The organism is Vibrio sp. 1S139 (genome assembly GCF_041439475.1).
GTDB lineage: Bacteria > Pseudomonadota > Gammaproteobacteria > Enterobacterales > Vibrionaceae > Vibrio > Vibrio crassostreae_C.
The window spans coordinates 1-57,139 of sequence record NZ_JBGOOD010000016.1; the positions used below are offsets into that span (position 1 = coordinate 1).

Sequence of the window (57,139 nt, forward strand, 5' to 3'; positions counted from 1 at the left end):
AGGTTACGACGTTCGTTTCGATGATTGAATGTGTCGATTTAAAGACGCTTACTTTGAAGTCGGTGATACCTATACAAACCCCAATAACGTTAAACAGTTTCTCGGTTGTAAACTCGCTCATTATGAGCGTGAAGTCTTTGCCGTGATGTTTCTGGATAACCAACATCAACTGATAGCCTTTGAAGAGCTGTTTCAAGGTACAGTGGATGCCGCCTCTGTGTACCCTCGTGAAGTCGTGAAAGCCGCGCTTAAGCACAATGCCTCAGCGGTTATCTTTTCACACAATCACCCATCTGGTGTCGCTGAGCCTTCACAAGCGGATAGAAAGATTACCCGCCGTCTCGTCGATGCCTTAGCGTTGATTGACGTTCGTGTACTGGACCATATTGTGATTGGCAAAGAAAGCGTGTCTTTTGCCGAGCGAGGGTGGTTGTGATGAATACTGTTGCGTCTTGCTATGACAATGAGGTGATCTTATTGCCTTCATTGGTTGAGTGTTTAAGTGCGGCGCTGGACAGCGCCCCAATACCTATCAATGTCGATAAGCTCTCCATGAACTTTCGCCATACGCCTTACTATCAAACTCGTCGTGGCACTCATCCTGTTGAAGTGCGTTTAGAGCGTTATGACCAGCAGTGGCGTGTAGTGTTTATTGCCAGCTTTGCTTATCCCGATGACACGCACCGCAGTGTGGCACCAGAGTTGTACTTTAACTTCAAACGCGGCTGGTTTTATCAGCCAGACATCAAAGGCTGTGAGCTGGCTAGGCCTGAAGTCATGGATGTCTTGCTCAGTTGGTCTCGGATGTTTTGTCGTCAGTTAAGGGATGAACATTTTGATGATGTGAGGTTTACCGAGGTGAAAACATGACGAGGAAGAGATCGTTTTTATTGAGGCGGCCTGTCATTCTGATGGGTCGTTTTTGTTATTTTGAAAGGGAGAGTATTCATCATGTCTTATGACATTGTGTATGAACAACTGGCACTGCGCGTGCCAGAGAAAGACATCGAGCAGCAGGTGCGTCAGTTATTTACTGAGCGCTTGAATCAAGACGTGACAGCCATGAGTGACCATCAGCTTAAGCAACGTCTGTATGAGCGTTATCAATGCCTATTGAGAAGCGATGACCTCATCATGCTTCACATGTTGATAGGCTGTAGTAATCTTTTTGACCCAGACACCAATAAGCGGTGTCGTGATTGGCAGTTTTGTGGTGTCGATACGCAACATAACCTGCTGGTGAAGTACGGCTGTGATTGGTCCGCGCAAGCTGAGGCGGGAGGGTTAAAACTTAATGGCCGCGATACCAAAGCCGAAGGGTGGATACGCGCAGTTCGTCATAGTGTAGACCAGGCTCGTGATTATCGAGTGATGCCGCATTGTCACCGCCTTTCTGTTTGGCTGCGCTCACCGAGAGAGGCAAACGAGCGGGATGCGTATGAAGTGCTGACTGCCCACCTACGGGGCTTAAATGCAGTATGGCAAGATCGTGCACGTGGTGATGAAGACGGTTTTGATGTCTCCATCACGCCAAGCTCTGCGTTTGAGATGTGGCTCTTTCAACAGTTAGTGACTCGTTACCAAGGCAAGTGTTGGCTCAATGGCTCCGTACCGCCTTACCACGCTGTGAAAAAGCACGCCATCTAGCCCTTGGTCACCTCGGTCAATGACCGCTTTATCATGAGTCGCTCTGGCTCGAACTCAACCGTTCTATTTTAAATTACCTTATCTTACTGCCTTTAGGAGGGCGCATTATGTCTAAACAACGGTTAATCCGAAGCCAAATAGGGCTTCTTACCACCAGCATCAAGGCGTCATTGCTGCCTGTCTCTGATGCACTGACGCAATCTCTCGTGACAACACTGGCGCATCAATTAACACAAAATGATGAGCTTGCTGATTCACTAATTGATGCTGACGGTATCATCTTTAATTTTCGAGATGCCAGTTACAGCGCTGAAAAGGGCGGTTTTCATCCTGTTGAAATTTGTCTCAATAAACACAGTGATGGAGCATGGCATTATAGCTACATCACGGACTTTGCTTATATCGGCAATCACTACCCTGAATTAGAGCGAGGACTCGATTTTGATTTCAGCCGAGGAGAATGGTTTGCCCACCACCAGCAAGGCTGGGCACCCATTAAAGAGGACAGTGCAGCAAAAGAGCTGTATCAGCTTTGGGAGCATAACTTTCTGGCGTACATGGCGATGGAAGTCTATGACCACATCACGGTGAGTCGCCAATGATAAAGCGTACTCACTCTAACCATCACCACTCTAATCATAGCAACACCCGATAAGGCCATCTCATTACGAGGTGGCCTTTTCATTTCACTCAACAAAAAAAGGAGACACACATGTCTTGGTATCACACAGTAGGTAAAGCCGTCGCAGGAACGGCAAGCGTCGCAGGTATTATTACTGCCGCGCCGGTCTTTGGGGCCATTGGCACCATTACGGCCGCAGGGTTTGCGGTGTCAACCGCTATTGGAACATCAGCCGCATTGATTGATAAAGCGTTAGAGGAAGACCGTCCAGATGTACCGGGCTATCCAACGCCACATCACCCATTAATTACACACGAGCATTACGACGAAGAGCGATGAACCACGATTAAATCCATTCAGCCACAGCCATCACGGTTGTGGCTTTTTCATTTTACAGGAGCCGATTATGTCCAGAGCCTCCAATATTGAATCTGTCTTTCTATTATTAGCCCAGCTTCCTACCCGTTACTCTAAATCCTTAGAGAGCTTGTGTGATGTCTCACTGGCATTAGGAATAGGGAAATCCCCTGATACGATTCGACGATGGTTGAACATCCTCGTGGATTTAGGTTATGCAGAAAAAACGCAACAAGAGGGTAAAGACAGTTTTAAACGCACTACGCCATTTCCGTGGGTCACCGCGCAATACGACAGTCTAATTTTAACGCTCACCGCTCGCTACTTTGCTTGCCTGTTGCCTGAACGCACCCAGCAGCAATATCAATCCCTGTTTGAACAGAGTGAGATGGATACCCAAGAGAGTGACACGTATCGACAGTGGCTAACGTGTATTGAGGTGGACTTACCTACAGAGCATATGAGTTACTCCCCGCACCTTGCAACCATCAAGCAAGCACTCATCCACAAACAGGCGCTGCGTTTCACCCTCATAGGCCAGTGCCTTAACACTATCCCCACCAAGCTACGCCTAAGTACTCAAGGCTTGAGCTTGTTCTATATCGATAACCAACAACTCAAACAGACACCGATGCTCGGTGTACTGGCTGTCTATGAGCCATAAGAGAAAAGGAAACCAAAGATGCTTAGCCAATCACCACTGATATCTTCATTTAACAAGGCAGCACTGCCTATCTCTCAGGCTCTTCTGGGGATACTCAATAGCGTTCTGAGCAAACACCCAGAACTTATTGTGGGGCATTACACCCTCCATTTTAGCAATAAGCACTATTGTGCTGAGCAGGGCGGTTATCACCCAATTGAGGTTGCACTCGCGCAAGGCGGTCATAACTTCTATTCCATCCTTTGCATCACGGACTTTAGCTTCAATGGATACCCTTACCCAACATCGTCAAGCTCTATGCCCTATGGGAATCAATATTCATCGCGAACTTTAGAGAGGGCGTCTACAACACAATCGAGCTGCGCAGTCACTAGCCCTTATCCGTTAACACTCTACAGGCCATCTTGCTTTCAAGGTGGCCTTTTTATTGATTCATCAACAGGACACCCTCATGTCAATTACAAAAAAAGATAGCCCCAAGAGCTCATCCAGCAATCCATCCGATTTATTACTCACGCCAGAGGAAAGTAAAATCAAACCGCTTAAGGTATTCGTTCATTGGTCAGAATCCAGAGAGTTTGGTTCTGACACAGAGTATGACTTTGCAGATTTTGAAGCTAAAGCGTTAGAAGTGGCAAAGACTAATCCATTAGGTGGGTACGATAAAACCAAAGTGACGGTCACCTTTGATAATGACCACCAACACGAATGCCGCTTAGATTTAGGCTGTGGGGGGAATGACCACGGCTTTGCGGAGCACTGTTTAAGCACGCTCAACTACTACCATATACACAAAGGAAAAACCGATAAACGATGGCTGCATGACAAGCACCACCAGCAGCTCATCAGAGTCATTAAGACATACGCATTGGACTACTCGCTCGTTGACCTTGGTCGTATGCAGATTAAACAGGTCGAAGAGCAAGCCAAAGCACAAGAGGCGGCGAAAGAAGAAGTCAAACAAAAGGAGAGGGAAAAAACATGGCGTGAGCACCAACAATCAGAGGAGGCGTTTCAAGAAGCTTTGGAAGTACCGATATGGGCTAAGGGGGTGATTGTTGCTACTCTCACCGACTATGATGCAGAAATCAGTGAGCAATATGCGGGAGAGTTTCATACCAAAACGCTAAAGACCATCATACTGGCATGGTCGAAGCACAACAGACATCTGTTTTCGGAAATGCGTAAAGCGAGCCTGAATCACTCAGAGACGGCTTTTCTTAATGACAAAGAAAAAAGTGTGGAGCATCGAGAGCGGTTTTCAATGGGAGAGGGCTACTATCTGACCGACACTAAGTATCTGCGATACGGCTGGAAGATAAAGAAAATCAGCTTTTATCGAACAGAAAACAAAGCGCGATACGTGCCATTAGGTGAGCTGGCGATACCCGAGTAAATAAATAGAGAGGCGATCTTATCGCCTCTCTCAGATATGTATTTTTTTAAGTTACCGCTTGGCTGCATAGCTTCTTGAAGTAACACAATAAATGAAGCACAGTCACCTAAATAGTTTGGGTAAGCTTCTGATAGCTGGCCCATATTCTTAGTGGAGATGAGTAGGATATTTATCCCAGAGTGACTATGGGTCATCTTTTCCGCAGCGTTATAAACCGAAATGGCTTTGCTGTAATTGTCGAACTCCTCACTAAAGATAAGCTCCAATGAGTTCTCATTAATCATTAACAAAACATGTTCGGTTGTATCATCACAACAAGCTTCTACTTTTTCAGATAGGATCCTAAAAGTTTTAAGCCTACCTAGCGCATTAATCTCGTCATTTAGCTCACGCAGCCTGATTGAGAATTGATCTTTATCTTCTTGACCTAACTCTATAGCACCTTCGGCATCTGCAATATACCGACTCATGATCGAGAGTAATTCTTCCCATTTTATCTGTAGATAGTCTTTATTTTCATTGGCACTATGCGAATGAGTCTTTATCTTAGTTCCTTCCAAGATATCCACTATTTCAACGGTGGTCGCCCAAAGGTGCTCTGGATTTTTCCAACCTGAATCCAAGTAACTTTCTTTTGTCACCTTACCGCTTTCGTTCCCATCACCACCTGTAATGAAATGCTTTGGGTTCCACGTTAATAAATACTCTGACATTTTCACATCCACAAAAAAGCACGCTCAATGGCGTGCTTAATATAATTATCAATTATGCTTTCGCTGCGCGTTTCTTAGCGGCTTCTGCTTTCTTGGCTGCCTTAGCTAACGCCTCAGCTTCAGCGCGGGCTTGGGCGATGCGCTCTAGCAGTTTGTCGGCAGGTTCATCATTTTCATCTTGCGGTACTAACTCACCACGGAAGGCTTTAGCAAGAATGGTTTGAGTGAGTTTATCTACTCGTGCTTGCGCCTTTGTCACCTGTGCTTCGATGGTGTCAGCTAGAGCAAGGTATTGGTCGGCTAAGCGGACGATTTCTGTTTGCTCACTTAAAGACGGCAAGCCCAAGCAAATCTTAACCATGCGTTTGAGCCCCAAATCGCGATTGGCTACACCATGAGTGTAGTTCTGAGACTGAGCGTAACCAATCGATGAATTAAAGAATAAACTTAAGTACTCGGGCATTATTATTTCTTCTGATGTGACTCTAAGTACTGCAACGTGAACCCAAACATTAAACTCGTGTGTATGCTTGTTCACGCACGAAACGCCCGTAGTCCCTCCTTTTGTTAGCAGCACATCGTTAAATTCAGGTTTACATCTAACACTTAACTCCTCGTGCAACTCTTGGGATATGTATTTGGAAGACGAAAAATCAATACCTTTTATAGTGATATTGCGACCACTGATGAACTCAATTCCATCATCAACATACTTAGGACTGTAATGAGGTCCATCCTTAACAAACTTGGTTAGTTGATCTACGGACGTTAACAGCCAAGTTGCAGGCAAATCACCTACAAATTCACTCTCATTGTCAGTAGGGAGATAAGGGGTTGGGCACTTTGCTTTCCAGCTCTCATTTTTAGGCGTTTTTCCTTTCGCCAGAAAATCTTTTCTTTTTTCAGATTCCCATCCAGACACAAACGCATCCTCGATATCACTAAGGGAAACCTGTTGACTATTGTCAACACGCCACTCTTCCGTCAACTTACCCGAGACCGCTGAAGCCAGTACCGATTGGCGGAAGCGTTTGAGTAAATCAGGGATGCCATCTAAACGCGCTTTGATGGTGTCGACCTGCGCTAATACCTCATCGAGTTTTTCTACGATACGCTTTTGTTCTGGGAGCGGGGCTAACGGCAAGGGTATTTCCTTAAGTTCCTTTACCGCCGCCAAATTTTGAATAGCTCCGCCTACCGACTTGTTTAGTACAAGACTTTGTATCATTGGAGATTTAAAAAGCCACAGGAAATATTCGGGGTAAATATACCCTTGCTGAAGTCGAATTCTGAGCAGGGCTTGATTAATTACTCCTAGTGGCGCACCTTCTGGAACACAAGTAATTCTTCCCATAGTTCCAGAGCAACTTATTAGAAAATCACCGTTATTTACTTGAAAACTAGCTAACTCATTGAACTTGTCTTTGGTTACGAAGTATCTAAATGTGCGACAATCATTGTTAATCGGAGCATATTGTTCATATACCGCATACCCCTCATCAACAAAGCATGATTTTTTTAGGTTCCCCCCAAATGGGCCGCGTCTAAATCCATCAACAGCAGTGATATCGTTCCATTTTGTTGCCGCCCACCCCTTTGGCAATTCATTCATCACTCAACCTCCAGCTTTTCTTCCAAGCCAAAGGCTTGCTCTAGCAGCTGCTTTTGCTGCTCCGCTTCATCGGTCGCACCAAGGCTTTGCATCAGTTGGTAGATCTCGGTCATTGCTTCGGTCAGCTCTGCCATGGCTTCGCCTGCTAGCACCTCTGGCTCTGGCAGGTTTTCTGCGCTGCTGGCTTCAAGATCTTTAAGCCATGAGATATCTAGGCTATCGCCTTTAGTGTCGCGAATGTATTCACGATTAAACTTCTTCCAACGAGCGTTTTCCGATGTATTTTCAGCGTCACTCTCAACTTCACCAAGCTGTTGCCACACACCTTCGTTACGTGGTGATTGACCATTAGCATCGCTACCATAAGCTTCAATAAAGGAAGCGAAGTGTTTTTCAGTCAATGGACGTCGTTTACCAAAAGTATTCATGTTAGTACGCATGTCGTACACCCATGTACTGGTCGTGCAGTTTTCTTCTTGAGCTTCGTTTTCTGGCGTGCCTTTTTGGAAGAAAAGCACGTTGGTCTTCACCCCTTGGGCGTAAAAAATCCCTGTAGGTAAACGCAAGATGGTGTGAAGGTTACACTTGTTCATTAGGTCCGCTCGAACCTTTTGCCCAACTCCCCCTTCAAACAAAACGTTATCAGGGAGTACGACAGCCGCGCGCCCACCCGGTTTTAGATGACGATAAATGTGTTGCAAAAACGCCAGTTGCTTATTACTGGTTTCATAGGTCAAATCATCACGAGTTGGACCACCACCGCCTTTGGATGTGCCAAACGGCGGGTTAGAAAGAATCAGGTTCACTTTCGGTAGTTGTGCCCCTTCGCCACTTAGGGTATTACCTTGATGAATAGCACCTTCGCCCTCACCTTCAATACCGTGCAATAGACAGTTCATCAAAGCTAAGCGACGCGTAGAGGGAACCAACTCCATGCCGTTATAAGCTTTACGCTTTTGAAAATCTTGCTCTTTTTCACCTAAATCATAAAGGTCATCGGTTTTATCTTTAATAAACTCATGAGCAGCGATTAAGAAGCCTGCCGTACCTGCTGCGGGATCTTGAATCGTTTCCCCAGCTTTCGGATTCATTAACTTAACAATCGTGTCAATTAGAGGACGTGGAGTAAAGTATTGACCTGCACCCGATTTGGTTTCATTAGCATTCTTCTCTAACAAGCCTTCATACAAGTCACCTAGACCATCTTCACGCGCTGAGAACCAATCTAGTTCATCAATACGTGTCACCAATTGACTAAGGTGCTTAGGCTCTTTAAGGCTTGTTTGTGCTCCTGCATAAATCGCAGCAAGCAATGGATCATGGTGTTTACCCAGATCAAGCAGCATTTGACGGTAGTGGTCATACTGTTTAATACCTGTTTGGGTCGTAATATTTTGCCAACGACACCCTTCAGGCAATACATGCTTTGTGATACCAGCTTCCGCTTGTTCGGTTTCCATTTTAATGAACAACAGCAGCACCAATTCGGTCACATAGTCAGTATAAGTAATACCGTCATCACGTAGTACGTCACACAGTTTCCAAAGTTTTTGTACGATTTCATTGTTGTTCATTTTGCTTTTTCCTAGCAGATGCACAGCTTGTTTTATGTAAACGAGCTGACAAAATACAAATAAAAATAATTAGGCCGAGTGTATCACTCAGCCTTTAAGTTAGCTTTGGCCTTAGGGCCGTTCATGTACTGATTGACGACAATACCACCAGCACCGCCCTAGAGTGGAATGCAAGTTTTTGTTAACCTTGTTGCTGCCAAATGTGCTCATTTAGTGCTGCTAAGACTTGCTCTAGCTGCCCATTCAAACGCTTATCTAACCCCATACAGCCACCATCTTGAGCAAAACTTCGATTAATATCATCCGTTTGTAAGACGACTTCTTTTTTAAGTTGCTTGCCAATGCGATCCAGCCATTTAAGCTGAGGCTTAGTCCATGAATGCATGGCATAGATACTATCCATTGCCATATCAATACGCCGCTCATAAGGCATTAACGCTTCACCTAGCGCCGCCCTGCGTATGTGACCCACTATCGACGCAGCAATATCGCGATTCGTTGTCTTCTTCCATGCGCTTTGTAAATCGGCTTCTTTAAAATCTTGTTTATCCAGTAAGATTCGAATCTCTTTTAACTGAGCACGAGTCAGCTCTTTGGGCTTACTCACAACGGCATAAAGAGCGGCATTACTGTTAAGATTATCTTTAATGAAGCGCTCAAAGGCGGTGAGATAATCCTCTGGTTTACTGTAAGCGGAAAAGTTCTGCTCTCGAATGATAAACTCATCCTCATGATCAGAAATAATGTATTTCTCACCACCATTTAGCATTCCTCGCACACTCTCAACTCGCTTAGCCAAACTACTGTGCTGCTTTAGCATTTGTGCTGCTTGCTTAGGTCCAGCTTGGTGCAATTGCTGGTGGATTTTATCAGCAGGACATCCCCACTCTTGTTCAATACTTTCCAGCTCTTGTTTCAGGATTGGGTCTTTTTCTGCTCGCGTCTGCGCCTTGCGCATAACACGCATGACCTTTTGGCTTAGTTCATCAAGAGCATCTTCTGCAAAGCTGCGTCCTTCTTCACTGCCAGCTAAATCAAGATTACGCTCGTCAGACACTTCATCAATCAATTGCTCAATTGTAATCTTCGGTCTTTTAACCACGGGCTTCATGGTGTTCACTTGCTCTAACGAGGCATACAGGTCAACCGGGTCAAAGATTCTAAATACGGTTTTTCCAATTTCATCACAACGACGGGTAGCTCGACCTAACATTTGTTCGTACAAAATGCGCGACTTAACTCTGCGCATAAAGACAAGATTACAAATCTTAGGTACATCAATGCCTGTAGTAAGTAGATCGACCGTAATTGCTACATTGGGGAAAGTTTCGTTTTTAAACTTACGAATGGCTTGCTTCACTTTATCCGTACTACCCGTAATTTTTTGCACGGCATGAGCTGGCACATCATCACCGTGGACCTTCTGGAGGGCTTCCACCAGTAAGCGTTCTACTCTATCTGCGTGTTGATCGGAAACACAGAAGATCATGGTTTTCTCTTGGCTGGTTGGATCGATATCTTCAGCTAGAGCTTCACACACCGTACGATCAAAATTCTCGTTAATCACAGTGCGGTTGAAATTCTCAACATGAAAATCAAGCTCGTCCTCAAGCTCTACACTATTCACTTCTCCCGATAAGGTATCAACAACGTCGACTTGCTCACCTTGATTGAATTTTATACCCGCTTGGTTAAGCCTTGTTTTATAGGTGATTGGAGTTTCATGATCGATAAGATAATCCTCAGCCACCGCCTCACGATACGAATAAGTGTAAACGGGGTGACCAAAAATCTCTGCGGTATGCGCTGCGGGTGTGGCTGTTAAACCGATTTTTACGGCATCAAAATAATCAAGTACACGACGGTAACTAGAGCGATAAAGGTTAGGGTCTCGCGCTACTAACTCAGCTTCACCCAACTCTTGATCCAATGTATAACCACGGTGAGCTTCATCAACAATAATACAATCGTATTGGTCAACGGGTAGGATCACCGCATTATCATTGTCGCTGTCTTTATCTTCAAACAAACGCTTCACCATGGCCTGCACGGTCGCAACATGTACGCGAGTCTCAGCCTCTGGCAACTTATCTGACATTTCTTTTATGTCATAGATTTTGGACAAACGACGCTTTTGCTCTAAAGGTGTTTCATCAAAAGCTTCGGTCGCTTGATCCCCTAAAGCGGAGCGGTCGACGAGAAATAAGATACGTTTAAATCTTTCAGTTTTGAGGAAGCGATAAAGCAGGCCAATGATGGTACGAGTTTTACCCGTACCTGTAGCCATGGCTAATAAGCTTTCACGTTTATTTTGAGCTAGTGCTTCTTCTACCGCGATAACAGCCTTTTTCTGATATGGTCTCAGCCCAAGATACTCAAACGGCTCAACAACCATCTCTTGCTGTGCTTTATGGTGATCTCGATGCAGTAAGTCCAGTAGCCCCGCGGGGCTCATAAAGCTCTGACAGGCACGTTTTGCATTAGAAGCTAAACGACAATCACGGAACCATGTTCCGCTTTGCTCTTGCATTTGACGTAAGAAAGGCTTGCCATTACAAGCAAAGACAAAAGGTAGTTTATAGTTGGCTTCACCTTCACATCCTTGCCACGATTCGCTGCGTCCAGCCTCTATCCAAGCTGGCTTAATCTCGTCTTCAAGGTCAACGATACTTTGAGGATCAAACTCTCTGCTATAACGCTCTGCTTGAGCAATTGCGCCAGAAACGTTAATGCGCTTTCTTTTCGCTTCAACGGCTGCAATAGGGATTAAGCCAACAAACAAGACATAATCAGCACGATGCTTCTGCCCCTGCATTTCCCACTCTGCAATTGCCATATTACGTCCTTTCTCAGGACGAACACCTTTACGGTAATCAAAAACAACTGAGTCAGCTTCCCACCCGGCATCTCGTAACTGCTGATCGATAATGAATCGAGTTTGCTCTTCCGTTAAGTCAAAGCGGCTATTTTTAAGTATCTCGACACGCTGCTTGAGCGTTTTAGCTTCTTCAGCTTCATCGAGGTTGGTCGGTTGTTCTTGGCTGCGCTCACGTAATTGGGTTTCTAATTCACGAATGCGAGCTTTGGCTTTCTCTACACTCATTGAATCATTGGCTTCTAATACGGATAGCTGCTGCTTGAATCCAATCAGAGATTTGAATTGACGGTGTGGTAGAGCAAGCTCAACTGATTGCTGCGCTTCCAACTGCTTAATTACTTCTTTTAGCCGCGCAATCTCTTTCTTGGATTGCTCGACCAATTCTGCTGTTTGCTCTTCAACTGGCGGAACATACTTTGGTGGTTGAAAATTAGCTTCACCTGTCTTAACTCGATAGTAAATCGTCGCAGCTTTATGAGAGATTTCTAAAGCGTGGCCTGCTGCAACCGGATTATTGTAATAACCATGCGCAGCTTTGTTGCCATGCTTTCTCAGTGCATGAAATATTGTTAATCGTTCATCATCTAAGAATCCCCGGCTTCCCAACTCTTTTAGCTGGTCAAACGTTGATAAATTCGGGGCGAGCTTAACTAGCTCTGCGATAAAGCCAACGATCTCTTCGGAGAGTAAACGAACCTTAAACAAGGTAGTGTGAGGGTCTTGGTGCAAATTGCGCTCAGCCGAAAGCGCAATCGCATACAAGGTGTCATTAACCCCTTGTAAAAAAGCAAAGTTTGACGAAGCCATGAGTGTTCCTTTACCAATTAAAGCTAAGAGGTAGTCTATATAGTTTCATAATGCGAGGGAATAGATTAAATACTTCAAATTAAGCTCGATACCATTCCCTGAATATAAAAACACCGTAGATATATCATAACCAGTTTTGAGTACATAACCTGTAGTCGCAGAAACCGAGGTAACAAAAGCAATGAGGACCTGTTCATCAGAAAGGGGGCTAAAAATAGGAAAATCCGTAGTATTGCCTGCTGGGCCTGCGCCTAATTCAGTAATACGAGCCACATTTAAGTAGCGCCCTCTGCCGTGTTGACCCAATCTCTATCGAGCTCTCAGTGCTGAACCCATGCACGTTTATAGCCACCAGCCGCTTGTTGCCATTCGATATATAATTGACCTTTACCGTCTTTTTTTATTTCGCATGAAATGCCTCTATCGTTTGTTACGGCTAATTAGTTTTTTTAAAGCAGGGCAGGCCGTTGGATTGTCTCCACTCTTTCACTACTCTGACTATATTTTCTGGAGTTCCATCTTCTGGTTTTTCTGGATAATAAATCAGATCTGAACCATCTGGATGCTCTGTAATCTCTTCGAAATGTATAACTGCATCAATATGCTCTTGCTCAGTATCGTAGTCGTCAACGCAAATTCTTTTAACTAATCGAAAAAAATCTGATTCTGAGTATTCTGAAATGTTATTTTTCATTTTTCGCCTTATGAATATCTATATGTCTTCTTGGAGTGAGGATTCTTAGGTTATCTAATTTATAGACATCTCCCCCATGTTGTATCTCAACAACATGATGTATTTCATACTTAACCCTACCGCCAACTCGCTCTCCTTTTCGGCAAAACGGCGCTCTACCATTTTTCATTGTATTAAGGTTGGTTGGGATAAATTGCTCCTTCAACTCTGAGGAGTTATGTATTTCAGTCCAAAGTGCTTTCCTAAATGCATCAAAACTACTGAACTCTCGTCCTCTTAGTTTATCGGCAACCTGAGATGGAATCGGTGAGCCCAGCCCTTCGCTCGCTTTTTCCAGCCATATCCCGTCAATATCTTCACCATGCCCAGTGACTGTTCCTGGTTTATCTCTCGGATTCTCTTTATAAACCACATAAAGTGGTGCAATCCCTGAACTCTCTGGAAATACCAAAATAGCATCACGCCAATCTTTCTCTTCTGGCATCGGAGTGACGGTGACTGTTGTTTCATCAGAATGAATCGGCGTGACTCGTATATCTTCCAGTTCAAAACCATCATCTTGACTTGGTGTGCTCTGCCAACTTGGGTCGCCACTGTCTGCTGGCGTCCAATAAATGATAGGGCCTTCGTCTTCTAGCTGCACGGAGAGCTGATTATTATCACCTTGTGCGACGTACTTCACTGGAATACCCGTATCATCAACATGGTAGGCTTTCACATTCGGGTAGTATTCACCTTCATTCGGCTCTGTAATGTGAACTCGAAGTCGACTTTGTACCGTGCTGAGCTGCCTTAATTCCTTATCACTATACTGCGTACCATCCCCCAATAAAGACTGCTGCATAGCAAATAACGCACTGATCCCTTCGACTTTCCAGCGGTAGCTCTCCACCAGCTTATCTTTCAAAGTGCCCGCCAGCTTTTCGAGTTCAGTGGCTGTAGAGTCTGATGCACTCGTTTTAGGTTGTCCTGCCATAGAGGCGGTCGCCCCCATCGCTATTTGAGCTTGTGTGGCCTGAATAGCAGGGATAACCAATGGATGAGCTTGCGCTTGTCCAAAAAAGAATGACCAAGGCCCAAAGTTTTGAATGGGCTCTTCTATAACGCCTGCCTCAATGCAGCCTTGCGGTTGTTGGCAAGATTTCGCAAACACCTTACTTGGTGTTACTTCTTTCAAGTTGACGATTGGGATGTCTTTTTCAATCAAGTGTTCATGGTTAATCGCTTTAACGTGCGTGTCAGCAAGATAAGACTCCGTGAATTCATAATACGCATTTGATGGCTGATTCACTTTTTCTGGTTTTGCTGGTGGACTAGCGAAAAACGAGGGTTTTGCTTTCGGGCCTTCCGTATTGTGAGTGACGTTGAGTGAATGACCAACGGTTAATGACATGGGGTCGGCATCATACTGAGGATTGAGTGTCAGTAGCGTCTTAGGGGTTAATGCATACTTTTGTGCAATGCTCATCCACGTTTCACGCTGCCCTGTTTCTGGGTCTGTTTGAACAATGTGGTGAGGGAGAGGCTGGGTCTCTTCTTTCGTTGCCATAAAGTCATTGCGTGTCTGGATGGCTTTTTTCGGCGCAGCAAGTAGCTCTGGTATATTAAGCGAAACACCGTGCTCACCTAGCCATTCATCATTTAAACTATCAAGCTCATCCCGAGTGATTTGTCTGTCGAGATAAATCAGGTGTTGATTCTCAACCACTTTCCCTTTGAGCTTCCAAAAGACCAAGATAGCGGTTTGGTCAATGTTATAGCCTCTCTCGGAGTCAAGATGATGGTGCATAGAGCGAGTGGCATAAAAACTCCACTTTTTATCCCCAAGGATTCGGTACTCTTGAATCAGTTTGCCGTCATGAATGTGATAATAAAAACCTTCTGTTGGGTAACCTAAACGCTCGCCCAATTGCACGGCGGGTGTGACAGGAATAAAGCCCTCTAAGGCGACACCGCTTCCTATCGTTCTCATTTTTACGGGTTGGCTAGGAGAGATACCCATTGAGATTGAAGCCACTTGTCCCACCAGCTTTTTAGGTTCATCAAATGCCGTTAACAAGGTGTAACGTGTCCCTTCCTCTATTTTGCTTTCATTCCAGCGACCGAGCATGGCTTCTTCTTTTGTTTTAGCCAGAGCAAAGGAGCAGCCAACATTGCGATGAAAGGCATCGTGAGAGCAAGCAATATCAATATTGTATTCGTATTTTAGTGTAGGCGGCTCGTCTGAATCATCAGGGCGAGGCCGCTCAGGGATGTAAGTGGGCATCGGCAAAGGGGGATGAAGACTTTTGCTTTGAGTACCACTTGATGTACCACCACGCATTTGTGTGCGTGCCAGTAACGCTTTTTGAGCGGCTGGTTCAATGTTATTACTGACATGATTATTCAACCCCCAAGCCGCGCTGCCTAATGTGCTATTATCCTTCATTAGCAGCGGAGCCTGTGGAGAGTCATTAAGAAGTAGCAGATGACCTTGCTTTAATTGCTCGATGAATTGGCGATAGCCCATCCCAGAGGGTATGACATCTTTTAACTCACGCTCAGATAAGGATTCAAAGTCACCTTCGACTTGTTGAAATTCGTGTGTCATCAAATGAATGAGTTCAACCGTTTTGTAGCCCAAAGTGAATCCTTGCTGAGTAATAAGGTAATGTGAGTAATATTATCCCATATCTTGTCGGCTCATCCATGGTTGATATATTAAATTGATTGAATAGATATCACATTTACCCTTGCTCACTCCCATTAGCTAACGGTTTTAGATGAACAAAGTGACAGATCTGTCACTTTAATCAATGCAACATGGAACCATGGTGCTATTCTATTTAAAGCAAGTTGATTTTTATGGGAATTTTCAGGGGGGAAGGTGATGGAGTATCTAAAAGTACTAAGACACAGTTTTCGGCTTAGTGGGCGTCTCACTCGTCGAAGCTTCTGGTACTTTCTCATCATTCATGTGCTCATCACTTTATTCTTGGTGTATGGCGTGGTTTCCTATTGGTTCACAGAAGCGGCTCTTTTAGGTTATGTCGTAATGACTTGCCCAGCTCTCATCACATCCTCCTGTCGACGCCTTCATGATTCTGGGTATTCTTTGAGGTGGTTATTCATGGGGCTGGTTCCGGTACTTGGAACGTTATTCTTGCTTTATGGTCTTTTAAAGAAAGGGGAGCCTTATCACAACCGCTTTGGGCCGAACCCTAGAGTGTGGAAACATTAATGTAGTTTGCTGGCGGAGGGGGGAATGTCATGGCAAAGAAAACTAAGATTAAGAAATACGTAGAGAGCGTACCAAAGCTAAAGCGTGTAAAGAGTGATGTCACAGCCCATGAGACACGTAAGAAAATTGAACAGTGGCAAGAGCAACAAGAATTTGATAAACAGTTCGAGCTTTAAACGATTAAAACAACCATAGGATATTCAAATGAATAAAACCCAACTTATCGATGTTATCTCAGAGCAAGCAGACATCACCAAAAAACAAGCGCACGATGCACTGGATGCTATTACACAAGGGATTGAACAATCTCTAGCGCAAGGTGAAGAAGTGGCGCTTCTTGGTTTTGGTTCCTTTAAAATTACAGAGCGTGCAGCGAGAACTGGGCGCAACCCAAGAACGGGTGAGCCAATTCAAATTTCAGCCAGCAAGTCTCCCACTTTTAAAGCCGGTAAAGCCCTGAAAGAAGCCTGCAATCCATAACCTCAAATTTGTCATGTGGGAGGTGCTTGCCTTCTGCATGACCAATTACCTGTTAACGTAACACTGTGGACGATGCTTATTGGTCGAGTATGATTGCCAGCAACACGTACTGTTAATGCATGATTCGTCTGGTATGAAATAGTTGGTACATTGATAACTAAAAAGATGAGTTCATAAATCTTATCCATCGTCACGATATTTTCAGTATTAAGCAAAGAGACCATGTCAAAACCTAGCCTCGTGAACGCCAACTTCAAAAGGTTCATGCGCAAGCCTGAATTGCGTATAGATAAAGCTCAATCTCTTTATGATTTATTGGGTCATACAAGCTTTGGAGTCCGTTGCCATATGGGAAAGCTTTCGACTAAGGTCGAAGAGGGCTACTTAGTGGCACATCAATATAACCAAGGTAAAAAAGAGTAACCGCATGGCGCTTAACGGGTTCAGTCTCTACCCTTCATTTCCTTTCTATGCAGTAAAAGGTGAGTCGTTCCATCTTCACCCATACCGTTAATGTCAACACGATAAATGCCATTGGCTTGCATCGCTTCGATTAACACTTCCAATCGATGGGTTTTTACGGTCATCGCTAATGGCTTAATTTGATAATTGTCGTCATCAAAGCCTTGCTCTACGCTTTTTTCTTTCAGGTAGAGAGTATCCCATTCGAATTCTTTTTCTGGTGCTTCCAACATCGACGGGAATTGATGTCGCTCAAATAACCCCGTTAACATGATATAGAGCTCATCAGCTTGAGAGAATTTGGATTGATACTCAAGATTGAGTCGATTCACATCCCACAGTTTATGTTCAAGGTTACCGGTTGGACTACGACCAATGCTAAGCATCGTTTTGAGTTCATTTTTACAGGTTGAGAATTGAGGTTGTTTTACTTTGGGTTTGATGAATTTTACTAACTGTTCATTTCTTCTTTTTACTGTCCAAAATCCGCCTTGTTGACTCATGGTGCAATACAGCGCGAGAAGTGCATTGGTTACAAGCTCATCAAGGGCTTGGTAGTGTTTAAGGTTTGTATTCATTTTATCTATTCAACGAGACCTGAATTATTAGAAGGGTATCATTCGTCCTAGTTTGTCGCTCTTATTAGAGCCTTTTGCGTGGAGTCGTGTGGATATATAACTCAATGCTTTTATTCGATGGCAATCAATTAGCGCCATAAAGTTCGTATTTCTATCTTGATAGATTATTTGCTCTACACAAACTATTAAATGGTAGTCGTAACATCCTTTCTCTACACAAAAAGCAAATTAGAATCAATCATCATTACGTCAAGGCTAGTCAATTTGATACATTTAGCCCAGCCTCTGGAGGCATAGTCGATCTTGTTTGCATTGCGTCATGGCTGTTAGATAATAAGCATTCAATTAAATAACTAAAGGTGACCGTATGAACTTAAAACATATCATTTTATCAATGACAACTTTATCAGCACTTGCTATGAGTGGTTGCGCGTCTAATGATGAACTAATCGCAGCACAAGAAAAACAACAGCAACAAATTACTCAACTCGAATCTCAAATCGAAAGAGTTGAGCAAAAAACGCAAAAGCAAGAGCGCGCTATTCAAATGGCGAACCAGCAAACCAATAAACTTCTGATAGACCAAGCAAAAGAGAAAGAGCAGAAGAGTATGCGCTATGTCGTAAAAGAAAACGATACATTATATAGCATTGCTAAAGAGCACCGCATGGGAGTGGATGCATTAACACAGCTTAACCCACAACTTTCTAATCCTAACCTATTGCTTATTGGGAGCACGATTAACGTTAAGTAATATTTTTTAGTAAAGACGGGGTTCTGCGTTCAATTATCAGCCCCCTATCCCTAGTTTATGAACGGCTGTGCTTAAAGGAAATACAATTTACCTTTCACTGAGCACTAAGGCTGACAGTCTTGAATAAACACAGTCGACCGAAATAAAAATGTGTGCGTGTGATACGCAGTTGTTAAAAATAATCCCCTTTTAATTACTACTTGTTCCAAAACAACGATGTCCTTCGCCATAATGCTTTGTGTCAAGCTTGGCTAAGTAAGTGGCCCTCCCATAGGCCTCGAATAACTTCTCTTGCCAACCCAGTTGATTACGCCTGATCACGTATCCCGACTTATCTGGAAACTCCACAAGCGGCATGTAATTTTCCACTTCATCTGACAAGGACAATAGAAATAACCTCCCCTCCATGTTCTGCATGGCTCTTGCCCAAGCCGTGTAGACTTTACCGCTCAAGTGCTCAGGATTAAGCCTCGTATAATCACCCAAGCCACTGTAGTACTCATTACTGACAATAATCATTACGTGATAATGATCTTTCTCAGCACTCTTACGCTCTCTTGCCCAAATGTAACGCACTGGACATGCGTGTACCTTTTGACCGAAACGTTGCTTACGTTTCCGTTCAGCTTCAATTTGACTGCGTAATGACTCTATAAATAACGTCATTGGATTCAAATCATAAAGAGCATAACCATCAATAGAACAGGTTGACGGTAAACGTAAATCCACTCGAAACACTAAAATACGAGCACTATGATTCTCTAGTGCTTTATTAAATACCTTCTGTATTGATAACAAGTAATCCTTGTTATGTACGTATTGAGTAAATATAGGGTAATTAATATTTTCCATACCTATCCTCATTGATCTTATTCTTAACTAATATAGACACGTGCATTAGCATACACCTCAACATATATGCATTAAGGTGTTATTGTTGAGTTAGTGTTAATGTATTACTTTAAATGTATTGCTGATTGTTGTGTGTATATTACCAATAACCGAACTGATCGATAAGAAAATACAAATCAAAAACAAAAACAAAAACAAAAACAAAAACAAAAACAAAAACAAAAACAAAAACAACCATTGGTTATTATTTAAAATATATCATCACAAACAACTCCGAAGTTAATTTATATGAGGCATTTAATTAAAAAGGAATCTAAGAAATGAAACTATTTAAATTTATATACATCATCTTTTTGTCAACTTTACTTGCTGTAGGTTTCCTTAAACTTGCAGGACTCCCATTGATACAACCTCTTGTTCTCATTGGGTAAGCGCCCTATACATTGACTCTCAACCATGCCTAAATGTTTAGTAATGAGACATAGGCAAGGGTGGAATCGAAACCGTTGATAAATCTACTTGCTGTTTATGTAAGTCTTGTGGATGCGCAGGAAATAGATCAATGACCTTCGTTTGGCCTACTAGCAACTGTGAGAACCGAGGGTCTGGCTCTAAATAGCTTAATGCTGCTTTTAGGTCTTTGCTTTTTCTGACACAATTTGGGCCATACTGAAGTATGTAGTTGTTTTTGATATACCGAGTTCCTGCATTTGACCTTTGGACTAACCAATTCGCTAATACCTCCGCATCAAGCACATGCTGCGGAGGGGTTGGTGGTGGACAAAACAGCCCCATAAACTCTGACGAATAATAGGCCACAATATTGATGGAATCCCAGAGCGTTGAGAGCGGTATCTCTGAGAGAGTTTCATCCTCTGAGTAGACTTCAAAACAATGCAATATAGCAGCGACACGAACTGTGTTTTCAACCAATTTGGATGCGTGATCTTTAGCAAACTCAAAACGTCCACCTGGCTTCATCCCGGTTTCAATGTAATTTGATATCTCTGTGAGCACTTTTTTAGCGTCATAGCAGAAAGAAACAACTCTTCGTTCGCGCTCGTCGATTTCTAGTGGCAATAGCTGAAGTAATGAGTAGACTCGTTCATTGAATTCATCTATTGCTTCCGTTGGAATCTTTATGCCGTACGATTGACGGTTGCCACAGTTTGAAGGCGGATAGCAGAGTAAGAAACGAGCGAAGAAGCCATTATCACGTACGTCATCTGTAGATTTTGTGATAAACTTTTTCACGGTACTTACTTGAGTCATGATCGCTACGGTCAAGCGAGCATCTTCAATGATGATATCATCGCTTGATTTTCTGCTTACTCTGGTGTCTTCGCCTGACCAAGCGTCGTTTAAGAAGCTGGTATTCTTCATTAGCAAAGAGTTTAGGATCTTGGCTCCTTCGCTGCTGCTAAGTAACGCATTAGCTCCCACACCTTGTAGCTCAGCCTGTAAAGATTGCGGCGTCGCATCTTCGAAGCGGATAATTCGTGCTTTAGGAGCTTGTGGTTCGTTCAGCTGATGGTCGACAAGTCGTTCAATAGCAAAATCTTTCTCTTCACCAGAAGTTTTCGCCACTTCCTTAATTAAGCTCTTCTCAACTTCTTTGTATGCGTTGATAATTAGGGCATGCTTAACTAAGGCTCGCTTTAAACGCTTGGTATCGTCTAGCATAAACCTTTTCAGTCCTTTAATAACTTTTGACTCTAAGCTAGATTTACGCTCACCAGAGCCCGCAACCGTCAAGATATTCAAAGAGATTGGTCCCGCCTTACCTGTCAATGGATTCTCAACATCCACTAGCCCCTGAAGGCACGTTGAGGCCGCAGATAGAGCTGCTGACAAATTCATTGCGCGTGGTGTTTGAATCATCTGCTCAAGATTGTCTAAGGCTCTAAAAATAGTAGAATCATTTCTGAAGTAGGGCGGCACGGATTGGTAAGGAAACCAAGCTGTGCCCTGAAGGCCTATAGGAAGCACATTGCTCATTGAATGACCCCCTCATCATCAGACTGACGCGCTCTAGCTTTAGAGTCTAGCCATTCGTGTACTTCAGAAGATAGCCACCCGACAGCGCGCGGGCCAAGCGACAACGACCTTGGGAAAGAGGCGTCATGGCGTGGCGAATGTTGGTTGATTTTGTCGTAAATAGACGATCTAGACAGACCCGTTATCTTAATCAGATCATGAATACGATAGATGTGGGGCTCTTTGCTCTTCATTTATGTTTCTCCTACTTGTAACCAGAGACTGCACTTTAAATCAAAGCAAAAATCGAATCATCGTACTTAGGAAACTCCATAAACTCCATAAACTCCAAAATGACACTGAGAACTGATTTTTTGAAGTCCATCGCAACTAAGCTATAAGTCGGCGCATGGGAGCTGGGGGTTAGGAAAGGCTATTGAAAGGGGGCTAGTTCTATCAGTTGATTATCGTTGTCACAAACGTTCAGTACCTAAAACAACCATGTATCAATACAAAGGGGGGAGTGACTCACGGCTAGAGCATTTTAATTCCAGCGTTTAAAAGAACCGAGCGGTACTCATCATCAAGAGCCGCTATCTTCCTCTTTCTTACCATGCTGATGTTTTTACTTGTATCTTGTTTAAAAAGACTTAGTGCGATTTTCCTCAGAACATTGAAAGCTAAAGCTCCTGTGCCTCTGCGGATACGTGACTCATCTTCTCTAAACGTTACATCTAACATCCAATGCATACTTTCTACCTGCCAGTGGCTTCTTACTGCATCGAGTGCTTGTTGCGCGTTGAGGGCTAATGAACTGATATACCATCGAGTTTCTTCCGATTTTTTACCACTTAATTTTTCTTCAACGGTGGCGGTCACTTTGATTACACTCTGTAAGCCATCCCAGCGATAATCTTTGTCTAACCAGGCTCTATCAATAATTAACTGCTCGCAATGACGAGTTTCAATACGTCCATGCCCTGCACTTACTTCACTGTACTCGTCATACGTTTCAGAAGTTGTGCCTTCTCGCATTGATTTGTGCCACCAAGCTTCAAGCTCTGCTTTCATTCCAGAGTGATTGCCTTTTAAGGCTAATACGTAATCCGCTTTACCTTTAACAATCTGCTTAGCGATGTCTTTTTGACACCCCATTGCGTCTAGCGTGATGATGCAGTTCTCAATATCAAGTAATGTGAGCAACCTTGGGATAGCGGATATCTCATTGCTCTTCTCATCAACCGCGACTTGCCCGAGAACGAGCTGATGTTGACTACTCCAAGCGCTGACCGCATGGAGTGGATTTTGCCTTTCGCGCGTATCAAAAGAGCGTCGAGCAGTTTTGCCATCAATGGCAATTACATCACTTCCAGTAGACTCAATAAGACAGCTCATCCAGCGTTGAAACGCTGTCTCTATTTCTTCTGGCTTAAGGCGAGATATAACTCGAGCGATGGTATCATGGCGTGGAATACCATATTCGAAGGGACGATAACGTCGAAGCCAATTTAGACGATGAATGGGCTTTGTTGCGTAATTCAGTGGAACTAAATCCAGAACCTACGATCTGATCAGCTACATCCACTCCCTCTCGTAGTCCTATGCCTAAACATCGTTACAAAACAAACAACTGGAAGCAATACAACCAATCACTCATTAACCGCGGTTCCTTGACCTTTGGATGGATGAAGAAGCGATAAGTAACTGGACGCAAAGCAAACAGAATAAACGTGGAAGGCCTCGTCGATTCAGTGATTTAGCTATCACGACAGCACTCATGGTAAAACGAGTTTTTTCTATGCCACTAAGAGCGCTTCAAGGATTTATCAACTCGATATTTAAACTTGCCGATATTCCATTAAGCTGCCCGCATTACACCTGCATCAGTCGTAGAGCCAAGCAAGTTGAGGTCTCATTTAAGACAAAAACGAGAGGTGCGATACAACATCTAGCTATTGATGCGACTGGCCTTAAGGTTTATGGCGAAGGTGAATGGAAAGTCAAAAAACACGGGACAGATGGCAAACGTAGAGTCTGGCGAAAGCTGCATATTGCTGTGGATACAAGCACTCATGAAATCATTGCAGCTGAGCTAAGTTTATCGACGGTTACAGATGGAGAAGTACTCCCGAATTTACTAAAACAAACCCGCCGAAGTATCCTTGAGGTGTCTGGTGATGGCGCTTATGATACGAGAGCATGTTACGATGCGATTAAGATCAAGCAAGCCGTTGCACTTATTCCTCCAAGAGAAGGAGCTGCCTTCTGGGAACGGGGTCATCCCCGAAATCTCGCAGTAGGTTGTCAGAAGTTATATGGCTCAAACAAGTATTGGAAAGAGCGGTATGGTTATCACAAACGCTCCCTCTCAGAAACAGCGATGTATCGAGTTAAACAGTTGCTTGGTGGTCGTTTAAGTTTAAGAAATTACAATGCACAAGTGGGGGAAACTTACGCGATGATAAAAGCGTTGAACAAGCTCACAGGGTTAGGTATGCCTGAAACTTGTCGTTTTGACTAAGAAACATCCGAAACGGGTTGGCTTTATCTCTAAATTTAATTACGCAACAAAGCCTTTCATCTATTGAAAAGTGCCATACAATAACCCTTGTACTCGTCATTCGAAAAAACGACATTATCCAGTTCATTATTTAAACTTAAATTGATCAAATGCGGTAATATTGGTGGGTTTAAAAATGGTTCTTCAGGTTTACCTTCGTCATCGGTTCTATTACTTATCTTTACTCTCGTAGTTGGGTTGATAAACCGTTCAAAAGCCTCGGCTTTCCTGCTAGGTTTGTCTACTTCTCTTTTCAGTACGTATTCATCTATCAGTTTTGCCCTTTCGGTCGTATTCTTAGGGTTCAACGAAGGTTTTATTTCATAGATCAAATGAGCAAAAGCTGCCAGATCGCACAATAGCTTATAGTCATCATTTTTATAACGTTCATCCACTTTATAAAACGAGCCTTTATACTCATCTATGTCTTCAACTGAAGGAAGGGAGGATAGTGAAATACCATACCTTAATGCATCTTCATGTTTTTCATCATAAAAGATATTATCCATTCCCATATTTAAGAATGAGACATTACTTATTTCAGAAAACACCTCCCCTCCTTGTTTTGATATATGATATTTACCAAAAAACTTAAGACTAAAAATGGTTCTCTGTATCCTACGCCACGTTTCTCTTTCAGTAAAACCGCTTATCTCTATCTTGTTATTTATTAATGCCTCTATATGGAAAAACGCATCCAATTCTTTTTCGCTATACTCATCAAATAAAAAAACCAGCGGTGATTCTTTAATCTGGCATTTTCCAAAATTTAAAATATGGTGTACATCAGATAATTGCAGATTTAATTCAACCAAAAAACCTTGAGTGGCATTGTTACCAATAATTTTCGATAAGTTATAATTCAAGGGATGTCTATATGAATTCACTAAAAAAGTGGCTTCGTATGTTTTTTTATGCCATTCATCGTCATCAATACCAAACCAGAGGTATGACTGTTCAGGTGGACAGTAATAAAGTGGTATGCCTGAGTTGATGGATCGTTGAAGGGTGACCTCTAGTGTACTCCCCAATGTTGAAATGCAAGTAAATGGCAAACAATTCCCCCCTATAAGACTGCTATTCCTGCTACAAATAGCAGAAGTAGCAGAAGTAGCAGATTATATACCAAAATGTCGACGCAAAAATGCTGCTTTTGTAGGCGATATCTGATCTTTTTTCTTAGGAGCAAGAGCTTGTAACTTTCTCCCCCACGCTTGCATTACCTGTAATTGCTCATTGAAGTAGTCGTAATGATTATAAACTCGCAACATACCAGGTAACTGATGCCCGACCGCTTTTTCGACCGCGACTATATCGAGCTTCATTTCATTGCATCGGCTAATAAAGGTTCGGCGTAAGTCATGAGGTGAGAATGGTTCTATTCCATCTGGGAGGTTTCTTTTAATAATAATTCTAATAGCTGATGATTCTTGTACTTTATCTGAGTTTAATTGAGGCCAAACTAACTTCCTGCTATTAGCAATTTCTTTTCGCTGCTCTTTAAGCAATTCAATCAAATAGTCACTCAATGGAACTTTTCGACTTTCTGGACTCTTACTATGCCTATCTTTTGAACTTGCAGGAAGAATCCAAGTTCTATTTTTCAAATCTACTTCTTCCCATCTCATTTCTAAAACAGCTCGTATTCTCTGACCACAACCAAGTAAAAACCTAATTAGCCGAATATTAGAGGTGTTAGTCTTCCACGATTCTAAACTCGACTGTAGTAATTCTAATTCATTAAAACTCAAATTTCTTTTAGTTATTTTTGAACCGCCTCCTACATCTTTTGCTTTTAGTTGTGGGGCTGGGTGCACCTCAAGCATATTGAGAGCTAACGCATGATTTATGATTTGGTTCATCACTTTATGACATGCGCCTATAGCTCCGGCCATACGCAGCCCAGACTGATCAGTTTTAGCGTCAAATACTCTATTTAGATCCATAATATTAAGATCATCTAATTTAACGTCACCAATAAACGGTTTCACATCTCGTAAGTAAATCGTCCTAGCCTGCTCTCCTCGTAACTGTTTCGATAAGTGTATAGCGTCAAAACTAACAAATGCATCATGGAAAGTTTTTTCTGCCTCTTGTTCTCGCTTTCTCTAACTAGCTCAAGTTTAGGATTTTTGTTATTTTCTAACCAACTACGATAACGACCTGCTTCTTCTCTAGCTTGCTCTAAAGTCATACCCGTTTGAGGCTTCGACTTTATGTATCGACCCATTGAAATCTTTTCGTGTTTTTTACCTATTTGAAAGCGAAAGGTCCAGGTCATTGTTCCCGTGGGACGAACACGGATATTTAATCCTTCAACTTTTTTATCAGGGATCATGTACTCTTTATCTTGAGGCTTCAACGCTTGCAATGTGGCATTGCTGCTAATTCTCTTTGTCATTATATTAAACCTATGCTTCTGGGTACGGCTCAGGGTACGGGAACAGGTGAGTTCCTATTGTATTATCTAGAACTCCACTGGACAACCAAATAGAGAGAACCCCTTAGTAACAGTAACTTAAGTGAAAAATATGGACTGTAATAAATCTTATTGGACACAAACTTCCATACACGCACCACATGGAAGCTGGCGTATTCCTAGAGCGTAAAGCGTAAGTATCGCTTTCAGGTCTAAGCCAAACAGCAGATACAAAAAAACGAGCCCATTGGCTCGTTTTTTTAATTTCTAAATCAGCTTAAGCAGTTTTGCCGATAAAGCCGAGTTTCTTACCTACCCATGCAAGAAGCAACATCGCGACAATAATCGCAAAGAAGTTTGAGCCAGCATCAGGGTGTTGTGCCTTCACAAAAGCCGAGTGGCCAAATGCACCTACAAAGAAACAAGCCAAACCTACTAGTGGAATATCTTCAGATACTGGGTTAGTTAGGTACTCTTGGTAAAGTGCTTGTACAGCCAAGACTAAAGCAATCAGTGGGAAAATAGAGAAGCCCACTTCGCTCATTGTTACCCAAGATAACAGAGCATCACCACACACACCGGCAATAACAGCAAGTACGAGTGTCTTTCTTTCTGAACCACGGTTTACAGTATTATTTTCATTCGACATTATTCAATCCCGCCTTTTAATCGGTTACGTTCACGTTCTTTACGATACCAAAAAGCCCCTTTGGCCATCATTCGCAATTGCATGATCAAGCGTTCAGCCAGTTCATCTCGCTGACGTCGATCTAAATCTAATGCTTCTGCCCCTGAGTTGAAGACCAAGATAACGGAGGCTTCAGCTTGAGTAAAAGCTTCGTCTCGTGTCATGCCAGTCGTTATCAAATATTCGGTTAACTCAGCAGAGAAGTGCTGTATCTCACGAGCTACCGCTGCACGAAACTCAAATGAAGTTCCTGAGCGCTCTCGCAATAACAGTCTGAATACGTTAGGGCTGCTTTCAATGAATTCCATAAAGGTTTCAACCGATGTACGAATCACACTGCCTTCTTTTACTATGCGTTGCCTAGCTTGACGCATTAACTGGCGCAGCAGTAAGCCACCTTCATCAACCATGGTTAAGCCAAGCTCATCCATGTCTTTGAAGTGACGATAAAAGGAAGTCGGTGCTATTCCAGCCTCACGAGCGACTTCTCTCAAGCTTAGATTGGAAAAACTACGATCGGCGCTGAGTTGGCTAAATGCTGCATCGATTAAGCTGCGACGAGTTTTTTCTTTTTGCTGTGCGCGAATGCCCATTGGTTTCATACTTTATCAATTTCTTCTTTTACAGCCTAAACAGGCATGTCTAATACTCTATTCAATATAACGCGAATCACTTATTTATATAAGGCACTCTGGTTATATAAGACACTAAACATACCTCTTTGTTCACGTACCGAAGTAAATACGTTCGAAGAAAAAATTTCAATATCCACGCTGTCATTTGGAGACATACGACATACCAAATATTATTTTTTCGATAACACTGCGTGATCCCACCGACTCTCTGATGCCCTTTTCATGTACCCGAGAACAGAATCGGTTAAAATCTCGCTAAAGCAATGTTAATCAAATATAACAAGGAAGATATCTATGCCGCACTCCAACCACTTTGATGTAATCGTAATTGGTAGTGGCCCCGGAGGAGAAGGGGCAGCGATGGGATTAACCAAAGCCGGGTTGAACGTTGCAATCATTGAGAAAGAGAGCAGCGTTGGTGGTGGTTGTACTCACTGGGGAACAATTCCTTCAAAAGCACTGCGTCATGCCGTAAGTCGTATTATCGAATTCAACAGTAATCCGCTGTTTTGTCAGAACAACAAAAGCATACACTCAACGTTTTCTAACATTTTGGGGCATGCCAAATCGGTTATCGACAAGCAGACTCGATTACGCCAAGGCTTCTACGACCGCAACCAGTGCACGTTGGTCTTTGGTACTGCACGTTTTATCGATACCAACACTGTCTCGGTAATGCAAAGCGATGGCACTGAAGAACATTACAGTGCAGACAAATTTGTTATCGCGACAGGCTCTCGCCCTTACCAACCAGATAACGTCGACTTCCTGCATGAACGTATCTACGACAGTGACTCGATTCTTTCTCTTAAACACGACCCGCAACACATCATCATCTATGGTGCTGGCGTTATTGGTTGTGAATACGCGTCGATTTTCCGCGGTTTGGGTGTAAAAACCGATCTTATCAATACTCGTGACCGTCTGTTGTCATTCCTAGACAATGAAACCTCAGATGCACTTTCTTATCACTTCTGGAACAGCGGTGTCGTGATTCGCAACGATGAAACCTTTGAGAAAATTGAAGGCACTGATGATGGCGTGATCATTCACCTAGAGTCAGGTAAAAAGATGCGCGCTGATTGCCTACTGTATGCCAATGGCCGAACGGGTAATACCGATAACCTGAACCTTGGTGCTGTTGGCTTAGAAGCGGACTCGCGTGGGCAAGTCTCAGTAAATACCAATTACCAAACCAATGTTGACCATGTTTACGCTGTCGGTGATGTGATTGGCTACCCTAGCCTAGCAAGCGCGGCTTATGACCAAGGTCGATTTGTGGCTCAGGCAATTGTGAAGGGTGAAGCTGAACGCCACCTTATCGAAGACATTCCAACCGGCATCTACACCATTCCGGAGATCAGCTCTGTTGGTAAAACCGAGCAAGAACTTACCGCAGCTAAAGTACCGTATGAAGTAGGACGTTCTTCTTTCAAACACCTAGCTCGTGCTCAAATTGCGGGTAAAGATATTGGTAGCTTGAAGATCCTGTTCCATCGCGAAACCAAAGAGATTTTAGGTATCCACGTGTTTGGTGAGCGTGCCGCTGAAATCATCCATATCGGACAAGCGATCATGGAGCAGAAAGGTGAAGCAAATACCATCGAGTACTTTGTGAATACGACCTTTAACTATCCAACGATGGCGGAAGCTTATCGTGTTGCAGCACTCAACGGGCTTAACCGTTTATTCTAGATATAGAACCAATAGGAGTATTTGACCACCCATAGGCCAAATTCATAAAACAGCAAGCCATGCGCTTGCTGTTTTTATTTAAGATATTGAATGTTAGAGTATTGATAGTAATTAGATCATGATGTTCTAAATACCCCTTTACCTGTACAGCCTCATTTACTCTCCACAAACAGAGCCCTCGAGCTAAGCGAGAAACTCCCCTTTCTTCCACTGAGAAACAAACAACACACCAAGACCAATTCCGCGCATTGCCATAAAGCTCAGCATCGCTAACCACAGTGCATGGTTCTCTAAACCTGATGCTAAATAGAAAATCGCGAAGAAACTGCAGGTCGCAACAAACATACTATTGCGCATATCCTTGCCCTTAGTTGCTCCAACAAAAATACCATCCAACAAGAAGCACCACATAGACACCAATGGCATTGCGATTAACCACGGTAAATACACCTCGGCTTGACTCTTCACGTCTGGGATTGTGGTGATCATATTGATTAAGCTCGAGCCAACGAGTGCGAACACTATGGTCAGTACCAAACAAATATTGAAGCTCCAGAAGAAAGTTCCAATCAATGACTGGTTCAGCTCATCTTTGTCTTTCGCGCCTATCGCCTTACCGACCATCGTTTCCATTGCGTAGGCAAAGCCATCCATCCCATAAGAGATGATCATCAAGAAACTCATCAACACGGCATTGGCCGCAACAACATCATCGCCAAAGCTTGCACCTTGGAAGGTCATGAAAGTGAAAGTCGCTTGTAGGCATAATGAACGAAGAAAGATATCGCGATTCAATTTCACGAAACGACTCAAACCTTGGCTGGTTTTCTTAAGCAGATCCCATGGCGATGGTAACTGCTTCTTCGCCCAGATTCGGTAAACACAAATCAAGCCAAATGTTAGACCGGCATAATCAGCCATTACAGATGCCAATGCTGCACCTTCCACTTGCCATCCTAAGCCGATAACAAAAACAATATCCAAAACGATATTGGTGATATTGGTGATGATGACCATCCACATGGGCGCTTTGGCATTTTGAGTCCCGAGTAACCAACCTAGAATCACAAAGTTAGTTAGCGCAGCAGGCGCACTCCAAGCGCGGATTGAGAAATATTGCTGACCATAGTGCTTAACTTGATCACTGGCGCTACTCAATGAGAAAACTAAATCGGCGACTAGACTGTGTAAAAGCAAAAAGACACCAGCAAACCCTAAGGCCATGGTCACGCCTTGCACAAAGACTAAACCAAGTTGCTTGCCATCATTCGCACCATAAGATTGTGCGGCTAGCCCTGTTGTCGACATGCGCAGGAAACCAAGCAACCAAAAGGTCACGCTGATCATTGTGCCGCCCAGCGCCACACCACCTAAATACCAAGAGTGCTCGAGGTGACCGATAACCGCCGCATCGACTAAGCCCAGCAGTGGAACAGTAATATTAGAGAGAACCATCGGGATCGCGAGCAGCAGCACTTTTTTGTGCATCGCCTGATTGGATAGCGTTTGAAAAATAGTTTGGGGATTAAATAGCTTCACGATCACCTCTTAGATTAGAGGCGATAGTTTAACCTAGTGGGTGGGCTTTCACTATGTTGTGGAATTTTACTTATACCGGCTATGTACTCAGTTACTCGAAATACAGAACCACTAGGGTTACCACTTAACGAGCACTAACTGCGGCGTTAAACGCTTTTTGACCTGAGAGATCTTACAAAGAAGCCGCTGCCACAATTTCCAACGATTGCATTGTTGGTCTAGGGGAGAAAACGCTTTTACCCATTGTGCCCATGGCAGCCAATTAAGAACGCTGTCTATTGGTGAAGACAACCCATGAGCATACTTTCCTGAACCAAGCTTTTGTCCCAACGTACTTGAGCTTTTATCTCCAGCTAAGACTAAACACGCATGTGCATGAGTAAAGTAGCGGCTCAAAGACTGAATGAAGTTCGCGGTCTGTTGTTCATTACAATCCAGCAAAGCATGTTCACATACCACCATCACCGAGGCTTGTTCTGGAATATTAAGTTCATCCAACCAAGTTAGGTCATCGACAGAGCCACACTCTAAGCGATAGCGTTCATTTTTGTGGAACAAGCGTTGTCGCCAAAGCAGATTCTCGGTTACATCTAACTCAACCCAATGACAGCGGCCATTATCTAAACGGTAGAAACGGGTATCGAGCCCTGCTCCCACGTTAATAATCCAAGCATCTGGGTTATGAGATAAAAACTGTTGAACTTGAGAATCACAAAGTTGAGTCAGTGTCGCGTAAAGGAGTTGCTGTTGGTCGAGTTCACCGGTAAGACATTCTGGTGCGAGCTGGCAACGCTTGCAGGCTTGAGCTGCGATAGGATCATAAACGAGACCATCATCAGCTAGGCTTTCACGGCTACGAAACCAAAGATGCTGAACGAGGTTCGTCGGAACTTGGAATTCTTGATGTGCAGACCCTTGTTCAGAAGAAGCCTTTTGAACAGAGGAGCGCGGCTTACGAGTAAGCGGCTTCATTTGAGGTTTGGTTGGGTTTGGCATCATCATCTTCCTTGTATCTCGACAAAGAAGATGATAATGAATATCAATTACAATGACAAGTTATTGAGAATAAATATCAATAAGCTATTTGTACTGACTACATCCAGTCGGTGTTGCGAATAATACCAACCGCAAGCCCTTCAATAGACAAGTGTTGAGATTCTAGATCGACATGGATTGGAGAAAACTCTTCATTTTCAGCATGTAACAGAACCGTTGAACCTTTACGTTCTAGGCGTTTTACCGTTACATCATCATCGACACGAGCCACTACAACCTGACCATCGCGTACATCTTGTGTTTTATGAACAGCTAATAAATCACCATCCATAATACCGATGTCTTTCATACTTTCGCCATTTACACGAAGTAAGAAGTCAGCTTGTGGTTTAAACATGCCTGGATCAACTTGGTAATGCATTTCTACATGCTCTTGAGCCAAGATAGGCTCACCAGCGGCAACCTGACCGATTAATGGTAAACCTTGCTCTTCGTTTGCTGCATCTTCAAGCAAAATACGAATACCGCGAGACGCACCTGGGATAATCTCAATCGCTTCTTTACGAGCAAGAGCTTTCAAATGTTCTTCTGCAGCATTAGCAGAACGGAAGCCTAGTTCACGCGCGATTTCTGCACGTGTCGGTGGCATACCGGAATCTTCGATCTTACCTTTGATAAGGTCAAAGACTTGTTGCTGGCGGGGCGTTAACGGCTTCATGATTCACCTGTCTTTTTATACAGTTAACTGTGAGTATATCCAGTAACTGAACAAAAGCAAAGCAATTGCTTGTTTTTAGTTCATTTTTAGCAAATTACAAAAACAGGATCTCTAGCCACACATAACCTGCGAGTGCCAAACAGATGAAAACTGCTGCCGAACCGACATCTTTAACCATCCCAGAAAGCTCATGATGTTCACTGCCGATTCGGTCGACAACCGCTTCAATCGCGGTATTGATTAGCTCGACAACCATCACCAATACCACCGATGAGATCATTAAGATTCGTTCAACTTGGCTTACATCTAGGTAAAATGCCAACGGAATAAGCACGACCGCCATGAACACTTCCTGTCGAAATGCAGCCTCATTTTTAAACGAACTCGTAATGCCTTGCCATGAAAAGCCTGCTGCTTTGATGATGCGTTTGAATCCGGTGTTTGATTTTTTGGTCATTTTTAACCCTATACTCAATCAGTCGATGAATGATTTTCCACAAACTTAACGGCAATATGACTATTTCCATTAAAAGGTTAGACCAGTTTCTGGTATTCTTGCATCGATTAAATTTACGCCTAGGCTTATCCCTATTTCACTCATAGGATTTATCCTTTTTATCAGAGAAATAGAGATACGCTTCAGCACATTGAAATAACTATTGAGGCAGTGAACCTATATGTCTTCTGGACAATCTTTTTCACGTTCATTAATGAAGCTACCTTTATCCGTATTGGTAAAGGGCACATCAATTCCTTCAAACCCTGTTGAGGATTTGAACATTGATTTGAGCAAACCGATTGTATACGCCTTACCGTTTCGCTCAAGTGTCGACATTCTTACATTGCAAAAACATGCACTTGAATTAGGCCTACCTGATCCGTTGAGCAAGCTTGAAATCAACGGCAAATCACTGCAACGCTACGTTTTCATCTCTTCTCGCAAAACTCTGCTGCAAGACGATGATTATGTACCAAGCTCTTCAATTGAAGTGTTCTCTGAATTGCTTTCACTGCACGCCGACGACTCTGAACTCGATGTTCAAGTTATCCCTGCTACCGTTTTGTGGGGGCGTAAACCTGGTAAAGAGAATAACCAGAAGCCTTACCTACAGGCAATGAACGGCTTAGAGAAATCAAAAGCGGTATTACTGGCAGGTCGTGACTGCTTGGTTCGCTTTAGTCCTGTGGTTTCTCTACGTTACATGGCTAACTCACACGGCACCGACAACACCATCGCACACAAACTGGCGCGCGTGGCACGTATTCACTTTTCTCGCCAAAAACTTGCAGCATCAGGTCCTAACCTGCCCAGTCGCCAAGCTCTGTTTGACCGCCTACTAAAATCTGAAGCGATCAAGAAAGCGATTGAAGATGAAGCACAAGCAAAAAACATCTCGATCGAGAAAGCGAGCAAAGAAGCTCAATACATCATGGACGAGATTGCTGCGAACTTCTCTTACTCGCTGATCAAGCGTGGTGAGAAGATTCTTGGTTGGTTGTGGAATAAGTTGTATCAAGGCCTGCATATCAGCAACGCTTCAACAGTTCGTAAGCTGGCTCAAGATGGTCACGAGATTGTTTATGTGCCTTGTCATCGTAGTCACATGGATTACTTACTGCTTTCTTACGTGCTTTACCACGAAGGCATGGTGCCGCCGCATATCGCTGCGGGTATCAATCTGAACTTCTTCCCTGCCGGTCCTATTTTTCGTCATGGTGGTGCGTTCTTTATTCGTCGGAGCTTCAAAGGCAACAAGCTGTACTCGACTATTTTCCGTGAATATCTGGCAGAATTGTTCGCTAAAGGTTACTCAGTTGAGTACTTCAGTGAAGGTGGTCGCTCTCGTACGGGTCGTCTACTGCAAGCTAAAACCGGCATGTTGGCGATGACTATTCAGGCTATGCTGCGCGGCATGAACCGTCCAGTAACGTTAGTACCTGTGTACATCGGCTATGAGCACGTAATGGAAGTGGCGACCTACGCAAAAGAACTTCGTGGTAAGCGCAAAGAAAAAGAAAATGCGAGCCTAGTGATTCGTACACTCCGTAAACTGCGCAATTTTGGTAAAGGCTACGTCAACTTTGGTGAGCCGATTCAGCTTAACCAATATCTGAACGAGCACGCTCCAGAGTGGACTAAAGATATCGATCCAATGGGAACCAGCAAGCCACAATGGATGAATCCAGTGGTCAATGACCTGGCAACCAAAATGATGACACACATTAACGATGCGGCAGCGACCAACGCACTAACACTTTGTGCAACGGCGTTACTGGCTTCAAGACAGCGTGCATTGTCTCGTGACTCTTTGGTTTCTCAGATCAACTGTTACCTGTCTCTGCTTAAGAACGTGCCTTACTCTGATACATTTACGGTACCAAAAGACAGTGCTGAAGATCTGGTAAAACACGCTGAATCGCTGAACAAGTTCCTAATTGAATCAGACTCAATGGGCGACATCATTTCGCTAGACCGTCACCAGTCAATTCTGATGACCTACTACCGTAATAACATCATTCATTTGTTTGCTCTACCATCATTAATTGCTCAGATGACCATTCGTCAGCACGGCCTAACCATTGACACGATTCAAGAGAACGTTGCTGCTATCTACCCGTTCTTGAAGAAAGAGTTGTTCTTAAGCTATGACGAAGATCAGCTTGAAAGCGTGGTAGCGAACATCATTGAAGAGCTTGTTGGCCAAGGTATGCTTGTGGTGTCGGACAACCAAGTCACCATCAACCAGTCAAACAGCCAAGCACTGATGCTGTTAGGCCGTACGATTTCAGAAACGCTACAGCGCTACTCTATTGCTTTGAACCTATTGGCAGAAAACCCTGATCTGGATAAATCTGATCTTGAGCAGAAGAGCCAAGACATCGCACAACGACTGGGACGTCTACAAGGCATTAATGCACCAGAGTTCTTCGATAAAGGCGTGTTTGCGTCGATGTTCGCCACTTTGAAACAGCAGCAATATCTGGATAACGATGGTAACTGCGATTTAGAAAAGACTCAGCAATTCGCTAAGCTTCTCTACTCAATGCTTTACCCTGAAGTACGTTTGACGATTCAAGAGAGTATCCACCAAGCGGAGTAATCATCAGCTTAGAATCTCTTGAATAGCGAGACCGAACACGATCAAAAAAGGCACCCAATGGGTGCCTTTTTCTTTAGCGTTCGTTAACTCGAAAAGCGGATGCTTACCAGAAGGTAATGAACAAGCCCGCTGTCACTGCCATTCCAACATAGTTGTTGTTTAGAAAGGCTTGGAAACAAAGGTCTCGATCACGGTGGCGCATCAGGTGTTGTTGATACACAAATAAGCTTCCCGCTACCAACAGTGCCCAATAGAAGGTATCTCCTAGTTGGTAATGCATGCCTAACGCAATCAGCATCGCTAGGGTGACGAGTTGCAAAGAGCCAACAATCAGTTTATCGAAGCGACCAAATAAAATAGCCGTCGATTTAATACCAATCTTCAAGTCATCATCTCGGTCAACCATCGCATATTGCGTGTCGTAAGCAATCGTCCACAACGCGTTAATCACGAAGACAAACCACACAATGCTTGGCAGTTCATTGGTTTGTGCCGCCCAAGCCATTGGTATCGCCCAACTAAACGCTAAGCCAAGAAACAACTGTGGAAGATGCGTAAAACGCTTCATGAAAGGGTAAATGAACGCCAGACCCACACCAATAAATGAGAGCTTAATGGTCAGTGGATTCATGGTGAGTACCAGCAAGAATGAAACTACGGCTAGCACTAAAAAGAGCAGAATCGCTTCCTTACTGGAAACCAAACCAGACGGCAGTGGACGCTGCTTGGTACGTTTAACATGACCATCTACTTTACGGTCCGCAAAGTCATTGATCACACAGCCAGCTGAACGCATCAACACCACGCCGAGTACAAAAACAACCAAGACATCAAAATCAGGCATACCTTGTGCGGCGATAATCAGTGACCACAAGGTCGGCCAAAGGAGTAATAGGGTACCAATCGGGCGATTCATTCGCGTTAATTGCCAATACGCCTTCGCTTTGGTGGCAAGCATTTACACACTCTCCTTAGAGTAAATGGGTGATGTTGGTAAAAACAGTTCTGCCACAAGCATCGGTTTATGGTTCATCCATAATCGAGAACGACGCGCGAGTAATCGCTCATCGCCTGCGATAACCCAACCAACTTGCAGCGCATCTCGCTCCACGTTCTCAGCACTAAAAACGGTCAATCCAAGCGGGACATTACCTTGTTGAGAAAGGTCTGAGTGCTGATGATCTTCTAATGTGACTCGGGGAATCAAGGTTCGACCTAACACCCACGGTTCGTCATCACCCTTTAAAATCACTTTACGCAGTAAGCAATCAAACGATGATAAAAGATGTTCCTCGTCTTGTTGCAGCATTGAGCGTTCTACAACTTGATTATGAAGCAACTCAACAGACAGGTGCTGACAGCACTTCCCCAACTTGCGGGAAAGAGAACCTTGCTCCATCAGCCACTCTTTGGTGGTTTCATTAGGAAAATCAAATGTTTCTGTACTTTGCCAATCTACATTCATTAACGAATTAAGATACAGCGATATTGGCTGATTCATACTAGTATTCAATAGGTGACTTTACACGTACAATAAAGCTTCAACTTTCGAACAAAATTAAAGCGTTCTTCGAATTGTAAACGTATTTAGATTTAGACCGCTCATTGTAACAAGACTAATGCGTTTCGAATATCGCGAATAAACTAAAGAAAAGTCACAAATATGCACAAACGTTATGTAGCCCAAATATTTCTTGCGATTACTCTACTCTTTTCAGCATCTAGCTTCGCAGAAGAGGAGTCGGGGCCCAAACTAGCCTACTTCACGCTAGAGCCAGACCTGACCACCAATTTTTACACTAAAGGTAAAAAACTGGGCTACATTCAGGTTCGCCTCGACATCATGGTGGCAAATAGTAACGACTTGGCCGCTATTGAGCATCACCAACCACTGATTCGCGATGCGGTGATTGAATTGCTTGGCAAACAAAACGAAGAAACCATTAAATCTCTATCTGGCCGTGAAGACTTAAGAAAATCCTTAGTTGAACACCTCAACAAGATTTTGCTTCCAGAGACAGGTAAAACCCTGATTGCTGACTTACTGTTTACCAAATACCTTTATCAGTAATGATGTAAAACGAATCCCAATAAAAAAGCGGCTCATCTGGCCGCTTTTTTTGTCTCTATCGTTTGGCTACTCATTAGAAGATATGAATTAGCTTCTTGCCGAGCTTGGTGCTTTCATCGCATCGATAAAGCCAATAATCACACCAGCGGCTAGACCAGCTAAATGCGCCGTATTGGCGATAGCCATAAATGGCTGCATGTACCCAAGCACCATCCACACCAACATAAAGCCGACAATCTGTCTTGGGATACCTAAACCAAGTTGTGGCGCCTTCGCACCAACCACCCATAAGTAACCAACCAAGGCATACACAACACCAGACAAACCACCGAAGTTCGCCCCTTCAACCCAATACTGCCCAGCACCTGAAAGCGCAGAAGAGACAGCAAAGATCTGAAGTAGCTTGAGGCTGCCAAGTTTCTTCTCAATGTCTCCACCTAGCTGCCACCACCACAAAATATTAAATGCGATGTGCATAACAGAGAAATGTAGAACGGCATGACTCAACCAACGCCACAGCTGCCATTGCTGTCCATCCACCGCTGGGAAATGTAGGGCATTGAAAATAGCTTGGCCAAAACCGATCTGTTGCAGCGCAAAAATCACCACACACACCAACATCAGGCTTAGTGTCACTGGGCCTGCTTTGGCTTTGATCATGCCCATGAAGCTTGGCGTGTGGTAATGGAAGTTGCTCTTTCTGGTCTCTGCCATGTCCCAAGATGCAGCTTGATAGCGCTTATGATTGGGCTCAGCCAGAAAACGATTCAGCTCAGCTTCGGTTTCAACCTGAAATTGGCCATCAAGAAGCCAAAGAGCAAAACGCCCTTCTCCCTCTGGAGACATCTGAATAGGGATCTGACGAGAGGCCATATAATCAATAAATGCTTGAGCAAGACGTGGATTGTCTAACACCATCAATCTAATCATTGTTACTTCCTATTCATTCTATGAGGGATGCTTGAGGCGGTTCAGGTGATGAAAGTCATTAACCTGCGATCACTGGAAGTTCAGCACGATGCCAAGCTTCGAAACCACCATCAACACTATATACCTCTTCAAAGCCTTGGTTCACTAAATATTGTGCCGCACCTTGGCTACTGATGCCGTGGTAGCACATCACTAAGATAGGTTGTTCGAACTCAACCTCATCCATGAATGACACCATCGTATCGTTAGTCAGGTGGTAGGCTGTTTTTGGGTGGGCAACCGCAAAAGACTGCGGGTCACGTATATCGACAAGTCGAGCTTCGCCTTGTTCGATGAGGGCTTGAGCGCCTTTAACATCGATATGTTTAAACTGGTCCATGACTTTCTCTTTTTATACTGATTTACTTTGCTGCCATTGTAACCTATCCCAAGGCTAACATTCACATCCACTTAATAAGGTTATCCACCAGCGATCACTTTTACACCATTTGTGGATAAATCTGTGAATTGCGTGAATAAAGTGTCTTTTCAAAAATAGATCCACAACATGTAGTAATAATCCTGATCTAACTGTGGGTTAACTGAAACATATCCCCACTCGAAAAACCCCGTCAAAGCCTTACTACACACTGCTTTTAGATAGCTGACGAATAAACTTCTCACAGAGTTATCCACAAAATCATTTTGCAAATTTCGATCGCAAAAGTTGAGAAATCGATCCAAAACAAAAAGGCCGAGATCTCTCGATCTCGGCCTTTTCAAAATTCAGCTATTTGTTAGCTCTACTAGAAAGTAGAAGCTAATAGAAACTAGATGCTATTAGAAATCACCAACGGCTTGTTTCAATTTCTTCATCGCATTCTTTTCTAACTGGCGAACACGCTCAGCTGATATACTGTAGGTATCCGCTAAGTCTTGCAGGGTTGCCTTGTTGTCGTCTAACCAACGTGAGCGAACAATGTGTTGGCTACGCTCGTCTAAGCTTGCTAGTGCTAGCCCTAGGCGATTATTGGTGTGTGACTCCCAGTTAGCCGCTTCAACCGTCTCAGCAACGTCTGACGCCTTGTCTTCTAGGTAGTAAACTGGAGCAGTGTAAGCAGAACCGCCATCGTCATCGTCCATAGGCGCTTCAAACGTCGCATCTTGTGCTGCTAAGCGAGATTCCATCTCACGAACTTCTGAAGGCTCAACACCCAGTTCACGAGCAACCGTCTCAACTTCACCGTTATTGAACCAACCCAAACGCTTTTTAGACTTACGAAGGTTAAAGAACAGTTTACGCTGTGCCTTAGTGGTCGCAATTTTAACGATACGCCAGTTACGTAGAACGTATTCATGGATTTCAGCTTTGATCCAGTGAACAGCAAACGAGACGAGACGAACACCAACTTCCGGATTGAAGCGCTTAACAGCCTTCATCAAGCCGATGTTACCTTCTTGGACGAGATCAGCCATTGGTAGCCCGTAGCCAGAGTAGCCTCTTGCAACGTGCACCACGAATCTTAGGTGGGAAAGGATCAAGCCTTTCGCAGCGTCGATCTCACCTTTGTAATGTAATCGCTCTGCAAGTCCACGTTCCTCTTCAGGAGTCAGCATAGGGTAGCTGTTCGCTGAGCGGATATAGCTATCTAAACTATCTTGTGTGACTAAAGCCATTTGATACGCTTGGTTTGCCATTCGGTTCCTCATCAATCTCTGATCTGGAGTAATACATCTATTAAAACCCTACAATCTTGAACCTAAAATGAACAGGTTTCAAGGAGGGGGAAGTAATTATGCATAATCAATTCGTCTATACAAGGCAAAAACTTGTTAAGAAGTGCCTATTTTTCGTCTAAATATGACTCTATTCACCTAAACTGGTTCAATTTCTTTTAGGTGACGCTGTGCAGAAAGCTTTGCAGCCACACTACCAAGCAGAGTTCCGACGATCAAAAGCAGTAAAGATTCATCCCAACTCAGGCCAATTAAACGGAAGTGGCTGTCGTATAGCTGAGCCAAATCATCCACCGCGCTGTTCAGCAATACGGTAATCAATGCCGTCATTACCCAAGCGCTAATCGAACCTAAAACGCCAAACCACATCCCAGCATAAAGGTATGGTCGAAGAATGTAGCTGTCGGTCGCACCAATCAGCTTCATGGTTTGAATCTCTTCTTTATGCGCCAACACATTAAATCGTAGTGTATTGCCGATAATCAGAAATACCGCGCCCAGCATCAATACCGTTAAGGTAATCACGATGACAGCCGCTAATGCTTTGATCGCATCTAATCGCGCTAACCAATCTTCGTCTAGGCGAACATCGGTCACTAATTCTTGTTGTTTAACTGTGCCTGCCAGCTCTTTAATTAAGGTATCGCTGTGCACGCTTGGCGTAATCACCAGCACACCTGGCAGTGAATAATCGTCGAGAATGGTTAGGGCGTCTTCAAAACCAGAATACTGGCTGAGGTCTGCAAGCCCTTGCTGCGGAGAAATGTACTCCACGAGCTCAACTTGATCCCAACTTTCGATTTCATCCTTAAGCACCATTACTCGTGGCTCAGGAATACCATCCTCTACATAAGCACTTATTTGTGACGGGCTAGTGACATCTTGCGCCACTTCCCCTACATTTTTACCTAATAGGTACAAACAAGCTGGCATCGCCAACGCCATAGAGATCACCGCAAGGGTCAGTAAGTTGCCTAACGGGCGCTGCCACATTTGCGAGAACGATGACTTGGCTTGTTTCCAGTGAACAACAAAGAAGCCGTCGCTTGAAGCGCGGTTTGCTGCTCGATTAGATTGAGGTTTTTTGATGCGCTTATTCGCGGCCATAGTCTTCAACCTCACTCAAAAATCCTTGGTTTAATTCAAGATGGCGGTACTGAGGGCGAGTGTTCACTAACCCGATATCATGCGTCGCTAGGATGATCGTCACACCTGCGCGGTTGAATTCTTCAAATAATCGCAACACACGGTTAGATAATTCAGGGTCTAGATTACCGGTAGGCTCATCGGCTAAAAGCAGAGTTGGACGGTTAACCACGGCGCGAGCAATACCCACGCGTTGTTGTTCACCACCAGAAAGTTGGCTTGGCAAACAACGGGCTTTATCTAATAAACCGGTTTTATCCAACGCAGCACTGACTCGGCGTTTTATTTCGTTTTCAGAAATAGATTCAATACGCATAGGCAGAGCGACGTTATCGAAAATCGAACGGTCCATCAGCAGGCGATGGTCTTGAAAAACAATCCCAATATTACGGCGTAAGAAAGGAATGTCTTTGGCTGGGATACGAGTGATATCGTGATCGTTGAACCAGACACGTCCATCAGTTGGACGCTCTATCGCGCAGATCAACTTCAGCAAGGTACTTTTACCAGCCCCAGAGTGCCCACCCAAAAAAGCCATCTCTCCACGTTTCAGGTGAAAGTCCACTTTTTGGAGCGCTTGTCTTCCACCTCGGTAGGCTTTACTCACTTGCTGAAATTTGATCACCGAAAATTCCTCTTACGATCACTAATATCAAATTTAAAAACGGTAGCAGATTAAGGATAAACCACTTTGCTACTCGCGTTACTCTTCGCGGCTAAATAGTGCTTCAATGAAGTCTTTAGATTCAAATGGACGCAGGTCATCAATACCTTCACCCACACCAATGTAGCGGATTGGAATCTGGAACTGGTCAGCAATTGAGAAAATTACACCACCTTTCGCCGTACCATCTAGCTTAGTCAGTGTAATACCCGTAACTGGAGCCACTTCACTGAACAACTTCGCTTGGCTGATAGCGTTCTGACCTGTACCTGCATCGAGCGTTAGCATGATTTCGTGTGGCGCAGAGTCATCAATTTTCTTCATTACACGAACGATCTTGCGTAGCTCTTCCATCAGGTTGCTCTTGTTCTGCAAACGACCGGCTGTATCAGCAATCACAACATCAACACCACGAGCCTTCGCTGCTTCAATCGCATCGTAGATAACAGACGCACTGTCCGCACCAGTGTGTTGAGCGATAACTGGCACATCGTTACGCTGACCCCAAACCTGAAGCTGTTCAACGGCTGCAGCACGGAAGGTATCACCCGCTGCTAGCATCACTTTCTTGCCTTCATTTTGGAATTGTTTCGCCAGCTTACCGATCGTAGTTGTCTTACCTACACCGTTCACACCCACCATTAAGATAACGTAAGGTGTTTTAGTGGTATCAACAACCAGTGGCTGTTCCACTTGGCTTAAGATGTCTGCCATCTCTTCTTTGAGCAGACCATAAAGCGCTTCACCGTCTTTTAGGTCATTGCGAGATGCTTTTTCTGTCAGGTTTTCAATGATCTTAACCGTGGTATTCATACCCACGTCAGCAATCAGAAGTTGCTCTTCTAGCTCTTCAAACAGGTCTTCATCGATTTGCTTGCCTTTGAACAGACCAAAGAAACCAGCACCGATGTTTGCTTTAGTGCGGCTTAGGCTGCGCTTAAGACGAGCAAAGAAGCTTTCTGTCGGCTTCTCTTGTACTTCTTCAACCTTAGCTTGAGGAACTGCCACTTCTTCCTGTTCTGCTTCTGCTTCTGCTTCTGCTTCTGCTTCTGCTGCGACAGGTTGCTGCTCTTGTTGAGCTTCTTCAAGCGCTTGCTCAGATTCAGTTGGCTTAACTTGTTCAGCTTCAGGCGCGACCTGTTCAGCCTCAACTTGTGATTCAACTTCAGTTTGATCTTCAACGCTTTCTACGTTCGCTTCATTCTGAGTTTTTGGGCTTTGTTCTTCTTCACCAAAACCAAGCCACGATAATAATCCGCGCTTCTTTTTTTCCGTCATCAGAGGAGTTTCCTAGATCTACTAATTAACTGTATTGACTTAATACACGTCGACTCTTTGCTATTGTTATACAATACAAGCTTGTACAAACGAATAGTAAAGAAAAATGACAAAGCAGTGATAAGTTTGCTTTTAGCTTGATACACTTTGTCATTGCAAATTTATTTAATACACGAACCCACTTAAATTGGGCTCGGTATAGTATCACTTTATTAGCGGTCAAAAAATCTATGGTAAGACGTCGCCAGCAAAACACATCACAAAAAAAGCCATCCGGAGGCTTTGTTCGAATTATTAGTGGCTCATGGAGAGGTAGAAAGCTGCCTGTTCATGATTTAGAAGGATTACGCCCAACCATTGACCGAGTAAAAGAAACACTCTTTAACTGGGTGGCTCAAGATATCCCACATTCAACTTGCTTGGATGTATTTGCCGGTTCTGGCGGTCTAGGTTTTGAAGCAGCTTCTCGCCAAGCCAAAATGGTGACACTGCTCGAAATGAATCAAAAGGCGGCTAAACAGCTTTCTGATAACGCGAAAGAGCTCAAGGCAGACAACATTAATGTCGTGAATACTGATGCTATCTCTTTCCTTAAGAAACCAGGCACTCCTTACGATATGGTTTTCCTTGATCCACCATTTCGCAAAGGCTTACTGGCAGAAACAGTACAACTGCTTGAGAGTAACGGTTGGCTTGCAGACAATGCCATCATTTACGTCGAGACAGAGAAAGAACTGAAACTCGAAGCTATGCCAGAGAACTGGGAATTGCATCGCGACAAGACCACCGGACAGTCAAGCTACCGACTGTTCAATCGAATCACTGAAGAATAGGAGTTATTGAATGAAGTTCTTGCTTCCACTAGCAAAAGCAGCCATCGCCTTTGTTTGGTTTATCTTAATCGTAAATATTTTCTACCCGTTTCCGGGTAATGCTGCGATTGCGCTTTATATCATGACCGCATTCTTGTTCTTCATGCACGGCCTGCAGATGCTGATTTTCATCGGCGCATTCGGCGATAAGATCGAGATGTCACGTTGGGAGAAGTGGTCAATATTGATTTTCGGTGTCTTCGCCTTACTCGATATCCGACGCAAACACATGATGTAATCGAGCTTAAGCCCAGATATAAAACGCTTAGCTACAGAAAACATCATGACAGAAACAGTAGAGACAAAAACGCCGCTCATTTAAGCGGCGTTTTTTTATTCAGCAATGATATTGATGTTAGCCCATGTAGCCTTTCACACCATCGAGGAACATTTGCGTCGACAGCATAACCAACAACAAGCCCATCAAGCGTTCGATGGCTTTAAGACCTCTCTCTCCCAGCACTCGCAGGAAGAAGCCATTAAACATCAGAATGAAGAAGGTAGCGCCCCAAGCCAGCATCACAGCCGCTGAAAGCTCTAACATATTGTCAGGGTGCTGTGTCGACAACAGAATCAATGCCGCAATCACTGAAGGGCCAGCAATCATTGGGATCGCCATCGGCACAATAAACGGTTCTTCACCCGCCGCGAGGCCAGTAATACTACCCGCACTTGGGAAAATCATCTTAATCGCGATAATAAACAGAATAATACCGCCAGAGATACTCAAGGTTTCAGGCTGCACGTGCAGGAAGTTCATGATGCTTTGACCCGCAAATAAGAACAGCAGCAAGATAACCAGTGCGAACATCAGCTCACGAATCAGAACAATACGGCGACGCTTCGGGTCAATATGCTTAAGGATAGAGAGCACGATTGGCAAGTTGCCAAGCGGGTCCATGATAAGAAACAGCATGGTTGCTGCAGATAAGATTTCCATAAGTTTGTCTCGAAAAGCGTAAGTGCGCGGAGTATAGCAGCCTCAACATTGATTTTCGAACGCAGTGATAAGCGGGTTAACTGATGCTTTTAAAAGGGGATGTTATAAGAAGGCAAGTTAGCGAAAGCAGATTGAAAGGTAATGAAAAGAGTGGAGCCGAAACATGCACCCACTCTTTATTCACGAATAAAACAAGCCACTAAGAATTAGTGATTACACACACGTTCGCGGTTAGTGCAAAGCTTATCATCGACAACGACAACCTTTTCCATCTTCAAGAAAAACTTCAACAGGCTATCTAAATCCAGACCATTGAGCTTACAAGTATGGAAGCGAGCTTCTTCGCCATAGGTTTGAGCAAGCGCTAATGTTAGCTCTTCGCGAGTCAGTGGCTTTTCACTAAGCAGGTTTAAAACGTTGTGTGCGTGAATTTCAGTCGTCATAACTCAATCTCATGTTTAATGAATTACACGTAGAGTACCGAGTTTTAGCAACGCCGTTTTGATGTAGCTCAGGCTTGAGAGAGCTCTACCCTAAATAGTAATCGATGCGACGATGAATGCGTGTGCGAGAAAGTAACTGCCCGTTACCCAAAAGTAAGCGCCCTTGATTGGGCTGCGGTAACTGTTTAGCGCATAAGCTAAGGCCGAAAGGAGCAGCACGCTACAGCCAGCAAAACCGACCGCGTGTGATAACTGAGGATCCAGCAGCCAAACCTCACCAGAAGCCCATGCTAACTGAATAAGCACAATGCCCATGATGACCACGGGAAAAACGAGTTTGTCTAAGCGTGGCAGCAGTAAAAAGAAAGCAACAACGCAAGCTGCCAATAACAGCGCGAACAACCACCAAACCATTTCACCTGATAGCTGTAACCAAAAAGCTTTGCTGTAACAGAGTTGAGCCAATAAGAAGCAGACAAAATGCAGAGGGCGTTTTTGAGTGAGAGTATGAAGCACATCTGCGATCGCAGAGATAGCCAACCCCGCAACTATCCAATAGGTAAAGTCAGCCACAACCGACTGAGTTAAAGCAATTGTCGCTAATAATACAAAGGTAAATACCTTATACGATAAGGCCTGACCGATATGTCCATGTTTCGTTCCTGCTATTGCTCCGATACCAGATAAGGAAACCGCTAACCAACTCCACATACCACTTGCCCTATTGCTTTAAATCGTCGCCAGTCTAGGCACACGAGTGTTGATGTAAAGCCTCAGCGCCTCAAAATTGGATCTTGATTACGCTTCCACTAAAAAGAGTCTCTTTAGATTGAAGTCGTAACAATTACCACCATGACAATGGCCATTCGTTTAAAACTAGAACGAATCATCATAAAAACCATTCAAAATGGCATTAGAGTCGCCATACTTGAGTTTTGGCCAATTCTAACCTATCGACTTCACCAAAATCGGCCTAATTCCGTCAAATACCACACTTGAAAAATTAAAATAACTACCTTTAAATCAAACAATAACAATAACAATAACAATAACTTAAACAAACAAACTCAAGATTAATAGGAAAATAAAAACGCCAACCAAGCCTAGACTTGTAAAGTAGCCAGTTTTCTTTTTTAACGCCCAGTTTTGTCAGGTTATTTCAAGCCTCCGGTAAAAATCGCCACAAAAACCAAGCCGAAAACTTAAAAAACCAACCAAAACCAACCTAGCCACCACCAACCTCTATTAATACAGTTTAACAACCTTTAACAATATAAATTACACAAAACAACCATTACAAAACAACAAGTTAAATCAAATTAGAACAAACATAAATCACAACGAACAAATTAAGAACACACCATAAAACACAGTTAAACACTGCCAAACAAGCCAAAAACTCATAGTTTTCTACTACTTTTAAAGCTTTCGAAAGTAATTCTTGATCTAAGGCCATAAGTAGTGCTATTCTTTAAAACATAGCGAGAGACAACCAAATTTAGGAGTAGTGTTATGATTTCATCTTCGCAAAGACAAGGACTTGTAATGATCGCGGTAGTTGTAGGTCTAATGACACTACCGATGATGTACTAAGCAAGTTACAGATAAAAAAAGGGACGCCATGAGCGTCCCTTTTTTTGTTCAATTTTTTCACTTCGAAAACAGATGCAGTGTTAGCACATCCCAGTTCGCATAATAGAAACCTGCGGCAGCTAAAGTCATTGCCATCATCAGTAAGATCGCAACTCGCCAGATAAAACGACCACTACGTGGAGTCAGCTCCTTCTCACAGTCGTTACACATCATGATGAACTTATGTTGGTCTTCCAACTTAGCCTCATGTTCATTGACTACCTTATTACGACACGTTGCGATATAGCGCAGCTTGCTCACCATATCGTGCGGTAGCCTTTCTTCACAGCTTGTTACAAGCTCATGCAATCCTTCGCCTTCGGCATGATATTGAAGCCTCAATAATTTCTCTATATTGCGAGTTCTTGTCACCACTTTTTCAATATCGGTCATCTTAGCCCTCCCACTCCACACTATAATTCTAGTCGAGCATTTCCCTATTCTTATACAAAATCACTGTTATTTACGAGAGAAAGAGACAATAAATAACAATGCTTTATCCCAAACTGACCATTAAATGTGATGTCTGCCGAAAAATAATCAGCTTGGCTTACAACAGTTCACGAATAACGGCTTTAAACACATATCCCTATTGCCTGAAAGACTAGAATAACCATCACGACTACATGGAGGTTATATGCCTAATTCACTCTTTTTTGCCATCTTTGCTCTCGCTGCTCTAGCGGCTTGGGTATTTATTGGTTTCTATCGAAAACACTCGCAAGGTGAAAATGCGCCAGAGAAGAAAGTGAATGTCACGGTGTTAGACAAACAATCGATCGACCTTCCTGACGCAGAACCGGGCCAAGAAGATCAAGAGTACTGGATTTATGTTCAACGCGGAGTAGTTGGTCCGAAACGTGAATTCCAAGTCGGCATCCACTATTTCCACGCCCTTAACCCTGGCGACAAAGGAACCTTAACCTACCAAGGCGATAAGTTCTTACACTTTGCGTTGAAGCGCTAAACGTCAGCCGCTTCAACTGTCGTCCCTAAGCAATCCATCAGAAAGCCTTAGCAATCACCGCTAAGGCAATAACCAACGCGTTTTCTCTGACTTAGACACCAACCAGCTCATCCATAATGCGCCAGCTCCGCTGATCACAATCCATAATGGAATAACCCATGCCGGATGTCCTTGGTACCAACCAAACTCTTTCATCGGCCACAAGAAAATCGGGTGCAGCAGGTAAATACCTAAGCTGTGCTTACTGATAAAGCCAACCACTTGGTTACTCTTCTCAGACAGGCCTTCACCATAGTAACGGCATACCATGAACACCATGCTCGCGGCTAATACGGTATTCAACGTTTTGTAAGATAGCCAGCGCCCTACCGTGTACTCTTCTGCTACCAAGCTTGCATCAACCACCATGTAAACCGTGGTTAGTAACGCTAGCCCACCCAGTAACACACTCACGCCAACGGTCATCTTGTTAAGTGGCACAATCTTATAGAGCAAGTAACCCAATGGTAAGTAACCGGTGTACAACCACAATTCGTGACTCCAAGGGCCATCGATTTTCAGTAAGAACAGCAATGTTGTGAACAACCATACCGCCGTAAAGGCATAGACCGATCTATCACCGTACTTTCTAACCATGATCTGCAAGAACGGAATCACAAAATAGAGTGGGATGAAGTAATAGAAGAAACCAAGGTGGTAATAGGTGTAATGATGGTAGCTATTAAGCAACACGTCCCAACTGACGTCGGCATCAAAGCCCATTGCCGACCAGCCCGACAGATAGGTATAGAAAAGCGACCAGACAATGAAAGGTATCAGTACCTTGCCCAAACGACGCTTGAGGTAGTATTTGGCGTCAAACGGGCGCTGATCACTGAGCATCAGTGCGCCAGTAATCAAAATGAACACAGGTACTGCCCAGCGGCTGAAACCGTTTACCGTAATGGCAGTAAGCCATTCACCGAAAGGAATAGTGCCCAACTCATTGCGATAAGGCGCCAAAACATGAATCGCGATAACCGCTACGGCCGCGACACATCGTGCTAAATCAAAAAAGAGAATTCGCTGCTTCATGTAAATGCCTGATTAATATTCAATCATTCTACTATAGCAATAAAAAAGCTGACCGGAATAAATACCAAGTCAGCTTAGTGTTAAAGGAGATACTTATCGCGAATTTAGCTCATACGACTCTAGCTTCTGCGACTTGAGCTCTCACAAATGAGGCTCATGTGGCTGAAGCTTATGCCGCTGAAATTTGCGGCACTTTCGGTAAACGCAGAGAGATCACCGTCGTTATCGCCAAGAATGCGAAGGAAACCCACAGACACGCAGACAAACCTGCCATTTGAAATACCAAGCCCGACAATATCGTGCCAATCAAACGGCCCATCGCGTTTGCCATGTAGTAGAAACCGACATCAAGAGAAACGCCATCGCCTTTCGCATAACTCACAATCAAATATGAGTGAAGTGATGAGTTCACCGCAAAGATGACACCAAACACCATCAAGCCACCGATAATAACTAACTCGGGTTGCCAGCCAATCTGTACCGCATAAGCGATAGCAGCGGTCACTATAGCCAGCGCACCAGCCCATAACAGCGCGGCATGGCCATCTGGCACCTTACCTTGAGCTTTACCAGTAATCTTCGGCGCTATGCCCTGTACAAAGCCATAAGCGATAGTCCAAGCAGCTAAGAAACCGCCAACCCATGAGTGATCCCAACCAAACACACTGCCTAGGTAAATCGGCAAAGCAATCACAAACCACACATCACGAGCGCCAAACAGGAACATACGTGCTGCGGATAGGATGTTGATGGATTCAGACTTAGAGAAGATCTGTTTGAACTTAGGCTTGGTTTTCGCTTTGCCCATGTCCGCTTCTAAGCTCAACACACTGCCAACGAAGACCAATGCCAACACGGCTGCCATCGCGAGCACGGCGTATTGGAAGCCAATCGTTGAAAGCAGTAAACCACCAATAAAGAAGCCTGCCCCTTTAAGCGCATTCTTAGATCCGGTCAGAATCGCAATCCACTTATAAAGCGCGCCTTGTTGTTCATCAGGAACCAGAGTCTTAATTGAGCTCTTGGCACTCATCTTATTGAGGTCTTTAGCGATACCAGACAAGGCTTGCGCCGCCATGACCCAAGGAATGGTCAGCATTGCCGTTGGCACCGCGAGCATACCCAAGGCGACGACTTGCATGCCTAACCCAATGTTCATGGTCTTATTGAGGCCAAGACGCGCCCCTAACCAGCCACCGATTAGGTTAGTCACCACACCAAAGAATTCATAGAAAAGGAACAGTGAGGCGATTTCTAACGAACTGTAGCCAAGGTCGTAAAAATACAGAACCACCAACATGCGAAGTGCACCATCAGTAATGGTGAAGTTCCAGTAGTTAAAAGTCACCAACATGTATTGGCGAACGCTCTTACTTAGATTTGAAAACATAACGCTATCTCTGCAATCTAAACAAAAAGAGCTTTTGGATCATGATAAGTTCAACACTCCAGATACCAAAAGCTCCCTGTCTAACACTGATGACTATTAGCTATTCGCTACGCCATTAATGTATTCAACCTGGATAGGTTTAGTGAAGGCACCTGGACGCAGTGCCTGCACCTCTTGAACTACCTTGCTCAAATCCCAGCCTTTTTCTAACAGTAGGTGAGCTGCGAACAAACCAGTGCGACCAGAGCCGCCCATACAATGCATTGCAACCTTGCCGCCGTTATCGACGATGTTATGTAGCTCAGGGCTAGCTGCTTGCCACTTCGCAGCAAAACCAGCACCCGGTGCACAGTCGTCTTCAATTTCGATCTGGAACCATTGCATACCTAACGCACGTGTTTTTTCACCAAGTGCCGCCACGTCTTTGCTTGCAAGCTCATGGTCATCAAGTGCTGTCACGATAGCTTCAACGCCTTGCTCTTTTAGCTGAGCCAGTGATGCATCAAGCGTTGCTTCTTTTGTGCCTGGGCACGGAGTAAGCACTAGCGCACCTTGCTCTAGGTCTAGTTGCCATGTTAGATGTATCATTATATCTTCTCCAGATTCTTATTAAGCAAGGCCAACGGTACGAACAAGCTCAGCGGTACGTGTTGCGTAACCCATCTCATTGTCGTACCAAGCGTAGATCTTAACCATGCGCTTACCGACCAACATCGTTGATAGTGCATCCACGATTGTTGAGCGTTGGTCGCCTTTGTAATCGATAGAAACCAGTGGACGCTCTTCAAAGCCAAGAATACCTTTTAGTTCATTCTGAGACGCTTCTTTCAGCATCGCGTTAACTTCTTCTGCCGTGGTGTCTTGCTTCACTTCGAAGATGATGTCTGTCAGAGAAGCGTTCGCTAGCGGTACACGAACTGCGTGGCCGTTGATGCGGTTTTCTAGCTCAGGGAAGATCTCAACAATCGCTTTGGCGCTGCCCGTCGTTGTTGGGATAAGACTCATGCCACATGCACGTGCGCGGCGTAAGTCTTTGTGCGGCGCATCAAGAATAGTTTGCGTGTTAGTTAAATCGTGAATAGTGGTGAAGGCTGCGTTCTCGATACCAAGCTTCTCGTTGATCACCTTAACCACTGGCGCGATACAGTTCGTTGTACAAGACGCTGCCGTTACGATTTTGTGTACCGCAGGGTCGAAGATATTGTCATTCACACCAACAACGATGTTTGCGATGCCTTCTTCTTTCACTGGCGCCGATACCACAACACGTTTCACGCCCTGCTCTAGGTATTTGTTTAGGAAAGAGGTCTTACGGTGAACACCTGTCGCTTCGATAACCACATCACAACCAGACCAGTCGATCGCATCGATGTCGCGCTCTTGTGTGGTCTTGATGCGCTGGCCATTAATGATCATCTCATCGCCTTCTGCAGTTACTTCGTGGTGAAAGCGACCTTGAACTGAATCAAATTCTAGAAGGTGGGCCAGTGTTGTTGTGTCGCCAGCAACATCGTTAATTTGAACAAATTCTAGCTCATCCCAATCGAATGCTGCGCGAAGTGCTAGACGGCCGATACGACCAAAACCATTAATACCTACTTTGACTGTCATTTTCTGTTCTCTCAGTTAATTGCCTTCATATTTGAAGCCGCAGCGTTGTTGACTACGTTCACTTACCGGAGCGCCGGCCGCCCTAATTACATAGAGCCACTATGCTCATAGGGATAAGTTCACTTGTCGCCTAGCTGCAACTACAACTATTTCGGCATTAAGTTTTAATGTATTTAAACGCAACATACTGGGCGTGAGTTCATCGACTCTAAGCGCTCAATATCTTGCTGGTATTCAGTTTTCAAACAGTTCGATGCAATAAGGTCGTCAATTAACTTTAGCATCCAACCTGGTAAATCTTGTGACAGGCGGTAAAACACCCACTGCCCCTGGCGAACATCAATCAAAACACCGTTTGAACGCAGCTGCGCAAGATGGCGTGAAACCTTTGGCTGACTTTCTTGCAATGCCTGAGTCAACTCACCAACCGATAAGCACTCATTGCGAACTATCAACATTAAGCAACGCACTCGCGTTTCATCGGACAGTAATTTAAAAAATTGGTGAGGAAGCATAAAAACATACTCATATGTGGATATGCACATATCTTAGATATAAAAAAACGCACGTCAAGGCGTGCGTTTCAATTGTCATAAAAGTTTAACGAAGAAATATCAGAGCTTGTTGGTCACGGTATGGCTCCAACGGCGCGCTTCAGTAAGCTCCGTTTTAACCTGATCCACGCTTAATCCTAAATCGGCGCAGTGCTCATCAATCTGTTGCCAATCGGCATGCTCAAAGCTCTCTTCAAGTGCGAGCAAGGTACCATATGGCCCTTCTCTACGTAATAGAGCAACCTTGATACTTTTACACAGCGGCAACTGCTCGACTAAGTTATCTAACGACAAGTCCAACAGAGCATCCAACAAGGAGAATAAGCCAATCATAAAGGCCTGTTCTCTATACCCTTCAAATGCCTGATAGCGAGACATACGCTGACAAAACTGAGCACGCTGTAGAGACAATCCATACAGCTCTTTAGGCTTTTTATCGGACACATAAGAGGCGACGGCTAACGAGACAAACATTTTCAGTTTCTCTTGACCTAGATATACCAAAGCCTGACGAAAAGAAGAGATGGTAACTTCAAGGCGCGGCGACATAGTATTCACAAAACGCAGCAGCTTATATGAGAGCGCCACATCTTTCGCGACAATGCTCTCCACCCGTTGAAAGTCCACATCGGGCTTACACACTTCTTGAAACAGCTCCATAGCAATCACTTGCTCAGGGCTAATGTATTTACTCTTGATGATTTCCGGTTTATTGAAAAAGTAACCTTGGAAAAACTTAAAGCCAGCCTCTTTGGCTTGCTGGAATTCTTGTTCGGTCTCAACGCGCTCCGCCAAAAAGCTAAACTTTTTCCCTTGATGCGCCCTAACCAAATCACACGCTTCATCCAAACCCATCTGCATAATATCGAGCTTTACGATATGCGTGTATTTAAGGAAACGTTCCCATTCTGGGGTCGAAGTAAAATCATCTAGGGCAATCATGTAACCCGCTTGGTAAAGGTCTTTAACCGCTTCCAACAATTCATCTGTTGGTTTACAGGTTTCCTGAATCTCTACCACCACCTTATCTTTCGGCAAACTTAAGGGCAGTCGACGAATCAAACTTTGATAAGGGAAGTTGATAAAGCAGCGTGAAGATGGAATAGAAGGGTTAAGACCAACAGACAAGAAGTTCTCAACAATCAGACGATACGTTGCTCGATTAGACTCAATATGCGCTGGGTACGCATTCTTTTCTCCATCGCGAAATAACAACTCATAGCCGAGTGTATTCCTCTTGCGATTTAAGATAGGTTGTCGAGCAACGTATGTAGCGGTCATTTCTTGATAACTCTGATTGGTTTAACTATAACTCAGTCGCTTAATCTAAGCTTTCGCGGCAGCTAGCAAAGCACCGCAGCCCATGAACATACCACCAAATATTTTATTTATCTTACCCATTATGCGATCAGAGCGAATAAAACGTCCCATTTGTGACGCTAATGAGGTGTAACCCAACATAACAACGCTATCAATGAATACTGTCGTCACACCTAGCACTAATAACTGAGGTGCTTGAGGTTGTGTAGGGTCAATAAACTGAGGAAACAAAGCCACCAAAAACACGATTGATTTCGGGTTAGTTAGGTTGATAAGCACAGCGTTTCTCAGCAGTTTGCCACTCGACAGAGTAGAGCTTTCTTCAGATGCTACTAGGCTCGAGCTATCACGCCACTTTTGAATACCTAACCAAAGTAAGTACACCACGCCGACCCACTTAATGATGGTGAACGCCAACGCAGATTGAGCCACCAGAGCACCAATACCAGCACCCACCAGCATGATGTGGAATGCAAGACCGAGCTGTAAGCCGGCGATCGACGCAAGTGACTTCTTGGTGCCATAACTTAGCCCATTGCTGATTGAGTTAACGGTACCTGAGCCCGGAGCCAAACTAAACAATATCGCCGTGACGACATAAGCAAGCCAAACATGAGTATCCATTTGCATTTCCTTACTAGTTCTTTAATCTAACAACATTAGTAGCAATAAAGCTCTCACATGCATCAGTTCAGGTAATTTCCCATGGAAAACCACAGTGCCGCCCCATTTTCGTACACGCAAGAACCTCAGTTCGAGCAAGCGATTAAACACCCGATCAACGCTCTTTGGCAACAAAGAAAAGAGGGGTATTTAACATCGTCTGGTAAAAAGAAACTGTACTGGTGCAGCCTCACCTCAGAAAAGCACAGCAAAGCTATTGTGATTTCAAATGGCCGTATCGAATGCTGCCAAAAATACCAAGAAATCTTTTATGATTTTTATCAACAAGGCTATGACGTTTATTCATTTGACCACCGAGGTCAAGGCCAGTCTGAACGTATGGTAACAGACTCTGACATTGGTCACATTCATGAGTTTGATGATTATGCATCTGACATGTCTGACGTCATTGCCAGTTTTGATCTCAGTAAGTATTCCAATCGCTACCTGCTCGCACACTCAATGGGCAGCACCATAGCCACTCGCTACCTACAAACCCATCCAGACCACCCGTTTGATAAGGTGACTCTGTGCGCTCCGATGTTTGGTATCAATACCGAGTGGTACCTGAAACCTATCGCGATGATCGTTGGACAAGTGCTTACCGCTTTTTATGCCAAGCCAACTTACGCGCCGGGCCAGCAAGCATATTATTCGAAGCCTTTTGAAAACAACTTACTGAGCCACAGTAAGGTTCGCTATCAGTGGTTCCGTCGCTTATATGACGAGTCTCCATCTTTGCAGGTGGGTGGACCAAGCACGCGTTGGGTGTGGCAAGGGTTAATGGCCGCCAAGCAAGCAATTCAACAAACTCGTCAAATCAAGATCCCTCTGCTATTGATTCAAGCTGGGGATGAAAAGATTGTCAGTAACAGTGCTCAAGTAAAGTTCATCTCTAAGCTGAAGAAAACCAACTCTGATTGTCAGTTTAAGTTGATTGAGGGTTCTAGGCATGAGGTGTTGTTTGAGCAGGATGAATATCGCAATCAAACACTGGATGCGATCAATCAGTTTTTCGCCTAGAGCTAATAGGCTAAGCAACCTACCAAGAAAATAAGCGCTAAAGAGGAAGAGAAGTAAGTGAGCTTTGCCCTCTTTTCTTGCATGAATTTGGCATACAATTTCTACCTAGATATATTGTAGTTAAAACGATTCTAGCGCTGGCTAGCGTCAATATTGGTTAAGCATTTTGCAATGAGGGTTAAATGAGTATTTCTGCACTAAAAGATTCCGTGAAAATTGTTGCTTCTGATTTAGATGGTACGCTTTTGGCTCCCAACCATCAGCTAAGCGACTTTACCAAGCTAACGCTTAAGAAATTACACGACCAAGGTTATACCTTCATCTTCGCAACGGGTCGCCATCACGTCGATGTAGCTGGGATTCGTCAAATCGCAGGGATTCCGGCGTACATGATCACTTCAAACGGTGCACGCGTGCATGACCAAAACGATCAACTGATGTATAGCCAGAACGTACCTCAGGAACTCGTTCAGCCAGTTATTGATATTGTGCGCCAAGATCCAAACCTCTTTATTCACATGTACCAGAATGAAGATTGGTTACTAGACCGTGAAGATGAAATGTTGGCTAAATTCCACAGTGAGTCTGGCTTTAGCTACAAGCGCTTTGAAGCTGAAAACGCACCAAGCGAAGGCATCGCGAAAGTCTTCTTCACACATCCAGAACAAGACCACGAATATCTCGTCACGTTTGAACAAAAGCTAAGAGATGCTTTTGGCGACAAACTGAACATCGCCTTCTCTACACCTTGGTGTCTGGAAGTGATGGCAGCTGAAGTCTCTAAAGGCCACGCTCTAGACGCTGTTGCAAAATCACTAAACCTGACTCTGGATAACTGTGTTGCCTTTGGTGATGGCATGAACGACGCTGAAATGCTGGCTATGGCGGGTAAAGGTCTAATCATGGGTACATCACATGAGAAAGTGATGAAAGCACTACCTGACAATGAAGTGATTGGCAGTAACGCAGACGATGCCGTTGCTCACTACCTAGAAAAGCATCTGCTCTAATCTCGCTCGTTGAACAGATCTGAATAAATAAAAAGGCAGCCAACTGGCTGCCTTTTTTGAACCTTACGTAAAAAGCTCTCTCTAACGCTATCGAGAACCTAACACTTCTTTGCTTAAGATTGCCTGCCACTCTTGTTCGGTAACCGGCATGATCGATAAGCGATTACCGCGTTTCACCAAGGGCATTTCGGAGAGTT

Annotated in this window: 58 protein-coding genes and 3 pseudogenes (1 of these 61 cut by a window edge); 21 read left to right on the forward strand and 40 right to left on the reverse strand. The window is 44.0% G+C overall.

The window, feature by feature from the left end; all coding sequences use genetic code 11:
• The first annotated feature begins 28 nt into the window (after nt 1-28).
• From radC to ACED46_RS07565, 8 genes are all read left to right on the forward strand, one after another.
• Nucleotides 29-436: a DNA repair protein RadC gene (gene radC, locus ACED46_RS07530; RefSeq protein WP_371721176.1), complete on the forward strand. Its 408-nt coding sequence runs from the start codon at nt 29-31 to the stop codon at nt 434-436.
• Nucleotides 436-870 (forward strand): DUF2787 family protein, encoded by a 435-nt coding sequence (locus tag ACED46_RS07535; RefSeq protein ID WP_371721177.1) that lies wholly within the window; start codon nt 436-438, stop codon nt 868-870. Before radC ends, ACED46_RS07535 begins: the two co-directional genes overlap by 1 nt.
• Before the next feature lie 81 nt (nt 871-951).
• Complete coding sequence (locus ACED46_RS07540; RefSeq protein ID WP_371721178.1) at nt 952-1,647, forward strand: hypothetical protein; 696 nt, start codon at nt 952-954, stop codon at nt 1,645-1,647.
• 107 nt (nt 1,648-1,754) lie between these two features.
• Entirely contained in the window at nt 1,755-2,249 is a 495-nt protein-coding gene (locus tag ACED46_RS07545) for a DUF2787 domain-containing protein (RefSeq protein WP_371721179.1), read from the forward strand.
• 110 nt (nt 2,250-2,359) lie between these two features.
• Nucleotides 2,360-2,608, forward strand: coding sequence for a hypothetical protein (locus ACED46_RS07550; RefSeq protein WP_371721180.1), 249 nt, complete (start codon nt 2,360-2,362; stop codon nt 2,606-2,608).
• 67 nt (nt 2,609-2,675) lie between these two features.
• Nucleotides 2,676-3,290 (forward strand): hypothetical protein, encoded by a 615-nt coding sequence (locus tag ACED46_RS07555; RefSeq protein WP_371721181.1) that lies wholly within the window; start codon nt 2,676-2,678, stop codon nt 3,288-3,290.
• Nucleotides 3,291-3,308: 18 nt separating this feature from the next.
• A complete protein-coding gene (locus tag ACED46_RS07560; protein ID WP_371721182.1) occupies nt 3,309-3,764 on the forward strand; it encodes a DUF2787 family protein in 456 nt (151 codons plus the stop codon).
• A complete protein-coding gene (locus ACED46_RS07565; RefSeq protein ID WP_371721183.1) occupies nt 3,742-4,686 on the forward strand; it encodes an LPD25 domain-containing protein in 945 nt (314 codons plus the stop codon). Before ACED46_RS07560 ends, ACED46_RS07565 begins: the two co-directional genes overlap by 23 nt.
• On the opposite strand, the gene ACED46_RS07570 is transcribed toward ACED46_RS07565, so the two are convergent.
• The 7 genes from ACED46_RS07570 to ACED46_RS07600 all read right to left on the reverse strand — a co-directional run bounded on the left by ACED46_RS07570 (nt 4,626) and on the right by ACED46_RS07600 (nt 15,587).
• Complete coding sequence (locus ACED46_RS07570) at nt 4,626-5,399, reverse strand: hypothetical protein (RefSeq protein ID WP_371721184.1); 774 nt, start codon at nt 5,397-5,399, stop codon at nt 4,626-4,628. The two genes, ACED46_RS07565 and ACED46_RS07570, sit on opposite strands and share 61 nt — an antisense overlap.
• Before the next feature lie 52 nt (nt 5,400-5,451).
• On the reverse strand, nt 5,452-7,011 hold the full coding sequence (locus tag ACED46_RS07575) for a restriction endonuclease subunit S (RefSeq protein WP_371721185.1): 1,560 nt from the start codon (nt 7,009-7,011) through the stop codon (nt 5,452-5,454).
• A complete protein-coding gene (locus ACED46_RS07580) occupies nt 7,011-8,585 on the reverse strand; it encodes an N-6 DNA methylase (protein WP_371721186.1) in 1,575 nt (524 codons plus the stop codon). Before ACED46_RS07580 ends, ACED46_RS07575 begins: the two co-directional genes overlap by 1 nt.
• Before the next feature lie 181 nt (nt 8,586-8,766).
• Nucleotides 8,767-12,270, reverse strand: a complete 3,504-nt coding sequence (gene hsdR / locus ACED46_RS07585; RefSeq protein ID WP_371721187.1) for a type I restriction-modification system endonuclease — start codon at nt 12,268-12,270, stop codon at nt 8,767-8,769.
• 45 nt (nt 12,271-12,315) lie between these two features.
• Nucleotides 12,316-12,543, reverse strand: a complete 228-nt coding sequence (locus ACED46_RS07590) for a hypothetical protein (protein WP_371721188.1) — start codon at nt 12,541-12,543, stop codon at nt 12,316-12,318.
• Between the two features lie 163 nt (nt 12,544-12,706).
• Complete coding sequence (locus ACED46_RS07595; protein ID WP_132981172.1) at nt 12,707-12,964, reverse strand: bacteriocin immunity protein; 258 nt, start codon at nt 12,962-12,964, stop codon at nt 12,707-12,709.
• A complete protein-coding gene (locus ACED46_RS07600) occupies nt 12,954-15,587 on the reverse strand; it encodes an S-type pyocin domain-containing protein (protein ID WP_371721189.1) in 2,634 nt (877 codons plus the stop codon). Before ACED46_RS07600 ends, ACED46_RS07595 begins: the two co-directional genes overlap by 11 nt.
• A 246-nt stretch (nt 15,588-15,833) precedes the next feature.
• Here ACED46_RS07600 and ACED46_RS07605 point away from each other — a divergent pair, with 246 nt between their 5' ends.
• From ACED46_RS07605 to ACED46_RS07615, 3 genes are read left to right on the forward strand one after another with little or no spacing between them, the layout of a single operon-like run.
• Nucleotides 15,834-16,184: a DUF805 domain-containing protein gene (locus tag ACED46_RS07605; protein WP_371721190.1), complete on the forward strand. Its 351-nt coding sequence runs from the start codon at nt 15,834-15,836 to the stop codon at nt 16,182-16,184.
• 29 nt (nt 16,185-16,213) lie between these two features.
• A complete protein-coding gene (locus ACED46_RS07610; protein ID WP_371721191.1) occupies nt 16,214-16,360 on the forward strand; it encodes an adenosine deaminase in 147 nt (48 codons plus the stop codon).
• Between the two features lie 28 nt (nt 16,361-16,388).
• Nucleotides 16,389-16,664, forward strand: a complete 276-nt coding sequence (locus ACED46_RS07615) for an HU family DNA-binding protein (protein WP_371721192.1) — start codon at nt 16,389-16,391, stop codon at nt 16,662-16,664.
• Nucleotides 16,665-17,107: 443 nt separating this feature from the next.
• Here ACED46_RS07615 and ACED46_RS07620 read toward each other — a convergent pair whose 3' ends face one another.
• Nucleotides 17,108-17,704: a DUF2913 family protein gene (locus ACED46_RS07620; protein WP_371721193.1), complete on the reverse strand. Its 597-nt coding sequence runs from the start codon at nt 17,702-17,704 to the stop codon at nt 17,108-17,110.
• A 367-nt stretch (nt 17,705-18,071) separates the two neighbouring features.
• Here ACED46_RS07620 and ACED46_RS07625 point away from each other — a divergent pair, with 367 nt between their 5' ends.
• Complete coding sequence (locus ACED46_RS07625; RefSeq protein ID WP_371721194.1) at nt 18,072-18,458, forward strand: LysM domain-containing protein; 387 nt, start codon at nt 18,072-18,074, stop codon at nt 18,456-18,458.
• Nucleotides 18,459-18,647: 189 nt separating this feature from the next.
• Here the strand turns inward: ACED46_RS07625 and ACED46_RS07630 are convergent, their stop codons facing one another.
• The 4 genes and pseudogenes from ACED46_RS07630 to ACED46_RS07645 form a co-directional block, all read right to left on the reverse strand.
• Complete coding sequence (locus ACED46_RS07630) at nt 18,648-19,310, reverse strand: inovirus Gp2 family protein (protein ID WP_371721195.1); 663 nt, start codon at nt 19,308-19,310, stop codon at nt 18,648-18,650.
• Nucleotides 19,311-19,778: 468 nt separating this feature from the next.
• Entirely contained in the window at nt 19,779-21,308 is a 1,530-nt protein-coding gene (locus tag ACED46_RS07635; RefSeq protein WP_371721196.1) for a YfjI family protein, read from the reverse strand.
• Complete coding sequence (locus tag ACED46_RS07640; RefSeq protein ID WP_371721197.1) at nt 21,305-21,541, reverse strand: helix-turn-helix transcriptional regulator; 237 nt, start codon at nt 21,539-21,541, stop codon at nt 21,305-21,307. Before ACED46_RS07640 ends, ACED46_RS07635 begins: the two co-directional genes overlap by 4 nt.
• 280 nt (nt 21,542-21,821) lie before the next feature.
• Nucleotides 21,822-22,808: pseudogene (locus ACED46_RS07645) on the reverse strand (ISAs1 family transposase); the annotation flags it as partial.
• A gap of 80 nt (nt 22,809-22,888) precedes the next feature.
• Between ACED46_RS07645 and ACED46_RS07650 the strand changes: the two are divergent.
• A pseudogene (locus tag ACED46_RS07650) lies at nt 22,889-23,808 on the forward strand (IS5 family transposase).
• Nucleotides 23,809-23,864: 56 nt separating this feature from the next.
• Here ACED46_RS07650 and ACED46_RS07655 read toward each other — a convergent pair.
• From ACED46_RS07655 to fabR, 4 genes and pseudogenes are all read right to left on the reverse strand, one after another.
• Entirely contained in the window at nt 23,865-24,902 is a 1,038-nt protein-coding gene (locus ACED46_RS07655) for a hypothetical protein (RefSeq protein ID WP_371721199.1), read from the reverse strand.
• A 63-nt stretch (nt 24,903-24,965) separates the two neighbouring features.
• A pseudogene (locus tag ACED46_RS07660) lies at nt 24,966-26,248 on the reverse strand (tyrosine-type recombinase/integrase).
• Between the two features lie 295 nt (nt 26,249-26,543).
• Complete coding sequence (locus tag ACED46_RS07665; RefSeq protein WP_017061049.1) at nt 26,544-26,915, reverse strand: YijD family membrane protein; 372 nt, start codon at nt 26,913-26,915, stop codon at nt 26,544-26,546.
• Nucleotides 26,915-27,556 carry an HTH-type transcriptional repressor FabR gene (gene fabR, locus ACED46_RS07670; protein ID WP_010438693.1) on the reverse strand — a complete coding sequence of 214 codons (642 nt, stop codon included), beginning with the start codon at nt 27,554-27,556 and terminating at the stop codon, nt 26,915-26,917. Before fabR ends, ACED46_RS07665 begins: the two co-directional genes overlap by 1 nt.
• 327 nt (nt 27,557-27,883) lie before the next feature.
• Between fabR and sthA the strand changes: the two genes are divergently transcribed.
• The gene (gene sthA / locus ACED46_RS07675) at nt 27,884-29,284 is read left to right on the forward strand and encodes a Si-specific NAD(P)(+) transhydrogenase (protein ID WP_371721200.1); all 1,401 of its coding nucleotides are present in this window, start codon (nt 27,884-27,886) and stop codon (nt 29,282-29,284) included.
• Nucleotides 29,285-29,467: 183 nt separating this feature from the next.
• Here sthA and dinF read toward each other — a convergent pair whose 3' ends face one another.
• From dinF to ACED46_RS07695, 4 genes are all read right to left on the reverse strand, one after another.
• The gene (gene dinF, locus ACED46_RS07680) at nt 29,468-30,823 is read right to left on the reverse strand and encodes an MATE family efflux transporter DinF (protein WP_371721201.1); all 1,356 of its coding nucleotides are present in this window, start codon (nt 30,821-30,823) and stop codon (nt 29,468-29,470) included.
• A gap of 117 nt (nt 30,824-30,940) precedes the next feature.
• Nucleotides 30,941-31,819, reverse strand: a complete 879-nt coding sequence (locus ACED46_RS07685; protein ID WP_017070281.1) for a class I SAM-dependent methyltransferase — start codon at nt 31,817-31,819, stop codon at nt 30,941-30,943.
• A gap of 97 nt (nt 31,820-31,916) precedes the next feature.
• A complete protein-coding gene (gene lexA, locus ACED46_RS07690; RefSeq protein WP_019820514.1) occupies nt 31,917-32,537 on the reverse strand; it encodes a transcriptional repressor LexA in 621 nt (206 codons plus the stop codon).
• 94 nt (nt 32,538-32,631) lie between these two features.
• The gene (locus ACED46_RS07695) at nt 32,632-32,994 is read right to left on the reverse strand and encodes a diacylglycerol kinase (protein WP_371721202.1); all 363 of its coding nucleotides are present in this window, start codon (nt 32,992-32,994) and stop codon (nt 32,632-32,634) included.
• A gap of 220 nt (nt 32,995-33,214) precedes the next feature.
• Here ACED46_RS07695 and plsB point away from each other — a divergent pair, with 220 nt between their 5' ends.
• Nucleotides 33,215-35,638 carry a glycerol-3-phosphate 1-O-acyltransferase PlsB gene (gene plsB / locus ACED46_RS07700; protein ID WP_371721203.1) on the forward strand — a complete coding sequence of 808 codons (2,424 nt, stop codon included), beginning with the start codon at nt 33,215-33,217 and terminating at the stop codon, nt 35,636-35,638.
• 103 nt (nt 35,639-35,741) lie between these two features.
• On the opposite strand, the gene ubiA is transcribed toward plsB, so the two are convergent.
• Both ubiA and ACED46_RS07710 read right to left on the reverse strand, forming a co-directional pair.
• Complete coding sequence (gene ubiA, locus ACED46_RS07705; RefSeq protein WP_017061043.1) at nt 35,742-36,596, reverse strand: 4-hydroxybenzoate octaprenyltransferase; 855 nt, start codon at nt 36,594-36,596, stop codon at nt 35,742-35,744.
• Complete coding sequence (locus ACED46_RS07710; protein WP_164091128.1) at nt 36,597-37,139, reverse strand: chorismate lyase; 543 nt, start codon at nt 37,137-37,139, stop codon at nt 36,597-36,599.
• Nucleotides 37,140-37,301: 162 nt separating this feature from the next.
• On the opposite strand from ACED46_RS07710, the gene ACED46_RS07715 reads away from it, so the two are divergent.
• Nucleotides 37,302-37,709, forward strand: a complete 408-nt coding sequence (locus ACED46_RS07715; RefSeq protein WP_371721204.1) for a flagellar basal body-associated protein FliL — start codon at nt 37,302-37,304, stop codon at nt 37,707-37,709.
• A gap of 87 nt (nt 37,710-37,796) precedes the next feature.
• Here the strand turns inward: ACED46_RS07715 and glpG are convergent, their stop codons facing one another.
• The 6 genes from glpG to ftsY form a co-directional block, all read right to left on the reverse strand.
• On the reverse strand, nt 37,797-38,639 hold the full coding sequence (gene glpG, locus ACED46_RS07720; RefSeq protein WP_371721205.1) for a rhomboid family intramembrane serine protease GlpG: 843 nt from the start codon (nt 38,637-38,639) through the stop codon (nt 37,797-37,799).
• 58 nt (nt 38,640-38,697) lie between these two features.
• Entirely contained in the window at nt 38,698-39,018 is a 321-nt protein-coding gene (gene glpE, locus ACED46_RS07725) for a thiosulfate sulfurtransferase GlpE (RefSeq protein WP_017061039.1), read from the reverse strand.
• Between the two features lie 440 nt (nt 39,019-39,458).
• Entirely contained in the window at nt 39,459-40,316 is an 858-nt protein-coding gene (rpoH, locus tag ACED46_RS07730) for an RNA polymerase sigma factor RpoH (RefSeq protein WP_017055518.1), read from the reverse strand.
• Between the two features lie 177 nt (nt 40,317-40,493).
• Entirely contained in the window at nt 40,494-41,462 is a 969-nt protein-coding gene (gene ftsX / locus ACED46_RS07735; RefSeq protein WP_017061038.1) for a permease-like cell division protein FtsX, read from the reverse strand.
• Nucleotides 41,449-42,126 carry a cell division ATP-binding protein FtsE gene (ftsE, locus tag ACED46_RS07740; RefSeq protein WP_004736585.1) on the reverse strand — a complete coding sequence of 226 codons (678 nt, stop codon included), beginning with the start codon at nt 42,124-42,126 and terminating at the stop codon, nt 41,449-41,451. The genes ftsX and ftsE overlap by 14 nt, the downstream gene beginning before the upstream one ends.
• A gap of 78 nt (nt 42,127-42,204) precedes the next feature.
• Nucleotides 42,205-43,443 (reverse strand): signal recognition particle-docking protein FtsY, encoded by a 1,239-nt coding sequence (gene ftsY, locus ACED46_RS07745; RefSeq protein ID WP_017063769.1) that lies wholly within the window; start codon nt 43,441-43,443, stop codon nt 42,205-42,207.
• Between the two features lie 230 nt (nt 43,444-43,673).
• Here ftsY and rsmD point away from each other — a divergent pair, with 230 nt between their 5' ends.
• Together rsmD and ACED46_RS07755 are read left to right on the forward strand one after the other, a co-directional pair.
• Complete coding sequence (gene rsmD, locus ACED46_RS07750) at nt 43,674-44,276, forward strand: 16S rRNA (guanine(966)-N(2))-methyltransferase RsmD (RefSeq protein WP_017061036.1); 603 nt, start codon at nt 43,674-43,676, stop codon at nt 44,274-44,276.
• 10 nt (nt 44,277-44,286) lie between these two features.
• Nucleotides 44,287-44,553: a DUF1145 domain-containing protein gene (locus tag ACED46_RS07755; protein WP_016784000.1), complete on the forward strand. Its 267-nt coding sequence runs from the start codon at nt 44,287-44,289 to the stop codon at nt 44,551-44,553.
• Between the two features lie 117 nt (nt 44,554-44,670).
• Here the strand turns inward: ACED46_RS07755 and ACED46_RS07760 are convergent, their stop codons facing one another.
• From ACED46_RS07760 to ACED46_RS07775, 4 genes are all read right to left on the reverse strand, one after another.
• The gene (locus tag ACED46_RS07760; RefSeq protein WP_017061035.1) at nt 44,671-45,255 is read right to left on the reverse strand and encodes a YhgN family NAAT transporter; all 585 of its coding nucleotides are present in this window, start codon (nt 45,253-45,255) and stop codon (nt 44,671-44,673) included.
• A gap of 206 nt (nt 45,256-45,461) precedes the next feature.
• Entirely contained in the window at nt 45,462-45,698 is a 237-nt protein-coding gene (locus tag ACED46_RS07765; protein ID WP_017066763.1) for a YecH family metal-binding protein, read from the reverse strand.
• 90 nt (nt 45,699-45,788) lie between these two features.
• A complete protein-coding gene (locus tag ACED46_RS07770; RefSeq protein ID WP_017061033.1) occupies nt 45,789-46,409 on the reverse strand; it encodes a lysoplasmalogenase in 621 nt (206 codons plus the stop codon).
• Between the two features lie 939 nt (nt 46,410-47,348).
• The gene (locus ACED46_RS07775; protein WP_004736595.1) at nt 47,349-47,723 is read right to left on the reverse strand and encodes a hypothetical protein; all 375 of its coding nucleotides are present in this window, start codon (nt 47,721-47,723) and stop codon (nt 47,349-47,351) included.
• 244 nt (nt 47,724-47,967) lie between these two features.
• On the opposite strand from ACED46_RS07775, the gene ACED46_RS07780 reads away from it, so the two are divergent.
• Nucleotides 47,968-48,297, forward strand: a complete 330-nt coding sequence (locus tag ACED46_RS07780; RefSeq protein WP_017061032.1) for a DUF2500 domain-containing protein — start codon at nt 47,968-47,970, stop codon at nt 48,295-48,297.
• 60 nt (nt 48,298-48,357) lie between these two features.
• Here ACED46_RS07780 and ACED46_RS07785 read toward each other — a convergent pair whose 3' ends face one another.
• From ACED46_RS07785 to rhtB, 7 genes are all read right to left on the reverse strand, one after another.
• Nucleotides 48,358-49,371 carry an acyltransferase gene (locus ACED46_RS07785; protein ID WP_017061031.1) on the reverse strand — a complete coding sequence of 338 codons (1,014 nt, stop codon included), beginning with the start codon at nt 49,369-49,371 and terminating at the stop codon, nt 48,358-48,360.
• Nucleotides 49,372-49,540: 169 nt separating this feature from the next.
• A complete protein-coding gene (gene arsJ / locus ACED46_RS07790; RefSeq protein WP_029235838.1) occupies nt 49,541-50,761 on the reverse strand; it encodes an organoarsenical effux MFS transporter ArsJ in 1,221 nt (406 codons plus the stop codon).
• A gap of 96 nt (nt 50,762-50,857) precedes the next feature.
• A complete protein-coding gene (locus ACED46_RS07795) occupies nt 50,858-51,349 on the reverse strand; it encodes a cyclin-dependent kinase inhibitor 3 family protein (RefSeq protein ID WP_371721206.1) in 492 nt (163 codons plus the stop codon).
• Between the two features lie 21 nt (nt 51,350-51,370).
• On the reverse strand, nt 51,371-52,372 hold the full coding sequence (locus tag ACED46_RS07800) for an ArsJ-associated glyceraldehyde-3-phosphate dehydrogenase (RefSeq protein ID WP_017061027.1): 1,002 nt from the start codon (nt 52,370-52,372) through the stop codon (nt 51,371-51,373).
• Nucleotides 52,373-52,545: 173 nt separating this feature from the next.
• Nucleotides 52,546-52,887, reverse strand: coding sequence for a metalloregulator ArsR/SmtB family transcription factor (locus tag ACED46_RS07805; RefSeq protein ID WP_017063763.1), 342 nt, complete (start codon nt 52,885-52,887; stop codon nt 52,546-52,548).
• A gap of 99 nt (nt 52,888-52,986) precedes the next feature.
• Nucleotides 52,987-54,207 carry an EAL and HDOD domain-containing protein gene (locus ACED46_RS07810; RefSeq protein ID WP_371721207.1) on the reverse strand — a complete coding sequence of 407 codons (1,221 nt, stop codon included), beginning with the start codon at nt 54,205-54,207 and terminating at the stop codon, nt 52,987-52,989.
• Between the two features lie 45 nt (nt 54,208-54,252).
• Nucleotides 54,253-54,870 (reverse strand): homoserine/homoserine lactone efflux protein, encoded by a 618-nt coding sequence (gene rhtB / locus ACED46_RS07815; RefSeq protein WP_371721208.1) that lies wholly within the window; start codon nt 54,868-54,870, stop codon nt 54,253-54,255.
• Between the two features lie 81 nt (nt 54,871-54,951).
• Here rhtB and ACED46_RS07820 point away from each other — a divergent pair, with 81 nt between their 5' ends.
• Entirely contained in the window at nt 54,952-55,932 is a 981-nt protein-coding gene (locus tag ACED46_RS07820) for an alpha/beta fold hydrolase (protein ID WP_371721209.1), read from the forward strand.
• A 182-nt stretch (nt 55,933-56,114) separates the two neighbouring features.
• Nucleotides 56,115-56,942: a Cof-type HAD-IIB family hydrolase gene (locus ACED46_RS07825; protein ID WP_065584269.1), complete on the forward strand. Its 828-nt coding sequence runs from the start codon at nt 56,115-56,117 to the stop codon at nt 56,940-56,942.
• 87 nt (nt 56,943-57,029) lie between these two features.
• Here the strand turns inward: ACED46_RS07825 and ACED46_RS07830 are convergent, their stop codons facing one another.
• Nucleotides 57,030-57,139, reverse strand: partial view of an EVE domain-containing protein gene (locus ACED46_RS07830; protein WP_017061021.1) — the end only. Its footprint extends 358 nt past the window's final position; 110 of the gene's 468 nt are visible here — the last part of the coding sequence; its start codon lies beyond the right edge, outside the window; it ends in the stop codon at nt 57,030-57,032.

Bases quoted from the DNA above. Each gene is read 5' to 3' on its own strand.
- ACED46_RS07795 (WP_371721206.1), bottom strand. From the start codon at position 51,349: ATGATACATCTAACATGGCAACTAGACCTAGAGCAAGGTGCGCTAGTG.
- ACED46_RS07805 (WP_017063763.1), bottom strand. From the start codon at position 52,887: ATGCTTCCTCACCAATTTTTTAAATTACTGTCCGATGAAACGCGAGTG.
- ACED46_RS07770 (WP_017061033.1), bottom strand. From the start codon at position 46,409: ATGTGGAGTTGGTTAGCGGTTTCCTTATCTGGTATCGGAGCAATAGCA.
- ubiA (WP_017061043.1), bottom strand. From the start codon at position 36,596: ATGCTTGCCACCAAAGCGAAGGCGTATTGGCAATTAACGCGAATGAAT.
- ftsX (WP_017061038.1), bottom strand. From the start codon at position 41,462: ATGGCCGCGAATAAGCGCATCAAAAAACCTCAATCTAATCGAGCAGCA.
- ACED46_RS07575 (WP_371721185.1), bottom strand. From the start codon at position 7,011: ATGAATGAATTGCCAAAGGGGTGGGCGGCAACAAAATGGAACGATATC.
- ACED46_RS07580 (WP_371721186.1), bottom strand. From the start codon at position 8,585: ATGAACAACAATGAAATCGTACAAAAACTTTGGAAACTGTGTGACGTA.
- ftsY (WP_017063769.1), bottom strand. From the start codon at position 43,443: ATGACGGAAAAAAAGAAGCGCGGATTATTATCGTGGCTTGGTTTTGGT.
- ACED46_RS07685 (WP_017070281.1), bottom strand. From the start codon at position 31,819: ATGCCAAACCCAACCAAACCTCAAATGAAGCCGCTTACTCGTAAGCCG.
- ACED46_RS07695 (WP_371721202.1), bottom strand. From the start codon at position 32,994: ATGACCAAAAAATCAAACACCGGATTCAAACGCATCATCAAAGCAGCA.
- ACED46_RS07785 (WP_017061031.1), bottom strand. From the start codon at position 49,371: ATGAAGCAGCGAATTCTCTTTTTTGATTTAGCACGATGTGTCGCGGCC.
- ACED46_RS07540 (WP_371721178.1), top strand. From the start codon at position 952: ATGTCTTATGACATTGTGTATGAACAACTGGCACTGCGCGTGCCAGAG.
- ACED46_RS07775 (WP_004736595.1), bottom strand. From the start codon at position 47,723: ATGACCGATATTGAAAAAGTGGTGACAAGAACTCGCAATATAGAGAAA.
- hsdR (WP_371721187.1), bottom strand. From the start codon at position 12,270: ATGGCTTCGTCAAACTTTGCTTTTTTACAAGGGGTTAATGACACCTTG.
- ACED46_RS07535 (WP_371721177.1), top strand. From the start codon at position 436: ATGAATACTGTTGCGTCTTGCTATGACAATGAGGTGATCTTATTGCCT.
- ACED46_RS07560 (WP_371721182.1), top strand. From the start codon at position 3,309: ATGCTTAGCCAATCACCACTGATATCTTCATTTAACAAGGCAGCACTG.
- rsmD (WP_017061036.1), top strand. From the start codon at position 43,674: ATGGTAAGACGTCGCCAGCAAAACACATCACAAAAAAAGCCATCCGGA.
- ACED46_RS07625 (WP_371721194.1), top strand. From the start codon at position 18,072: ATGAACTTAAAACATATCATTTTATCAATGACAACTTTATCAGCACTT.
- ACED46_RS07565 (WP_371721183.1), top strand. From the start codon at position 3,742: ATGTCAATTACAAAAAAAGATAGCCCCAAGAGCTCATCCAGCAATCCA.
- ACED46_RS07765 (WP_017066763.1), bottom strand. From the start codon at position 45,698: ATGACGACTGAAATTCACGCACACAACGTTTTAAACCTGCTTAGTGAA.
- ACED46_RS07595 (WP_132981172.1), bottom strand. From the start codon at position 12,964: ATGAAAAATAACATTTCAGAATACTCAGAATCAGATTTTTTTCGATTA.
- glpE (WP_017061039.1), bottom strand. From the start codon at position 39,018: ATGGACCAGTTTAAACATATCGATGTTAAAGGCGCTCAAGCCCTCATC.
- plsB (WP_371721203.1), top strand. From the start codon at position 33,215: ATGTCTTCTGGACAATCTTTTTCACGTTCATTAATGAAGCTACCTTTA.
- lexA (WP_019820514.1), bottom strand. From the start codon at position 32,537: ATGAAGCCGTTAACGCCCCGCCAGCAACAAGTCTTTGACCTTATCAAA.
- ACED46_RS07555 (WP_371721181.1), top strand. From the start codon at position 2,676: ATGTCCAGAGCCTCCAATATTGAATCTGTCTTTCTATTATTAGCCCAG.
- ACED46_RS07545 (WP_371721179.1), top strand. From the start codon at position 1,755: ATGTCTAAACAACGGTTAATCCGAAGCCAAATAGGGCTTCTTACCACC.
- ACED46_RS07615 (WP_371721192.1), top strand. From the start codon at position 16,389: ATGAATAAAACCCAACTTATCGATGTTATCTCAGAGCAAGCAGACATC.
- ACED46_RS07715 (WP_371721204.1), top strand. From the start codon at position 37,302: ATGCACAAACGTTATGTAGCCCAAATATTTCTTGCGATTACTCTACTC.
- ACED46_RS07825 (WP_065584269.1), top strand. From the start codon at position 56,115: ATGAGTATTTCTGCACTAAAAGATTCCGTGAAAATTGTTGCTTCTGAT.
- ACED46_RS07620 (WP_371721193.1), bottom strand. From the start codon at position 17,704: ATGAATACAAACCTTAAACACTACCAAGCCCTTGATGAGCTTGTAACC.
- ACED46_RS07780 (WP_017061032.1), top strand. From the start codon at position 47,968: ATGCCTAATTCACTCTTTTTTGCCATCTTTGCTCTCGCTGCTCTAGCG.
- ACED46_RS07610 (WP_371721191.1), top strand. From the start codon at position 16,214: ATGGCAAAGAAAACTAAGATTAAGAAATACGTAGAGAGCGTACCAAAG.
- ACED46_RS07665 (WP_017061049.1), bottom strand. From the start codon at position 26,915: ATGTCGAATGAAAATAATACTGTAAACCGTGGTTCAGAAAGAAAGACA.
- ACED46_RS07550 (WP_371721180.1), top strand. From the start codon at position 2,360: ATGTCTTGGTATCACACAGTAGGTAAAGCCGTCGCAGGAACGGCAAGC.
- rhtB (WP_371721208.1), bottom strand. From the start codon at position 54,870: ATGGATACTCATGTTTGGCTTGCTTATGTCGTCACGGCGATATTGTTT.
- ACED46_RS07570 (WP_371721184.1), bottom strand. From the start codon at position 5,399: ATGTCAGAGTATTTATTAACGTGGAACCCAAAGCATTTCATTACAGGT.
- ACED46_RS07640 (WP_371721197.1), bottom strand. From the start codon at position 21,541: ATGAAGAGCAAAGAGCCCCACATCTATCGTATTCATGATCTGATTAAG.
- ACED46_RS07820 (WP_371721209.1), top strand. From the start codon at position 54,952: ATGGAAAACCACAGTGCCGCCCCATTTTCGTACACGCAAGAACCTCAG.
- sthA (WP_371721200.1), top strand. From the start codon at position 27,884: ATGCCGCACTCCAACCACTTTGATGTAATCGTAATTGGTAGTGGCCCC.
- radC (WP_371721176.1), top strand. From the start codon at position 29: ATGTGTCGATTTAAAGACGCTTACTTTGAAGTCGGTGATACCTATACA.
- arsJ (WP_029235838.1), bottom strand. From the start codon at position 50,761: ATGTTTTCAAATCTAAGTAAGAGCGTTCGCCAATACATGTTGGTGACT.
- ACED46_RS07755 (WP_016784000.1), top strand. From the start codon at position 44,287: ATGAAGTTCTTGCTTCCACTAGCAAAAGCAGCCATCGCCTTTGTTTGG.
- ACED46_RS07800 (WP_017061027.1), bottom strand. From the start codon at position 52,372: ATGACAGTCAAAGTAGGTATTAATGGTTTTGGTCGTATCGGCCGTCTA.
- rpoH (WP_017055518.1), bottom strand. From the start codon at position 40,316: ATGGCAAACCAAGCGTATCAAATGGCTTTAGTCACACAAGATAGTTTA.
- ACED46_RS07630 (WP_371721195.1), bottom strand. From the start codon at position 19,310: ATGGAAAATATTAATTACCCTATATTTACTCAATACGTACATAACAAG.
- ACED46_RS07605 (WP_371721190.1), top strand. From the start codon at position 15,834: ATGGAGTATCTAAAAGTACTAAGACACAGTTTTCGGCTTAGTGGGCGT.
- ACED46_RS07635 (WP_371721196.1), bottom strand. From the start codon at position 21,308: ATGAGCAATGTGCTTCCTATAGGCCTTCAGGGCACAGCTTGGTTTCCT.
- ACED46_RS07710 (WP_164091128.1), bottom strand. From the start codon at position 37,139: ATGAATCAGCCAATATCGCTGTATCTTAATTCGTTAATGAATGTAGAT.
- ACED46_RS07810 (WP_371721207.1), bottom strand. From the start codon at position 54,207: ATGACCGCTACATACGTTGCTCGACAACCTATCTTAAATCGCAAGAGG.
- fabR (WP_010438693.1), bottom strand. From the start codon at position 27,556: ATGAAACCAATGGGCATTCGCGCACAGCAAAAAGAAAAAACTCGTCGC.
- ACED46_RS07760 (WP_017061035.1), bottom strand. From the start codon at position 45,255: ATGGAAATCTTATCTGCAGCAACCATGCTGTTTCTTATCATGGACCCG.
- glpG (WP_371721205.1), bottom strand. From the start codon at position 38,639: ATGATTAGATTGATGGTGTTAGACAATCCACGTCTTGCTCAAGCATTT.